Below are 57,671 nucleotides of genomic sequence, written 5' to 3'. Positions count from 1 at the left end.
CTCAAGGGTGCTGAATGATTTCGACGCAACGATGAATAGCGTGGTTTCCGGATCAATCACTTTCAGTGTTGCGGCAAGGTCCGCCGGGTCAACATTCACGACATAATGTGCGGTCAGTCCTTCACGGTGAAAGGGGCGCAAGCCATCCAGTGCCGTTTTGACACCAAGAAACGAACCGCCAATGCCAATGTTGACGATATGCTTGATCGGTTTCCCTGTATGCCCGGTCCATTCGCCACTGTGAACGTGCTGGCATAGTGCGCGCATTCTTTCCAGAGTGTCACGGATGGCAGGCATAACATCTGAGCCATCAACCAGTACAGGCCGCTGGCTTCGATTGCGCAGTGCGGTGTGGAGGGCAGCACGCTGTTCTGACGTGTTGATGGTGCTGCCATTCAACATGGCCTCCCGGCGCTCTTCGAGTCGGGCTTCTCTGGCCAGTTCTAAGAGATCTGACAAGGATTCTGCTGTGACCCTGTGGTGAGAGTAATCCAGGCAGAGTCCGGCGGCTTCGATGGTGAGTTGCCGACAGCGTTCCGGTTGTTCCATTAATCTCGTGAGAGAGGTTTCTGCGAGATTTTTGCAGTGTGTTTCCAGCGAGGATGAGACAGCGTATTGGCGCAGGGGGGAGGGAAGGCCGGGCTGTTGTTCAATTGAGGGTGTTTTCATTTCTGGGCTGATGGTTTCGCAAGGTATGTAGGTATCTTACCGCATTACGGCGTTGATACCGGGGTCATTGAGTAAAAAGGTGTTTTCCAGATACGCTGCCACGGTTTCATTGGCATTCGGGCCAATAATCTCCATTTCTGGCAACAGTTGTTTCAGGCGTTCATCGGCGTTTTCCATGATGATCCCTTTGCCGGCGGCTGTCAGCATATCGGCATCATTCAAACCGTCGCCAAAGGCGATACACTGTTTGGGTGAGAGATTGAGGTGTTGGGCTATGCGTTGCATGGCATTGCCTTTGCTTGTGCCTGCTGCGGTAATCTCCATGCTCCAGGGAAGGGAGCAGGTAATGTCTACCTTACCTGAAAAACGGCTCCGTAACGCCTCACCGTAAGCGGCTAGGCGACTGATATCCTGACAAGTGAAAAAAAGCTTGGCGACGAATGCCGTGGGTAAGGCTTCTCCGTTGCAAAAGAAGCGGGGCAAGGGGGTGTCTTTATGGTATGACAGTAGTTGCTCATCGTACTGGTTAAAATACCAGCCTGAATCCTTATAAAGATGCACGGTGATGCCGGGCTTATCAATCAGGGTCGAGATCATGGCCTGGACAATGTCTTCAGGCAGATTCTTTTGAAACAGTAGCGTGTTGGTGGGTGTGTAAACACGGGCGCCATTGGCTGTGATCATGAAAGCGGGTATCTCAAGGCTGCTTCGGAGATCTGACACTTCGCTGGCATGGCGCCCGCTGGCCAGAATCAGCTGATAACCCTCTTGAATCAGACGCTTAAGCGTCGAGGTTGTGTGTGACCCCAGTCGATGCTCTGGTGTCAGGAGGGTGCCATCCAGGTCGGCTGCGATCAGTTGAAGCATGTTGTGTCTCCTGTGGTTTGTAATGGATGGCAATCAGTATGGGCGTCTTCCAAGGAAGACGCCCATCTGTTATCAGGCAATGGCGACCTTAAGGTGTTCATTGAATGCCTGTTCCCAGGCGGATGTGTGTTGTTCGCCAACCAGAAGGTGGATGACGGTGTCGCTGCAGCGCATGGCTTCGGTAATGCCGGCCTGTTTTAATGCTTGCCTGTCAGGTTCGGTGCCTTGTCCAAGCTCAACCCGTATCCGGGTCAGTGCGCAGGTTTTGGCTGATTGGATATTTTCTGCGCCACCCAGGGCTTTAATCGCAGCCAGGGCATCACTGGTTTTGATGTTGGTGTGCGCAGCTGTCGTAGTGGCAATGGTTTCTTTGGGTGCTGTTTCGGTATCTGCAACCTCTGGCTGGGGTTGTGGGTGTTGCTTCAGATATTGCTCCATATCGGTCTTGAGATTGTCCGAGCGGGTACCGAATATGGCTTGAACGCCGTTACCGACACGGACAACACCGGTTGCACCGAGTTGCTTCAGGCGGGCGTCATTGACCTGGTCAGGATGTCTGACTGCAATGCGCAGACGTGTAATGCAGGCATCCAGGCTGGTGATATTGGCTGCACCGCCGAAAGCTGCGATCAGTTCACCGGCCATTGAGCTGATGTCGCTGTCGAGAGTGGCATCGGATTCATCTTCGCGTCCCGGTGTTTTCAGGTTGAGCCACTGGATAGTGACGCGGAAGATGATGTAATACAGGGCGGCAAACGCCAGGCCCAGCGCCAGAATGCCCCAGCCATTGGTGGAGTTGCCGTACAGCAGGGAAAAATCAATGAACCCATGGGAAAAGGTCATGCCGTGCTTGATGCCCAGGGCGATACAGGTGAAATAGGCCAGACCTGCCAGCAGGGCATGAATGCCGTAAAGAACGGGGGCAACAAACAGGAATGAGAATTCAATGGGTTCGGTGATGCCAGTCAGAAAAGAGGTCAGTGCCGCAGAAATCATGATGCTGGCAATCCGCGCACGGTTTTCCGGTTTGGCGGTATGCCAGATGGCAATGGCTGCAGCCGGCAGGCCGAACATCTTGAAGAGGTAGCCGCCGGCCATGTTGCCTGCAGTGGGGTCGCCGGCGACATAGCGGGCAATTTCGCCAGTGAATTCCTTGCCGGTTTGAGGGTCGACGTACTGACCGACTTCAAAGAAGAAGGGCACGTTCCAGATATGGTGCAATCCGAATGGGATGAGCGCCCTTTCAACAATGCCGTAAATGGTAAAGGCGGCGGCCGGATTTTCGCTGGCAGCCCAGGTGGAGAAAGATTGGATGGCTTCGCCAATAGGGGGCCAGACCAGTGCCAGCATTGCGGCCACGCCAATCGCTGCAAAGGCAGTGACAATTGGGACGAACCGCTTGCCGGCAAAGAAGCCCAGATAGGCTGGCAGTTCAATCCGGTAATAGCGGTTGAACAGCCAGCTCGCGACAGCACCGATAATAATCCCGCCCATAACGCCGGTATCAATGGAATCAATACCCATGATACGCGTGGTTTCGAGGTCAAGTGCCGTGGCGAAAACCCCCATGGTGGCAATCATTACCGCGTAACCGACCATGGCAGCCAGTGCGGCCACGCCATCATTTTCGGTAAAGCCCAGTGCGACACCAATGGCGAAAATCAGTGGCAGGTTGCCAAATACGGCGCCGCCGGCCTGGGCCATGATCGTATTCACAATATCCGGAAATAATGCGAATCCGGCGGAACCTACGCCCAGCAGGATGCCGGCAGCGGGCAGTACCGCCACCGGCAGCATCAATGATTTGCCGATTTTTTGAAGGTTGGCAAAGGCGCGATGTGCAATTGTTGTCATGGGTTACTCCTTATCTTTCCATTGCGCCAGCAGCGCGCGCACCTGTGTGGCGTCTTCCATGGCGAGGGCCTGTTGTGCCAGTGCGCGGCAATCAGCAAGACTGAGTTCACGGATACGGGCTTTCACCGGTGGTAGAGACGGAACGCTGACGGATAGTTCATTCACCCCAAGTCCCAGCAGCAGTGGTATTGCCGTGATATCGCTGGCAATGCCACCACAGATACCGGTCCAGCGATTCCCGGCTCTGGCGCCTTCCACGGTCATGGCGATCAGGCGCAATACAGCAGGGTGCAGACTGTCGATCCGGCTGGCCAGTTTGGGGTGACCGCGATCCATGGCGAGGGTGTACTGGGTCAAGTCGTTAGTGCCGATGGAGAAAAAATCGGCTTCTCGTGCCAGCTCCCGGGCCATCAGGGCGGCAGAAGGGACTTCAATCATGATGCCCAGCTCAATGCTGCTTTCCAGTGATTGACGTTCTTCTTCGACCAATTTTCTGACCGCTCGGAATTCTTCCAGGCTGGCAATCATGGGTAACATGATGCGCAGATTGCCAACTTTCGCGCTGCGCAGAAGTGCACGAATCTGCCGACGAAGCATGGTGGGACGATTGATGCCGACACGAATCCCCCGTTCTCCCAGGAAGGGGTTCTCTTCTTCTGGTAGAGGCAGATAGGGCAGGGGTTTGTCGCCACCGACATCCAGTGTGCGGATGATGACCGGACGTTCTTTGCCCATAGCGCTGATAATATCGCTATAGATTTGCGTCTGTTCGTCTTCGTCCGGTTCGGTTGTGCGATTGAGATAAAGGAATTCGGTGCGCAGCAATCCAATACCTTCTGCGCCCAACTCTACTGCTTTTCTTGCTTCGTCCAGACCGCCAACATTGGCTGCTACTTCTATATGCGTACCATCCTGTGTAATGGCGGGTTGGGTTGTTGTTTGCAGTGCGTCCTGGTAGGTGCGTTCAGCAAGATCTTTTTGGGTCTGACACTGGCTGATTTCCTGCTCGGATGGTGATAGCAGCAGGTAACCCGCATCAGCATCCATGATGACAGTGGCGTCGTCCGGTTGTTCGTTGATACGGCTATCCATCCCGGCAAGGTAAGGAATTCCCAGGGAGCGAGAAATGATCGCGGCATGAGAGCTGGCCCCGCCTTCGAGGCTGCAGACCCCGGCTACACGATCACGATCCAGGCTGAGCAAATCTGATGGCGTAATATCCAAGTATACGGGAATGGCATTGACCGGCCAGTTTTCGGTGCCGAACGAGATGCCTGTCAATACAGACAGAACACGTTGGCCGACATCATCAATGTCAGCAGCCCGGCCGGCCAGTAGCGGGTTGTCCAGTGACTGTAGTGCGCGAACCTGCTGGTTGACGGCATCATTCCAGGCCCAGGCTGCTGAACGTCCTTTTGTAATCATGTGGTTGGCGGTTTCGGCCAGTGCCGGGTCTTCCAGCAGTTGAGCGTGGGCATTGAATATTTCGGATTGTTCCTGTTCGCCGGCTGCTGCGAGTTTAGTCACCAGCTGTCGCAAGTCATCACAGGTTGATGAAATTGCGTTGTTTAGTTGATGTTGTTCGGTCGCTATATCCGAAGCCCACTCCTGCAATTCCGGATGCTGCCGGCGAATATGGATGAGTTTGCCAATGCCGAGTCCGGGAGCGGCGCGAACACCGGATAGGCGGCGCGGATCGCTTTTTTCATTGGTCAGAAGTGGTGTTTCAGTTTCCTCGGTGGTAGATGTCTGGGTGCTTGTTGAAGCGACATCTTCCCCCAGTCCGGATTCAATGGCTGCAACGACCGAAGCGACTACATTCTTTGCGTCAACTCCCCAGGCTTTTATCGTGACATCGTCGCCCAGCCGGGTGTTAAGTTTCATCAGTTCAGTGACGCTGTCACCGCGTGCTTCGATACTATGGCAGGCCAGCTTCACGGTTGCATGGCATTGATGGCACAGCTTGGCCAGAACCGCGGATGGTCGTGCGTGAAGGCCTTCTGGGTTGGGAATGCGAACAGAGGCTTCTGCATCCGGTTCGCCCTGTGCCTGTGATGGTGTATCGGTGTCGCCGATTGATGGCGATGTGTCCAGTGTCAGCAGGCGGTCACGGCCTGCGTTGACATGACCCGATGCCGGATGGTTGATAGTCAGGCTTTCCGGCCCGGTTTGTACAATAACGGTAATGAGACTGCGTGCGTGGCAAGCGAGATAGTCTGCGTCAAACTGCAGCAGTGGCTGCCCGGCTTTTACCTTGTCACCTTCGTTCACCTGTGGGCTGAAACCTTCTCCGCGCAGTGTCACGGTATCCAGGCCAACATGCATCAGGATCTCAATGCCGCTGTCGGTTCGCAGGGTCAGTGCATGGTGAGCGGCATGCAGCTGTACAACTTCGGCATCAACCGGTGCAAGCAGGATGTTGTCGACCGGATCGATGGCAATGCCGTCACCGAGCATGCGTTCCGAAAATACCGGGTCGGGTACCTGGTCGATAGGAATGATGGGGCCGGATAGGGGGGCCAACAAGGTGATGTCATGCTGTACGGGAGGGGATGAAGGATTCAATCGTATTGCTCCGCGATAACAAGGCGTAAGGAATATCCAAGGAAGGGTTGGCGCTGTGTGAACGTTGATGTACGTCATGCGCCTGTGCTCCCTGCTGCCCACTGTAAGGATTTTGGGGGCGCTCATATTGATGCAGCTCAAATACGCAGGGTATTCGGGTGCAGAACAGGGCACCGTTCAACGTGCAATCTTGAGGTACCTGTTACCGATTTGTCATCAGACTGTAGTCTGGTATCGGTAGGGGAAACGTTCAAGGAATTGAGCGTGTATGATGCTGAGGCGGAGACGTGTTAGAAGAAGTCAGGAGCAAGAGAGGGTAAAACGAGTAACTTGCAAGATGGCAGGCCAAGAGGGAATCGAACCCCCAACCCCCGGTTTTGGAGACCGGTGCTCTACCAATTGAGCTATTGGCCTGTGAAGTGGCTGCAGTATAACACGAGAATAACGCTGCTTTTCCAGTCTTTTTTCAAAAAAAGTCTTTTTGTTTCAGTCGGTTGACAAGACTTCTTAAGGTTCATAGAATGCGTTCCATCTTCGCTGAGACAGCTTGTTCTTTGTCTTGGTTGAGAGGATGTTTGCGGGGCCATAGCTCAGCTGGGAGAGCGCTACAATGGCATTGTAGAGGTCGGCGGTTCGATCCCGCCTGGCTCCACCAAATTCTTCCTGTAAGAATTTGCGTCCCCTTCGTCTAGTGGCCTAGGACACCGCCCTTTCACGGCGGTAACAGGGGTTCGAGTCCCCTAGGGGACGCCACTTTTATACTGAGTGGTGTCATCTGCTCGAGACCGGATGTCGGTCGTTAAACAAAGAATCAGCTAAAAAGCGGGAATAGCTCAGTTGGTAGAGCACAACCTTGCCAAGGTTGGGGTCGCGAGTTCGAGTCTCGTTTCCCGCTCCAGATTAAAAAGCCGTCATCACTGATGACGGCTTTTTTGTTATCTAAAGTATTTTTTACAGTGTGGCGCCTGGCTTTAACGCCCATGCTTTGCACCAGCATTCAGGGCTGACATGCCTACCCTGGAAAAGATTGCAGCCTTTGTTCCCTTCGACGTACAGCACGCAGTTTTCACATTTCTGACCAGCCTGGTGCTTTTCCTCACTCTTCGCGTCTGCGACATTGAGGATATAACCAAAGTTTTTTGCCATCGGTTCATCAACAGACACTACCTTGTCATCCGCAAGGGAGAGTGTTGCGAGTGGAATCAGGGAAACGCCAATAGCGGTTTTTTTTTTCAGAAAATCACGTCTGCTTTGCATGTGGACTTTTCATTTTAGATTAATTACGACTAACCACGTATAAAAAGCTTCGTAAAACGACTAACTTATTGATGTTCTTTTGTATGTATTGAATTTATATTTATACATATATAAATAAATGTATAAGAACGGTTCGGGATATGTTGAGAGCTCTGGCGGAGAGGAGGGTAAGGTGTGGCTAAAACCCGACAACTGGTATGGTTCCGGACCGATATCAGGGCTGAAGATAACAAGGCGCTTTATCAGGCATCCCAGGCTGGTGATGTGGTGGGTGTTTACCTGATCCAGCCGGGTCAGTGGGCTAATCATGACGATAGTCCGAATAAATTGTTTTTCAGTCTTTCTTGTGTGGCTTCGCTTCAGCAGCGTTTGGCTAAGCTCAATATCCCTTTGCTGGTTAAAGAGGCTGTTTATTATTCTGATTCTGCAGAGTTGTTGCTCAATCTTGCACGTTCCTTGGAATGTCAGGGTATCTGGTTTAATGATGAATACGGTGTTAATGAGCAAAACAGGGACAGGAAAGTAATAGAAGCATTTGATGCCGCCGGGCTCTCTTCGCATCGTTTCACGGATGCGGTTCTGGTAGAACCTGGCCGGGTAATGACGGGAAAGGGGGAGGCTTTCAAGGTTTTCACACCCTTCAAGAAAGCCGTCTACCGGCATCTGCGTCCTGAAGACTGGATGCCGTGTCCATCACCATCAAAGCAAACGTCTCTTGATATCGCTTCAGACCCTGTTCCTGTTGATCGGTATACTCCGACGGCATCCAATATCCTTGAACGATGGGAACCTGATGAGGCGTCTGCCCATAAATGTTTAAACGATTTTATTGAATCGCGCGTTCAACGCTATGCTGAGCAGCGAGACTTTCCCGCTTTGGATGGCACAAGCAGTCTGTCACCTTGGCTGGTGGCTGGCGTGTTGTCTATTCGTCAGTGTTTTGATGCCGCCGTTTGTGCCAACAATGGTGAACTGGATAGTGGGAATGCCGGTATTACCTGTTGGTTAGGGGAGTTGGTATGGCGAGAGTTTTACAAGCATATACTGGTCGCGTTTCCCCGGGTTTCGATGCATCGTCCTTTTCAGGTTGAAACGGACAAGCTGAGCTGGCGGCATGACTCTGCTTTACAGGAAGCCTGGGAATCCGGAAAAACCGGCTTTCCCCTGGTCGATGCAGCCATGCGACAGTTGGTGGCTACGGGCTGGATGCATAACCGTTTGCGCATGGTGACCGCGATGTTCCTGTCCAAGAACCTGATGCTGGATTGGCGAATAGGCGAGCGCTTTTTCATGCGTCATCTGGTGGATGGCGATTTGGCCGCTAATAACGGGGGATGGCAGTGGTCAGCCAGTACCGGTACCGATGCGGCGCCGTATTTCAGGATGTTTAATCCTGTCAGCCAATCCGAGAAATTTGACCCGGACGGCACGTTCATTCGTACGTGGGTGCCTGAGCTGGCAGCGCTGGACAATAAAGCAATTCATCAACCGTTGAAGGGAAAGACGGGCGATTTGTTCGGCGCATTGGATTATCCGGCGCCGATTGTTGATCATTCCGCATCACGCCAGCGTGTGATAGAGGCCTTCAAAGGGTTGCGTTCATGAATGACTCTGAACATCTCGGCCGGTTTCTTGAAGTGTGGTCTGCGATAAGCGCTGACACGATTGATACGCTGGATCAGATCTACGATGAAAATATAGCCTTTTCTGATCCCTTGCATCATGTGCAGGGCTTATCGTCCTTGAGGCAGTATATCGCCAACATGTATGAGAATGTGACTGAAGTCCGTTTCTCTTTTAGTAAAACGCTGGTTGATGATGATCAGGCCTGTGTCGAGTGGGTGTTGCGTTATGCGCATCCGCGGCTGCGGGGCGGTGAGCCCATTGATATTCCCGGTTGCAGTCGACTGGAATTTACTGAAGCAGGCAAGGTGATTCGCCATCGGGATTACTTTGATGCTGGCGCTTTCCTTTACGAGCATCTGCCAATAGTGGGTTCAATTATCAGGGCGCTGAAGAGGAGGCTATCAGACGACTGATGCTTTTATGATGGACGCTAGTCGTGATGTCTGTTATTTACCGCCTTCGAGTGATGCAATTTTTGATTTTAGCGCCTCGATCTCCTGCTCGAGTGCTTCAATTTTTTCCCGGGCTTCCATCTGTTCAGTGACATCTTTCTGGATACCGATGTAATACATCAGCTGGTCATCGTCATTGAATACCGGGGTGATGCGCAGTTCGTTCCAGAACATGGATCCATCTTTACGGTAGTTGCGGACGACTTCGCACGTGGGTTGATCCTGTTTGAGCGCTTCGCGAATCCGTTGAATTGCATCCTGGCAGCGATCCTCTTTCTGCAGGAAGCGGCAATCCTGATACAGGATTTCCTCACTGCTATAGCCGGTCAGGCGTTCGAAGGCTGCATTGGTGTAAATGAGAACATTCTCATCGCCTTCGCGTTCGGCGACGACAATCCCGTCATTCGATTCATCCACCAGTTTTTCCAGCAAGGTCGGCTCAATCATTGCCTTCTCTCCCAAAAAGCGCCTTGTACAACTATGTGAATATCCAGGCCGGTTATCAAGTTTTGCGGTGGCAATACTGACGAATTTGTCAGGGATTGCTTTGCTAAACTGATATAAAGTTGTACATTGTTTTTATGATTGTACAAAAAAAAGAGGTGCTCATGGCTATTGTACCACTAGAAAAACCACAGCGTCATATAACCTTGGGTATTAGTGCTTGCCTGATGGGGCACAAGGTTCGTTATAACGGCCAACATAAGCGCTCATCTTTTTGTATGAATACATTGGCGGAATATTTCAATTTTCTGCCGGTCTGTCCGGAGGTCGGCATTGGTCTGGGGACACCAAGAGAACCTATTCGCTTGGTGGGGACGTCTGATAACTACCGTGTTGTGGGTACGGATACACCTGATCGTGACGTGACAGAACAGCTCGAAGCTTATGGGCGAGAGAAAGCACGCGAGCTCAAGGATATCAGTGGTTATATTCTCATGCAGAAATCGCCCAGCTGTGGGATGGAGCGGGTGAAGATCTACGGAGAAAATGGTATTCCATCGGGTGATAATGGACCGGGTGTGTTTGCCCGCAGCCTGATGACAGAGAATCCGTTGTTACCGGTGGAAGAGGAGGGGCGTCTGCATGACCCGATCCTGCGCGAGAATTTTTTCACCCGGGTATTTGCCTGGCACCGCTGGCAAACCGAAGTAATGCCTGACCCATCGCACAAGGCAGTGGCTGATTTCTATACGGCATACAAGTACCAGGTCATGGCCCACAGCCCGCAAAATTACACCGAACTGGGTCAATGGATTGCAAAGGGTAAAGCGGTTCCGATTGATGAACTAATGGAAACTTTCATCCATATCTTCATGGCAACGCTAGCTAAGCGTGCGACGCGGAAGTCCCATACTAACGTGATGCTACACCTGATGGGCTATCTCAAGAAGACCGTCGCAGGCAGTGAGCGTGAAGAGATTCTTAAACTCATTGAGCAGTATCGGCAGGGCGTACTGCCCCTCGTGGTACCGATGACCATGCTGAGAAACTACCTGCAACGCAGTGGTGGTGACTATATTCAACAGCAGGTTTATCTTCAGCCGCATCCTGAGGTGCTGGGTTTAAGGAACACAATATAGGCATAGTCTGTCCATTTGCTGAAGCCGTCAAACAATCAAGACCTGCTTGGGACAGGCGGTGCGTGATTCTGTAGAATCGCCCGGGATCAAAGGAAACCGCAAGTGATGACTGATAAAGAAGACGTTCTCCCTGATATCGAAGGCGCTAATTCCGCAATGTTGCCCATCCGGGAAGTGTCCCGGCTGACGGGCGTCAATGCTGTCACCCTGAGAGCGTGGGAGCGTCGCTATGGCTTGTTGAAACCTCACCGAACCCCCAAGGGGCACCGTCTTTACTCTGAAGATCATGTCAGGCAGATCCGCGCCATCACGGACTGGATAAACCGGGGTGTCTCCGTCAGTAAAGTGAGCAAGTTGCTTGAAGAGTCCGTAACCGCGCCGGAGCCGGAGGCCAGTCTTTCTGATGATGGTGTCTGGGATATCTACCAGCATCGTTTCATTGCAGCACTCAAGGCATTGAATGAAGAACGACTGGATAGTGTGTTCAATCAGGCGATGGCTGAGTACCCCGCAGATACCGTCATTCTGCGATTGTTTGGGCCGATGCTCGACAAATTGCAGAGCGCTTGGCAGGGATTGTACGGTGACCGGCTGGAAGAGCGTTTTCTGGAGAATTTCCTGAGGACGCGTATCGGATTGAAACTGTACAACGCGAACCGTCAGTCGCAGGCTGATGGTGGCTGCAGTGTCATGTTTCTTACTCTGCCTGGTGAAGTCTCAGAAATGGAGTTGCTCCTTTTATCGCTCTCTGCGGCCTCGCACGGCTGTGTCGTTCATTATCTTGGCGCCAGTATTCCCCTCATCGAAATTCCGCTGGCAGCAGAGAAACTACAGGTGGCAGCTGTCGTTTTGCAGGGGAACTCAGCGCTGGATCGAACGACCTTGTCTCGGGATTTGTTGCGTGTCGGGCAAACGCTGACCGTGCCGGTGATTGTCGCCGGTCAGAGTGCCAGAATCCATCAAAAGATACTGGTGCCAGGCGGGTTCCACCTCTTATTGCCTGGCTCTGACCAGACACTGGGATCCGTTATTCCGGATCTCTTTTCTGAAGTTCCGCAGTCAGCTTAAACCATAGGGAAGCCGGCAGCAGTGAAAGGAGTTTTAGTGGCCAGATTAATCGTTTCGGAAATGCAATTTCGAATTGGTTTCCCCTCAGGCCTTGAATGATACGTTGGCTGGCTTGCTGTGGTGTTAAGAGTACCGGCATGGCAAAGCGGTTTTTTCGGGTCAGGCGAGTGTCGACAAATCCCGGACTGATAAGTCGCAGGCGAGTACCTCGTCTGGCCAGTGTCGGGCGCATGGATTCAGCCAGATTGATTAGTGCGGCCTTGCTGGCACCGTATGCCCCTGCTCCCGGTAAGCCTCGATAGCCTGAGGGGCTGACGGTTATGAGAATCTGCTTCGGAGGCGCAGGGAAGTAGTTGAGGCACATGTCCAGCCCATTAAAGACGCTGTGTATGTTGATACGCATGACCTCCCATTCCTGCTCAGAAGAAAAGGTGTCCGGTTCCAGTGGGTCGTAAATGGCGGCGTTCAGGATGACCACGTCAGGAATGCCTTGCTGGCTGAAAATCTGGTCAGCATTGTTGTGAAGCGCTTGTAGTTGAGTCGCATCACAAGGATACCCCATTAATTGGCCTGTAGCGCTTTTGCTGGCTTTTTCGAGTTGTACAAGATTATCAGGATTTCTGGCACTCACGGCGACCCTGCATCCCTGCTGCGCAAGATCCAGAGCCAGTGCCCGGCCAATACCAGTGCTGCCGCCAATAATCCAGATATGCTGGGGTAATGCCTTTTTCTTATACATGGTTTACTCTCGCATCGACTATATTTATTATACAATAAAAATATAATGTACAAGAAAGGGCGAAGTCATGCATACCTGTGAATTTGCTGTAATCGGCGCTGGTGTGTCCGGACTGGTCTCAGCCTGGCTGCTGTCCCGACACCATGATGTTGCTCTGATTGAACAAAATCAATGGTTTGGGGGTCATACGCATACGGTGCCGGTCGATGATCCTGCTGGCCCTATGGGTATTGATACCGGCTTTATCGTCTTCAACCGCAAAAACTACCCCCATCTCTCCAGTTTTTTTGACCATCTGAATGTTGACTGCCAGGCCGTGCCCATGACTTTTTCTGCCTCAATTGGGCAGGGCGATATTGAGTATGCCGGTGATAACCTGGATACCTTGTTTGCCCAGCGCAGTAAGCTGTTCAGTCCTTCCCACTGGCGGATGATTGCCGATATTCTCAAGTTCAATGCCAGGGCCCGTGAGGACCTGTCTTCCGGTATTGAGCCTGATTTGTCGCTGAGGGACTACCTGAACCAGTTGCGGTTGGGGGAGGGGATTCGTGATCACTACCTGCTGCCGATGGCTGCGGCGATCTGGTCTTGCCCGTTGGCTACCATGCTGGAATTTCCTGCCGCCAGTTTCCTGCGTTTCTTTGCCAATCATGGGCTGCTATCCGTGTCTGATCGCCCACAATGGTATTCCGTCAAGGGCGGCAGTCAGGCCTATGTTCAGGCGCTTCTGGCGCAGCTGACGGGGCCCCGTTTCAGTGATTCTCCCGTGGAGCGGGTCGAGCATGATGGTCAGGTTTACCGTATTCATACCGCGAGTGGAAACCAGATCCTCGCAGAGAACGTTGTCTTCGGCTGCCATGCTGACGAGGCGCTGGCCTTGTTGGGCAAAAGGGCGACCGAGGATGAACAGGCGTTGTTGTCATGTTTTCGCTACCAGGAGAATACTGCCTGGCTGCACACCGATGAACGTCTGATGCCTGAACGCCGCAAGGTGTGGTCATCCTGGAACTACCTGGCTGATTACCGGCTGGCAGGGCGCCCGGTTTCAGTAACCTATTGGATGAATATCCTGCAGAAACTCCCTGAAGGCGCAAAGAATTATCTGGTCAGTCTGAACCCTTTGTCAGAGCCGGCTAAGAATAAAGTCATCAAGCGAATTACCTGGCATCATCCGGTTTTTGACCGAGAGGCCATACGCGCACAATCATCGCTGAAAGACCTGCAGGGAAAAAATAACCGCTGGTTCTGCGGCAGTTATTTTGGTTATGGATTCCACGAAGACGGTATCCGGTCTGCGGTTGAGCTCTGCAATCGCCTGGGTATTAAAGCGCCTTGGCAGGTGGTGATATGAGCCAGCCCGTGAGTGTGTTCGCTGGCGAGGTCATGCACCGGCGTTTATTTCCGGTGGAATACCGTTTTTCTTACCGGGTATTCAGCGTTGCCATTGATTTGATGCAGCTGGATCATCTGGGCCGGCAAAATCCTCTGTTGTCGTTGAACCGTTTTAATCTGTTGTCCTTTTATACCCGTGATCATGGTGCGGGGGATAGCAAGGGTTTAATAGCCTGGGCAAACGAAACACTACGCCAGGCAGGGCTGCAGGAAGTACCGGCAAAGATTACGTTGTTCTGCTTTCCCCGCGTACTCGGTTATACCTTCAATCCGATGTCACACTGGTATTGTGAAAACGACGATGGGCAATTAATTGCCATTATTCTCGAAGTCCGCAATACCTTCGGTGAACGGCACCCCTATGTTGTGCATGACAAAGGACGTCCATTGCCTCAGGCGGTACGATTCCAGCGAGAAAAGGTTTTTCATGTATCGCCATTTATTGGCATGGATGCCTGTTATCACTTCACCCTGAGAAAAGCCGGAACACGACAGTTCACTGCAATCAACGAGTATTCCGACGGCAAGCTGATGCTTGTCGCAACCCAAAACACCAAAGCAATCCCCCTGACCACCGGGCGGCTCCTGAAGCTTATGGCCCGGATGCCGTTTATGACCCTTAAAGTGATGGTCATGATCCACTGGCACGCTTTAAAGATCTGGTTACGGGGCGCCACGTTTTACACTCATCCGGGAGAAACCAAGTCATGATGCCTGATCAGGATGTGGGCAGTAGCCTCAGTCTGCCATTTATTATGCGACAACTTATTGGCCATCTTGACAAGGCTAACCAGGGTAAGTTGTTGATTGAAGCCGGTGAACAGCATAGCTATCAGGTGACAGGCGAGAAAACCGGAGAAGTGGCTGACTTGCGGCTCAATGATGGTGCTGCCATCGTCAAAGCTCTGCTAGTGGCCGGTGAAATTGGCTTTGCCAGGAGCTATCTGCAGGGGCATTGGGACACCTCAGACCTGACAAGGCTGTTTTGCTGGTTTGCGGATAATGAAACCGCCTTGAAGCCATCTGCAGGGTTGGGCTTGCCTGGACGTCTGATGCAGCGCTTTCAGCATTGGGGAGCCCGAAATTCTCTGAGAGGCAGTCGTCGAAATATCGCCGCCCATTATGATCTGGGTAATGATTTTTACCGGTTATGGCTGGATCCTTCCATGACCTATTCATCGGGCATTTTTACATCCGATGACCATGACCTTGAGCGAGCGCAGACGCGAAAATATGCCCGCTTGCTGGAGTCGATGGATGCCACCCCGGGGGATCATATTCTTGAAATCGGCTGTGGTTGGGGGGGATTTGCAGAATATGCCGCCCGCCAGGGGTACCGTGTCACGGGGATTACATTGTCCCGCGAGCAATTGGCATTTGCACAAGCGCGCATTGAGCGGGCAGGTCTTGCCGATTTGGTCAGCTTTGAACTCAGGGACTACCGGAAGCTCGATGGCACTTGGGATCATATTGTGTCGATTGAGATGTTCGAGGCGGTCGGAGAAGCTTGGTGGCCGACCTATTTTAACGTCGTTAAGCGTTGCTTGCGCTCCGGTGGGCGGGCAGCATTGCAGATCATTACCATTGATGAAGCACGGTTTGAGCAGTATCGTCGCAATCCGGACTTCATCCAGCTCTTTGTGTTTCCCGGCGGGATGTTGCCTACCGTATCGCATCTTCATGCATTGGCGGCCGGTCAGGGGCTGGAAGTGGCGAGTTCGGATCAGTACGGTCATGACTATGCCAGGACACTTTCACTTTGGCATCAGCGCTTTAACGCTGTGCAGGATGACGTTGTTGCACAGGGCTTTGATCCTTATTTCATGCGACTCTGGCGCTACTACCTGGCGTATTGTGAGGCGGGTTTTCTCAAGGGCACGGTTGATCTGGTGCAACTCCGGCTCGACGGGTAGTGTTTTCCTCTCAATTTTTTTATCGCGTCAATAGTTAAAAAAAGCCCGATCATTTGATCGGGCAGTACCTAACGGTTTTTATCTTGTTACTTCTTTGCACGTTTTTTGGTGTTATACGAACAGCCACCCCGTATAGCTATTACAGGGTGTGCTTGTGCAGGTGCATGGAACCTTCAAAGGGATTATCAATGGAGGAACTCTCACCACAAACGTGCCGGTCTGGAAACTGTTGATTGAGCTTCTCCAGGAAACTTTGTTCCTGATGGGGCGTAACATCCACCATCACCAGGCATTGGCCCGCGGCAAGCTGATCATGGTAGGGATCCAGCCGATAATTGTCGCAGGAGGCGCCAATCATCCCTCCGACCCATGTGCAGAATCCCAGCGTGACCAGCCCGGCAAATATCGTCACGATCAAAGCAATCTCCTGCCCGTAGAGGAGGTTGTACAAGCTGAAACTCACCAGTGCGCTGGCAATGAAGCCGATCATCAGTCCCCGTTCGCCGGAGTGAATGATATCTACCTCTTCCAATAAGGTGGTGCTATGCAGGTGCCTTTCCTCCAGTGCCTGGGGATGCTTGTAGGTCACATGCGTGCGTTCATAGGCTATGCCAAGGGTTTCCATGTAATGGGTTATTGCCTCGGCCTCATCAATATCCTTCACCAGAAAATGCAGTTGTTTCATTACCAGACTCCTTGTCTATAATTATACATATAATTAATTATGTACAATAAACATATTCTTGTTAGATGAAAATGAATCTTTAATACCGTTCTGAAAGAGGTAAGTGGCATTTTAAGAAGCAGGGCACAGTAAGCATAAAAACGGTTTTTTAGTGCAAATGGATCAATGCCTGCGGGTCAGGAAGGAGTTCTGAGCATGTTGGATCATCTTGCAGGGTTATTCGCCCACCCTCATGAAGAATGGGAAGACATAGACCGTGAAATCGAGCGCCATGGCCATGGATACCTGTCCCATTTGGTGGTCCTGGCGGCCTTGCCAGGTCTCTGTATGTGGTATGGCACCAGTGTTACCGGCTGGTCTACCGGGCTTGATACCATCCGGCTGGAGTCGATGAGTGCGTTTCTTCTGGGGATTGCCGCCTGGTTGGGCATTATCTGCGCGGTGACAATCATGGGGCTGTTCATTCACTGGTTGGCCAGGACTTATGGGTGTGATCCTTCCTGGAGCCGTTGTGTCATATTTGCCGCTTATACGGCCACACCACTCTATCTGACCGGCTTTTTGGGGCTGTTCCCCTCAATTCCCCTGGCCTTGTTTGGCATTCTGGCGGCGATTGCCTATGCGGTTTACCTGCTGTATGCAGGCTTGCCTCATATCATGCATATACCGTTTGAACAGGGCTTCATGATGGCAACCTTGATCGTTGCGGTCGGACTCGTGGTGCTGGTTTCCATGAAAGTGATGACCATCGTGCTGTGGGACATGGGGTTGGGTTCGATCTTCAGTCTTGGATAACACCATTGTGAGCCGGCCATGGCTGCCGGCTCATTCATTCAATCCCTGGGCTTTTGAACGGTATAGATGAGTTGATCGACAGGAAATTCTTCAGCTTCCAGTATGGCGATTGCCTTTGCGACGGTTTCGTCTGGTAATGTGGGGGTTCTGCTTAGTAGCCAGGCATAGTCACGGTCAGGCTCTCCCACCACGACATACTGGTAGTCATCATCCAGTGCAATGACCCAGTAATCTCCCCAGAACGGCCGGATGCCCAGAACATTGAAAAAGCTGACTTCCAGACGCGAGTTCTCCGGCGGGTTGGTGCTTCTGGCCAATCCCTGTGCGCTCTGGATTTTCCCGTCCTTGTTCTCACACTGGTTCAGTACATCAATATCGCCGTCTTCCCGAAGGGTGTAAGTTGCCATGACATTGGCAACACACTTGCGCTGAAAGACGTTGGGTAGCCGGGCAATTTCATACCACTGGCCCGCATACCGGTTGAGATCAACCTGGGGAACGGTGGTCAGGGGTTGGGCCAGGGCATATCCCGTGGATAGGTACAGGCAGAGCGTCAGTATCAGGCGTTGCATACAGATGACTCCTGTGCGGCATCAAGGAATTGAATGAGATCCCGGGCACTTTGTTCAGGAATCTCTTCCATCGGCATGTGCCCAACGTTTGGATAGACGATTAGCTCACTGCCCGGAATGGCCTGATGGTATTTTGGTGCATGACGTACAGGAATCCAGTGGTCTTGATCGCCCCACATAATGAGCGTGGGCATGGTAAGCAGTTGGGTACGTGAAGTATCAAAACCGACGCAGTTACGGATATGCCGGATCAGTCGGCCACCGGCAGCCCGGTTGCCATCCCGATGCAGCAGTTCGTTATAGCGTCTAATTTCATCAGAAGTGGCTTTGCTTGGATCAGCATAAGCTCGGCGTACCAGTGAAGCGAACAGGCCGTAAGGCGCTTCCGTATAATCTGCAATACGACCCAGCAGCGGCATGCCCCAGGCAATCAATGCGGCTGGCGGGATGAAAAAGTAACCGGCGGCATTCAGCATCACCAGCCTGTTAACGCGTTGCGGGTAGCGAGAGGCGTACTGGTAGGCAAAATAACCACCCAGTGAGTTGCCGGCTAAATGGAAACGCTCAAGTTTTAACGTGGTCACAAAATTTTCAAGAAACTGCATGTAGGTCTGATCATCGACCTTGCTGTTGGGGAAGGGGCCTGTCAGGCCAAAGTTCGGTACATCAATACGGATGATGCGATACCTGTCCTGTAGCAGATTAACCCACTTTTCCCAGGTATGCAGGGAAGAAAACAGTCCGTGGAGGAGGATCAGCACCGGGCCTTCTCCTTCATCCCGATAGTGAACCTTGAGTCCATTAACCTCGACAAATCGTGAAGGTGGTTGCGACCAGTGTGACAGTGACGCCACTGTCTGTTGTCGTGCACGGCCTTTGATAAGGACAATGGTAATCAGTATTCCGATAGTTAGAACAACCATCAGAAAAACGGTTAAAAACCCCTCGGAAAACATGCGGCAGGATTCCTTTGCTTGTTTGGTCTGTTGCCGGTGATCATAGGCTGTTCCCCCGGCAATAACCATGGCCCGGGTCGACATTTTCTTACTGAATTATGTCAGAAAAGCCGGTGCTGTGGCCGCTGCGAATGGGATGTGATTTCGATCGGTAGTACTATTCCCTGAAACCCTGTTAACCCTCAGAATGGATTGTCTGAACGATGACGATGTCCTTCCTTGTTTATACCCTCCTGCTCGTTGCGGTAGCAGCCATTGTCGCTGTTTCAGCCTGGAAGATCAGTGCTGCTTCAACCCGTCAGCGTTGTGAAACAGAGTCACTGCGAGAGCAACAATTCCTCGAGACAGAACGCCTGCAGTCGGTGGAGCGCCAGGCCTGGCTTGAAACGGAAAATCGCCGTCAGCAGGAAACCGTTTCGCAGTTGCAACAGGAACAGGAAACGGCGCGACAGCGCATTCAGACCCTGGAACTCGAACTGGCGCGGTCGGCAGAGCGTCTCACGGGGATGGAAGCGTTGCGGATGACTTTGCGTGATGCAGAGCTGCGACAGCAACAGCTGCAGGCATCGGAAAGTGAACTTAAAACAGCACTGGCGGCACGGGACAAAGAGCGGGAAGCGGCTGACGATAAAATCCGGTTGTTGGAGCAGGCTGAAATAAGGCTCAATCAGCAGTTTGAAAATCTGGCGAACCGCATCTTTGAAGCGAAAGCCTCTCGTTTTACTGAACAGAATAAAATGGCACTGGATGGCTTGCTGGGGCCGTTCAAGCAGCAGATCTCCGACTTCCGACAGCAGGTTAACGATGCCTATATCACGGAAGCCAAGGAGCGCCGCTCCCTGCGTGATGAAGTGCTGGGGCTGCGTGAACTGAACCAGCAGATGAGCCAGGAAGCCCTGAACCTGACCCGTGCCCTGAAGGGGGACAAGAAAGCCCAGGGGAACTGGGGGGAGCTGGTGTTGGATCGTGTACTGGAAGAGTCTGGCTTGCGTGAAGGGCATGAATACGAACGACAGGTCTCACTGAAGAACACCGATGGCGAACGGCTTCAGCCTGATGTGGTCGTTCATCTGCCTGATGGTAAGGATGTGGTGATCGACTCGAAGGTCTCGCTGGTGGATTACAGTCGTTATCATGAGGCAGACGATGATGTAGAACGGAGTCGGGCACTGGCTGCTCATGTGCAGTGTCTGCGTAACCACATCCGGGGGCTGAGCGCCAAAAGCTATCAGGATCTGGATGGCGTCAGAACGCTGGATTATGTCTTGATGTTCATTCCGGTCGAGCCTGCCTTTTATGCCGCGGTTGAACATCAGCCTTCACTGTTCCAGGAAGCGCTGGAGCACAATATTATGCTGGTCAGCCCAACCAACCTGCTGGTGGCATTACGTACTATCGAAAATATCTGGCGCTATGAACACCAGAATCGAAATGCGGAAAAAATTGCTGAAAAAGCCAGCGCGCTCTACGACAAGCTGCGTGGGTTTACGGACGACATGCAGAAACTGGGTAGTCAGCTGGATACCGTGAAAAAGACCTATGATGGCGCCATGAACAAGTTCAGTTCGGGACGGGGTAATCTGGTACGCCAGGCGCAGCAGTTTGTGGAGCTGGGCGTCAAGGTGAAAAAACAGTTACCGCAGGACTTGTTGGACCGTTCTGTCACCGAGATCAGCACACCCGTGGAAGAGGTGGAATTGCTGGAAGAAAGCAACAAAAGTCTCGGCTAATACCTATGGTCTTTTGATGCGTATCAATATCTGGTTCTTCGAGTCAGGTAGAGTGAACCCCGCAGTGAAGAGGGGAGGGGTTGGTCGCTGAAAACAGCTCAGCGATGATCCTGCCACTGCAAGCAAGTGTCATGGCGCCTCGTTATAGCAGACTGCGGTATAGACAGTCGGGACAGGTCTGCCAATGGTTATTGGCCGGTTTTCTGAGGGGGAAACCGGCCTTTTCTTTCTGCATGACATTCTCTGTATTTCTCACCATAGCTGAAAACCACTAAGGCAGTGATGCTGCCCTTGTGCTTAGCTTTTGTCTCCACTATTACCGGGCTGGAGTTCGTTATGCCGCACATAAGGGCCAACCAGAAGGTCGATGATCAGGGGCAGCATGGGGCCGGAAAACCGGCTGTGTTGGTGACCGGGGGCGCACAGGGAATCGGTCGTGGCATCACAGAGTATTTTCTGGCGAAAGGCTATAGCGTGGTGGTGGCGGACAATGACCGCGAAGCCGGTGAAGAACTGATCGGTCTGTTGTCCCGGCAGGGCGACGTACGCTTTATTCGCACGGATGTCAGTAATGAAGAATCGGTGCAGCGGTGTATTGCCCGGGTTCAGCACTGGTTTGGCGGGTTGAATGGGTTGGTCAATAACGCGGGTATTGCTGATCCCTATACCGGCCCTCTTGAGTACCTTGATCTCGTGGACTGGCAACGGATTATTGATGTCAATCTGACCGGTGTCTTCCTGATGGTCAGGCAGGCGCTGGGTTTGCTGCGCGTTCGGCATGGCGCAATCGTTAATATTGCTTCCACGCGTTATCTGCAATCCGAACCCCAGACCGAAGCGTATGCGGCGAGTAAGGGCGGTGTGGTTGCCTTAACCCATGCGCTGGCGGTGTCGCTGTCCGGGCAGATTCGGGCTAACTGTATCAGTCCTGGCTGGATTGAGGTGGGGGAATTGCAGAAGTCTCGATCACGGCGGCCGGTGCACCTGACGGAAACCTGTCACCAGCAGCACCCGGTGGGGCGTGTAGGGGAGGCTAGGGATGTGGCCAGCCTGGCTCATTTCCTGATTTCTGAGGAAGCCGGGTTCATGACCGGTCAGAATATTATTCTGGATGGTGGCATGACCCGGAAAATGGTGTACGAGTAGTGAACGGGTGGTTAGTTGAAGACGAATCTACGGGCTTCAATCCACGACATGTCGCGTCCGTTGTGTTCAGCTTCTGCCAAAATATCTTCCAGCCGTTGATACTTGCTGATTTCATCATCGGACATGAAGTGCAGGCATTCTCCGCCAAAGAACCAGAGCAGATCGCGGGGAACCATCGGTGCCAGCTGGGGATGGTTGCCGATAAAAGCAAACAGCCACTGCTGGCCCAGGTAACGGGATTCTTCCAGGTGGTCTACCAGTGCCTGCTTGACGTGCTGTAATTGTTCCAGCTGCTGTTCCTTCTGTTCTTCTGTGCAAACGCTGTCCAGTGCGTTGGGCAGCTGCATCATCAGATTATCCAGCAGCTGCTGGTGATGTTCGATGTAGAGACGGTGATTTTCAGGCATCAGGAGATTCCAGTCAGGCCGGGTAACCTGTTTTGACAGGTCAGTGATAAAGCAGCACAACCTAGCGAGCGCTGAGCGAGAGGTCAAGTCCGTCGATAGTTGACGTTGCCGCCATCTGATGTGTTAAGTGCCCATCTGCTTTAGCAACTGACCGTAATATATAACGTGATCGAAGTAGCAACTGGTCGTAGTAGATAACCACATAGGGATTTGCAATAAAATACTATAAGATGCCCGTTTAAAGACTGAGACAAGCATAAGGAACTGAACGGTTACATGACCCGGGCACTGCAAATCCGCCAGCTATACAAAACTTACGACAATGGTCATCAGGCGCTGAAAGGTATTGACCTGGAGGTTCAGGAAGGTGATTTCTTTGCGTTGCTGGGCCCTAATGGCGCGGGCAAGTCAACGACCATCGGCATAGTTTCCTCGCTGGTTAATAAAACGTCTGGCGACGTTAATATCTTTGGTTACGACCTCGATAAAGACATGAGTCGTGCCAAACGTCAACTGGGTGTGGTTCCGCAGGAAATCAATTTTAATCAGTTCGAAAAAACACAGGATATTGTCATTACCCAGGCGGGTTATTATGGCATTTCCGCCAATGAGGCCAGTGCTCGGACCGAGCTATACCTCAAGAAACTCGGACTGTGGGACAAACGCAATGTTCAGTCCCGAATGCTGTCCGGTGGTATGAAACGCCGGCTGATGATTGCCCGTGCATTGGTCCATGAACCCCGTCTTCTCATTCTGGATGAACCAACGGCCGGTGTTGATATCGAACTGCGTCGCTCATTGTGGGAATTCCTGCGGGAAATCAATGGCAAGGGCACGACGGTTATCCTCACCACCCATTACCTGGAAGAAGCGGAACAGCTGTGTCGCAATATCGCGATCATTGACCAGGGTACGATCGTCGAAAATACCAGCATGAGGGCGCTGTTGGGTAAATTGCAGAAAGAGAGCTTCCTGCTGGATACCCGCGAACCCATCAACGACATGCCTGATTTTGCCGGTTATGTCGTGCGCAAGGTTGATGACAGCTGCCTTGAAGTGGAAGTGAACAAGAACCAGGGGCTGAACGGGCTGTTTCAGCAGTTGAATGCGTCCAGTATTGATGTCATCAGCATGAGAAACAAAGCCAACCGGCTGGAAGAGCTCTTCGTCGGCATGACGGCCCAGGGATAACAGAGAACGGGAATACAGGTGTGAACACGAACAGGGGTTCCTATCCGGTCCGGGAAAACTGGATCGCTTTCTATACCATATTTGTCAAGGAAATCCGCCGGTTTCTCCGGATCTGGCCGCAGACACTGCTGCCACCGGCGATCACCATGGCTCTCTATTTTGTGATTTTTGGTAATGTCATCGGTTCGCGCATTGGTGAGATGGGCGGCTTTGATTACATGACCTTTGTTGTGCCCGGCTTGATCATGATGTCGGTGATCACTAACAGTTACAGCAATGTGGCGTCCAGTTTCTTTGGCAATAAATTCCAGCGCAGCGTAGAAGAGCTGCTGGTGTCACCAGTGCCTAACTGGATTATCTTAATGGGCTTTGTCATGGGTGGCGTCTGTCGTGGACTCGGTGTTGCTTTGATCGTGACACTGCTGTCACTGTTTTTCGTGGATTTCCAGATTTACGATATCAGTGTCACAGTACTTGCGATCTTTCTTACTGCAACACTGTTTGCGCTCGGCGGGTTTATCAATGCGCTCTATGCAAAATCTTTTGATGATATTGCGATCATTCCGACGTTCGTTCTTACGCCTCTGACCTATCTTGGTGGTGTGTTTTATTCTGTCAAGATCTTACCGGAATTCTGGCAGGGGCTTTCCCAGGTCAACCCTATCCTCTACCAGGTGAATGCCTTCCGTTACGGCTTGCTGGGTTACAGCGGTGTGGTTAACCTCTGGCATGCATTCCTGATGATGGGATTGGCCGTCATCGTCTTGTTTGTCTACAGTCTTTACCTTTTGAATACAGGCAAGGGCCTGAGAAACTGAGTTTCGTTGTAATGAACACATCCTTAGAAGCATCCCCACTGGGCAAGCACAGTGATTATGTGGCCGAGTACGATGCGAACCTGCTTTTTCCGATACCCCGTGCACCCAAGTGGGAGGCGAATGGCCTGGTAGCCGCCAGTCTGCCGTTTACCGGGGTTGATATCTGGAATGCCTATGAGCTGTCCTGGCTGAATCATCGCGGCAAGCCGGTAGTGGCGGCCGGGGTATTCACAATTCCCTGTGATTCAGAATGCATTATTGAATCCAAGTCCTTCAAGCTTTACCTGAATTCCTTCAACCAGAGCCGGTTTGAGTCAGCAGCAGACGTGCAGGCAACCATGGCCCGTGATCTCAGTCGGGCCGCCGGTGCACAGGTACGTGTGGAGATTCTTTCTATCAATGCGCTGGAACAGCGTGGTTTGGCCGTGCTGCAGGGCGAATGTATCGATGAGCTGGATATTGCCATCGACACCTATCAGCTGGACAGCAGTTTGGTACAACCTTCGACTGATGATGAACGTGTATCAGAAACGCTTTACAGCCATTTGCTGAAGTCCAATTGCCCGGTAACAGGACAGCCTGACTGGGGAACGCTGGTCATTGATTACCGTGGGCCGCGCATTGATCGTGAGTCGTTGCTGAAATATATCTGCTCCATGCGTCAGCATCAGGATTTCCATGAGCAGTGTGTAGAGCGGGTTTTTCTGGATATCTTGGCTCAGTGCCGGCCGGAAGCACTGACTGTCGGTGCACGTTACGTGCGTCGTGGTGGGTTGGATATCAATCCGTGGCGGACTAATTGTGGCAAGGCGTCGGATAACGGTCGCCTGGCACGTCAATAAGTATCCCAATGATGGAAAAGCCGGGTCAGACGATGATCCGGTCTTTCAGCTTTTCCGAAGCATCCTTCAAAGCCTTCAATATTCGTTCTTTGTCGTAAGATTGAATGTTCGTGGTATCGAGGTAGAGCGAAAAGCCCTTCATTTCATGCTCCACGTAACTTTTCCTGGCGCCGAGGTCCCGGCGGAAATCCATCACTTCATACACGGGTACTGGGCGTGGAATACCTTTCACCTGAACCTCGCCTTCAGCCCGGCACAGAATGACATCCTTGACCAGTGACCAGGTTTCTTCCGCAATCAAAATCTGATTGGTACCTGCACGGCTTTCCAGTCGGCTGGCCAGGTTAACGTTGCCACCGATGATGGTGTAATCCATACGTGAAGCAGTACCGAAATTACCAACGGTACAGAAGCCGGTACTAATTCCCATCCGGATGTTAAGCGGCTTGCGAATACCTTTACTGCGCCAGTGCTGTCGCAACACCTTCATATGCTTGCGCATGGCGATTGCCATGGAGACGGCAGCCAGTGCATCACGGCGGTCTCCCTGGGGACGATGATCACCAAAGTAAACCATCAGGCTGTCGCCAATGAATTTATCAATGGTGCCGCCAAAGTGCAGAGCGATGCGGGACATTTCGTCAAGGTAATGATTTAGCAGGGCTGTCAGCGCCTCCGGATCCATTTCATCGGTGATATTCGTAAAGCCTTCTATATCAGAGAAAAAAACGGTCAGGCGTTTTCGGCGTGGTTGCAGGCTTGTGTGAGGCTGACCTGTGCTCAGGGACTCATGAACGCGTGGTGGAAGATAGCTGGTCATATTGTTGACCAGCTGGGCATATTGCTGCTTTTGTTGTTGAGCTTGTTGCTGTAACCGATTGATCGAACGGACTTTTACAGAAGAGAGCCAGCTATGGAATAACAGATAAATCAGCATGCCAGCGGCGATAATGATATGGGTCGCTACGGGTAATGGTGGATTGATTGTGGCATCAGGTAGCAGGGTATGTGTCATAAATATCAACCCTGAAAATAACAGGGTTTGCAGGCACATAAACCGGAAACCGTGTGCACTGATACTGCTGACAGACAGCAGGATCAGTGTTGCCAGCGAAACAAATAAGGGTATGCCTGCGATTGCCAGCAGTACACTGATGATCACGGTATCGCATGTGATCAATAGCCTGGACTGGGTGCGGGATGTGGCCTTGTTGTTTTGGCGCGGGCGCGAGATCCATCCAGTCAGTAAATAGCTGGCATACGGCCATGGCAGCATCACAGCCACAACCCAGTACCAGTACAGCTCAATGCCGTTTAGCAAGCAGGCTGAAAAAACGGTCAACGCCGCCGTGAACCAAAGGAGGCCTCTGGCCAGCAGGAATGCGTTATGGATCAGGAACTGTTTGACGTCAGTGACGGTAACGCTCGTCATAGTTAAGAATTATTATCGTGCCAGGCCATTATTCTCGGATTTAATGGTAGTCTCTGCGTACATGCGTCCCATTATCGCCAGTGGTTATGGGAAAGCAAACACTTTGTCCGTCGGTGTGACACCATCGTTGGTTGTATAAATAATTGTCTGTCGTGTTGTCAGGAGGTTTTGAGTGGATGCCATTGAAGCACTAACAGGGCGAGTCTCTGTCCCACGATTAGTCGAGCCTGCACCATCATCTGAACAACTGGATATCCTGTTTCAGGCGGCACTGAGAGCACCGGATCATGCCATGTTGCGCCCATGGCGTTATATCACCATTTCTGGTGAGGCCCGCGAACGCTTAGGTGAGCTTTATGCGAAAGCTGTGCAGGCAGATCAACCGGATCTTGAAGACGAGATGCTGGATCGCTACCGGGGGCTGCCATTACGGGCACCGATGCTGGTGGCACTGGTGCTGACCCCACAGCAACATCCCAAGGTGCCTGAAATTGAGCAGGTGCTATCGCTGGGGGCGGCCTGCCACGGCATGATGGTGGCAGCTCATGCCATGGGGATTGGGGCGATGTGGCGAACAGGCACTATCAGCTACCACCCACTGGTTGAAGAGGGGCTTGGTCTGACGGGCGATGAAAAACTGTACGGTTTCATGTACCTCGGCACACCGGACGGCGTCCGGAAAAAGCGGCCACAGCTGGCTGTTTCGGATTTCGTCTCGGCATGGCCCGAAGGATAAACACAAAATGACGGAACGTTTTCTGTTCCGTCAGTCAATCCAGTGGATGATGTGCTCTTCCCAGTCTTCTTCGGGTACCCGGTCTTCGCTCATAACCCGTTGCTGGACGGAAATGCCTACGAGATGCACGGTCTCAGGCGTGCCTGACACCAGTGGGTGCCATTCCGGGAGATCCTTGCCTTCCGACACCAGACGGTAGGCGCAGGTGCTGGGCAACCAGTGGAATTCCGGAATGTCATTGACGGTCAGGTGAATGCACTCGGGGGCAACCGTCGCCCGTTGCGGATAAACCTTGCAGCGACAGGAGTCGGTATCAAGGTGTCGGCAGGATAACGCGGTGTAACAGACTTCACCGGTGTCTTCGTCTTCCAGCTTCTGGAGGCAGCACCGGCCACAGCCATCACAGAGTGACTCCCACTGGGTTTTGCTCATGTCTTCCAGGCGAACCGTGCGCCAGAAGGCGTCAGTCTGCGATGCGGGTGTATTGCTCATATCAAACGGGGTCATTAAAACTCAGAAATTCTTCCGGCAGGGTCTGCAGGTAATCCTCGCGGGCAGGGGGCATCTGCAGGTGGTAGCCTTGTGTCTGGATATTATCCATGACTTTGGCGGTGTCTTCCCGTGCCAGTTTCCGTTCAGGTGTCAGTAACATGTCCATGACGGGTACCGGTTTTCCGAAGACTTTCAGCAGTGCCTCCGGGGCCGCGTCCAGCCCTTTCCGTTTTTCCACGTAAAGGTACATTTCTTCTTTGACCGGGCTTTTGTATATGGATACCAGCAGTTTCACGTCATGACTCCTCTGACTGTTGCTGCATGTTATTCAAATGGACGATGAGGTTATCCAGAATCGTTTCCCGACGCCAGCGTCCCAGGGTATTCAGTAATGCGGGGGAAGCGCTAAATTCCCCCGTGTCGAGATACTGTCTGACCAGCGTGTTGGCCAGGAGTTTCACGGGGATCAGTTCCCGTGCGATCTGCAGGGCTTCTGAGGTTGTATGACAGTAGTTGCGGATGGCTTCAACCCATGGCTTTGCCCGCTTGGGGAGTGGTGCCGGGAGGCGTTCAGGCCATTCGGATTCAGGGACTTTCAGTGCTTCGCGAATATGCGCCAGGATGGCTGGGCCGTGCACTCGCAGAATCGCTGGTGTCATTCGCTCAATACGCTTGAGCTTGTCCAGGCTGTCGGGCTGATAACGGGCCAATGGCCAGAGGCTGGCCGCATGAATCACCTTGTTACGGGGAACATCCAGTTGTCTGGCGGTCTTTTCCCTGAATTGGCAAATGGCGCGTAATACTGTCAGCTGGCGGGGATACAGTTTCCAGGCGAGTTTGGCATCCCGCCAGGCTTCGCCGGGATCCGGCTCATGACGGGCGTTACGAATCATGTTGTCACAGTCTTCGCGATGCCAGTCCAGTCGTTGTTTGTCTGCCAGTTGTGAAGTCAGGATCGGGTAGAGTTGGTTCAGGTAATAAACATCTAATGCGGCATAACGAATCTGGTTATCACTGAGCGGACGTGCCAGCCAGTCAGACCGGGTTTCATCTTTGGCCAGTTCGACACCCAGAAAGCGTTCAACCAGTCGCTGATACCCCAGGCAGTGGTCTGTGCCCAGAAAGGAAACGGCCAGTTGTGTATCGAAAATCGGGTCGGGCAGGGTGCCCAGCAGACGCTGAAATACTTCCAGGTCTTCCCCGGCCGCGTGCATCACCTTGATAATGTCGGTATTTTCGAGGATTGCGCAAAATGGCGTCCAGTCAGTGATGGCCTGGGGGTCAATCAGCATGACCTGATTGTCATGCCCTGCCTGGGTCAGGCCGGGTATCGGGTAGAAAGTGCTTGTACGAATAAACTCGGTATCAAGCCCCAGGTAGGGGACATCCTGCCACTGCTGGCAGGCCTGTGCGAGGCTTTTGTTATCAGCGATCCATTGAATCTGTGGTGCATCGTCCATCTGGAGGTGGCCTTGCGCAAAAGGTCGATTATATGAGGAATGGGGCCGCGTTGCTTTAAATAAAAAATGTTAGGGCAGATGGGATTAATACGCATGTCTGAGACAGGCTGACTTTTGTACCTTTGTACGCCTAAACCCTCAGGGTTGTCTGTCAATTAGGCTAAAAATAAGAAGCCTGTCCGATAAAATTGGCTACATAAAATAGTTGGGAGTGTTATCCATGGCAAAAACGGTTCACGGACGTAAAGTACTGAATCTGGTGCTGGAGTATGGGCAGCCCTACAGTCGCGATGCCCTTAAGGATGCAATGGCTACTCAGTTTGGTCAGGATGTGCAGTATCACACCTGTTCTGTGCAGGAACTATCCGCTGATGGCCTCATCGACCTGTTCCTGGGTAAGGGCAAGCTGGTGGAAACGGATACTGGTATCGTTGGCGACGCCAGCAAGCAGTGTGGTCATCACTGAGCTGACATGAGCTGCGTGCCTGCTTCCTGATCGGTAAGGATCGGGAAGCGCTCGCAGTCCGGCAACTGGTAATGCCACCATTCGTAATCAAATTTCTCAAAGCCTGCCGTGTGCATCAGGCCAGCCAATAACAGCCGGTTTCTTCTGGCTTCCAAGCACACCGATTCATTGAGGTGCCAGGCGGCTTCCTCAAAATCATCAAAACCGGTTCCCATCTCCAGTTCTGTGCCACTGGTTCGGTCGATAAGGGTCAGGTCTATCGCGACTCCGCGACAGTGGGGGCAACGGCCGGTATCCGGATCTGACACGTAATCGCTACCGGGAAAGGCATTCCAGAGCACCCGCTGTGCCTCGACAGGCCGAAAGGCATCCCACAGTTTGAGCTTCAAGCCAAGAGTTGCTGCGTGGGAAATTGCGCTGTTAAGACAGTCTGCCGCTTCCTGGCGCAGATAGCAGCGGCTGTTGAAGTAGATGCTTTTGCCTGTCACGTTATGCGTTGTGGCGTAATAGAGTTCAATATCGACATCAAACTGTTCACGGGTGATTTCGGTCAGTGTGGCGATCACGGCACTACCTTGCGGTTGGTTGGGGGTTGATACTCCTTTCAGTGTAAGTCATAGCCAGACGTGTATTAGGTAGATGGCAGGGATCTTCTGCCAGCAGGCTTTGTTCTTACTGGAAAAATTGCCAGAGATTGATGCCTCCCAGGAGAATGCAAAGCAATTGCCAGAACAGGGTTGGGTTTTTCGACATCAGCGGCTGAAAGTCCATATGTTGGAATGCCGGGTTAGGGGTGGAAAGATCCTGGCAGAATTCCGATAAAGCCTCATAACGTTCAGTCGGGTTGGGAGCGACAGCTTTGGCCAGCGCCTGGTTGATCCATTCTGGCAGGTCGGGACGGTCATCCGTCACCGGGCGATACCGGAGATGTTTGTAGTGCTTGATGCGAATGCTGTTCCCGGCGATTTCGCGGTAGGGAAGGTGACCTGTCAGCATCTCGTAGACAATCACACCGACGGCGAACTGGTCGGCACGGTAATCGATAGCGCTGCCCAGAAAATATTCGGGCGCCACATAATTCTTGGTGCCCTGCGGGGTATTGTCATGGAGCCCTGACTGGATTTCAGTGTCTCCGGCGACACGGGCGGCGCCAAAATCAATCAGTCGAACGCGTCCGTTCGGGTCAATCATCAGGTTTTCCGGTTTCAGGTCCTGATGGAGGATCTGCATTCTGTGCAGGCCCCGTAAGGCGCAGACAATCTGACGGGTCAGGTCCCTGACCGTATTGAGGTCTGGCCTGGGGTTGTCCTGCATCCAGCTTCGCAAAGTCTGTCCCGGGATGTACTCACAGACATGGTAGAGAAACTGCTTGCCTGCCTTCGGTGCATGAAGTGTCATGATCGCAGGATGGTTGACCCGTCGTCCTATCCATTCTTCACGGAGAAAGCCGTCGAGGTAGAGTGGGTCATCGTCAAAGTTAACGGACGGCGTCTTGATGACAACCTGTTGGCCGGAATCAGTATCTTCAGCCAGATAAAGCTGGCTCCGGGTGCTGGCATGAAGCGTTTCCAGGATGCGATAGCCATCCAGAATCTGTCCAGGCTCCAGATCCGGTGGAAACCGCAATTGTGCCAGCCGTTCCAAGGTTTCATGGCTGTTTTCGGCCGGCAGAGTATCAATGCGACAAATGACAACCGTCAGGTTATCACTGCTACCGGCGGATAGAGCGGTCTGAACCAGGCTGTCTGCTATTTGCTGGAGCCCCGGGTTGCCCATGCAGCTGGCGACAATTTCCCTGTGACTTAAGACATCGTGAATGCCGTCGGTGGTGAGAATGAATACATCGTCTGTTTGCAGGGTTTCAGTGCGGTAGTCCACTTCGGTATGACGGTGCATGCCAAGTGCACGTGCTAGGTATTGTCGCTGGCCGAGACGAGACGTATGGTCTTCGGTCAGGCACTCCAACTGCTGTTTTCTGAGGCGGTAGATACGGCTGTCACCGATATGCAGCAGGTGGGCAGTATTGGATTTTAAAACGATGCCGGAAAACGTCGTACAGAGATCCGTGTCGTTGTGAATGTGATGTTGACCCTGGTAGTGCAGCCAGCTGTTGATGGCGGTAATGACCTTGCCAGCGGCATGTCGCACCTGCCAGGAGTCCGGCGTACTGTAATAGTCTGCCATGAATGATGAAATACTGGTGTGGCTGGCTTCCCTGGCCCGTGTACAGGCGCTGACACCGTCGGCAACCAGTGCCACAATCCCCTTGTGCGTGAGGGCATTGTGGTTGTCAGGTATGCGGATCGCACAGGCATCCTGATTTTCCGGTTTGATGCCGGCGCTGGTGCTGAAAGCGTAATTAACGTCTAGCTTGTTGCTCATACTGCCCGTTTACCTGTCCATAAAAAAAGAGGGTGACTGCTGTCAGTCACCCGAATGTACCACTGACAGACTCAAGCGGGGGAATCTGTCATGGTATGTGCTGGATAAGTTCAGGACACGTCAATCATGGTGACGGTGCCATCCGGCATGACTTCTGTCATCTGACCCTTAGGCTCTTCCAGGAACAGCAGGGTCATAAAGCCCAGTACTGCGGTGCCTGCAATCACAAGAAAGAAGGTCTGGTAATCGACCAGGGAGAGTACGGTCAGGTAGAAGACAGCACCCACATTGCCGTAAGCGCCTGTCATACCTGCGATCTGGCCGGTCAGGCGTCGCTTGATCAGCGGTACCACGGCAAATACGGCACCTTCACCGGCCTGTACGAAGAAGGAACAGGTCATGGCGGCGACAACGGCAAGCACCAGCGGCCAGCTGGAATCGATAATGGACATGGTGGCGTAACCAACGGCCAGTCCTGCCGTTAACACCAGCAGGGTTGTTTTGCGGCCGAAGCGGTCACTGATTAATCCGCCGCCGGGACGTGACATCAGGTTCATGAAGGCATAGGCCGAAGCGACCAGGCCAGCCATGACCGGATCCAGTTCAAAGGTGTCCATGAAGAACAGTGGCAGCATGGAGACAACGGCCAGCTCAGAACCAAACGTGGCGAAGTAAAGGACATTCAATACGGCAACCTGCTTGAACTTGTACTGGTGGATCGTAGGCACAGGCTTGCTGAATATTTCTTTGTTGATCTGCCAGGCTTTCCAGGCGTCAAGGAGATACAGCAGTGTCAGGCCAATATAAATGGCTGTGGCGATCCCGGCTGACAGCATGCTGACGCCCTGGGGGGACAGCTTCCATGTCAGCAGTGCCAGGGCGGCATACATCGGGATTTTCATGATCAGCAGCAGAACAAAGTCACCTTTGGAGGTGACTTCCATGCCGCCCAGGTTCTTGGGGCGGAAATAGGTAGAACCTTTGGGTGTGTCACTCACGCTCATGTAATAGATGACACTGTATGCCAGTGACATCAGGCCGGTCAGTCCGACCGCATAGCGCCAGCCATCCTCACCGCCAAACAGCAGTGCGATCGTTGGCAGTGTCATGGCCGCCGCCGCCGAGCCAAAGTTACCCCAGCCACCGTAGATTCCTTCTGCGGTACCCAGTTGCTTGGCCGGAAACCACTCGGAGACCATCCGGATACCAATCACAAAGCCGGCACCGATGCAGCCCAGAAGGAAACGGGCGATGGCGGCCTGGGTGAAATTGTCGGCCAGCGCGTACATAAAGCAGGGAATACTGCATAGCGCCAGCAGGGCTGAATATACACGACGGGGGCCAAACCGATCGGTCAGCATACCGATGATTACCCGGGCAGGGATGGTCAAGGCCACGTTAAGGATTAACAGGGTCTTGAGTTGTTCGCGAGTGAGTGACAGTGAGTCAGCAATCGCAGTGACCAGTGGCGCATGGTTAAACCAAACGACAAAGGTAATAAAAAAGGCAATCCAGGAAAGATGAAGGGCGCGCATCTTTCCTGTAAATGAAAAGATATTGATTTTATCAGGTTCTGACATGTCTGCTCCTTGTCGAGACGTACGTTATCGCTGTCATGAACCCCTTTCAGCAAGGATCAGGCCAGAGTGATGCTATTGTGCTGCTGAGGGGGATTTATTCTCGGGTTAAAGCGTTTTTATCCCACCTGCTGTCTGCTTGCTCAGGGTGCTGGATTGATCGAATCGTGGCCTGATGAGCTCATTTGTTGTGCCCGGTCAAAACAGGCGCACCAAATTGTGCGTGCACCGGGGCTCTGAAATGAACCTTTATGGTGCGCGGTTTTGGTGCGGTGCTGTCAGGATGGAGCGTTCCTACTGTCAATGTTTTCTTTAACTGATTGTTATTTAAGGGGTAATAGAGTTGGGCGTGATATTTGCTTTACTGGTGCAGTCAGGTTGGTTTCACCCAACGCGAGAACAATAAATGACTGGAGCCAGGTATGCAGCATAAGGAAACACTGGTCGTAGTGGGCAATGGCATGGTGGGCCATCGGTTTATCGAAAAGCTGGTGGATGCCGGTGGCCTTGGGCAATACGACGTCATTGTCTTTGGTGAAGAGCCCCGCTCAGCGTACGACAGGGTGCATCTGAGTGAATTCTTCAGTGGTAAGACGGCTGATGATTTAAGCATGGTTGCCAGTGGTTTTTATGATCAATCAGGTATTGAGCTGGTACTTGATGATCGTGTCACCAGTATTATTCGTTCGACACAGGAAGTGGTATCCGTCAGTGGTAGGCGAGTCGCCTACGATAAACTGGTGCTGGCAACCGGCTCCTATCCTTTTGTTCCGCCTGTGCCGGGTCATGACCGTGACAATTGCTTTGTCTATCGCACGATCGAGGATCTGGAAGCCATTCGCGAATCTGCCCGATCCAGTAAGGTGGGTACAGTTGTCGGCGGTGGTTTGCTCGGTCTCGAGGCGGCCAAGGCACTCAAGGATCTGGGGCTGGAAACCCATGTCGTAGAATTTGCCCCCCGTCTGATGGCCGTACAGGTAGATGAAGGCGGTGGTGCCATGCTTCGCAGGAAAATTGAACAGCTGGGTGTGTTCATTCATACCAGCAAAAACACGCAGCAGATTGTGGATGGTGAGGACTGTTTCCACCAGATGCAATTCGCCGATGGTGAAGTGCTGGATACCGATATTGTGCTGTTTTCTGCAGGTATCCGTCCGCGCGATGAGCTGGCCCGGTCGTGCGATCTGACGCTCGGCGAGCGTGGTGGAATTGTCATCGATAACCAGTGTCGCACATCGGATCAGGCTATATACGCGATTGGTGAGTGTGCATTGTGGGATAACCGGATTTTTGGCCTTGTGGCGCCAGGCTACCAGATGGCGCAGGTTGCAGTGGATGACCTGCTTGGCAGCGAAGGCAGTGAATTCACCGGTGCTGATATGAGCACGAAACTGAAACTGATGGGTGTAGATGTTGCCAGTATCGGTGATGCCCATGGTCGTACCCCGGGTGCGTTAAGTTATCAGTATGTTGACGAGGAGCGAGAGGTTTATAAGCGGCTGGTGGTCTCCAAAAGCCGGAAGAAACTGCTGGGCGCCGTTCTCATTGGTGATGCTGACGACTATGGTTCACTATTGCAGATGATGCTCAACGACATTCGCCTTCCAGCCAAGCCTGCACAGTTGATCCTGCCTGCCAGTGATGGTGCAGCACCTGCAGGGCTTGGCATCACGGCATTGCCGGAAACGGCACAGATTTGTTCCTGTTTCAATGTCAGTAAGGGAACTTTGTGCAGCGCGGTCGCGGAGGGTTGTCAGGATATTGCTTCGCTGAAAAGTGCTACGAATGCCGGTACCGGCTGCGGTGGGTGTTCCGCACTGGTCAAGCAGGTACTGGACAGCGAGCTGGAAAAAATGGGGGTTGAAGTTAAGAAGGATATCTGCGAGCACTTCCCTTATTCACGGCAGGAACTTTATCACCTGGTCAGGGTAGGTGAGATCAAGAGCTTCCAGGCGATGCTGGAAAAACACGGCACCGGTCATGGTTGTGACATCTGTAAACCAACGATTGGTTCGATCCTGGCGTCATGCTGGAACGACTATGTCCTGAAAAAAGACCATGCCCACCTTCAGGATACCAATGACTACTACCTGGGCAATCTCCAGAAAGACGGTACGTATTCCGTGGTTCCCCGTGTGCCGGGTGGCGAGATCACACCCGAAAAACTGATTGTGATCGGTGAAGTGGCCCGGGATTTTAACCTTTACACCAAAGTGACCGGTGGTCAGCGGATCGATCTGTTTGGCGCCCGTGTCCATGAACTACCGTCTATCTGGAAACGGCTTGTGGATGCCGGTTTTGAAACCGGACACGCCTACGGCAAGGCAATGCGGACGGTGAAATCCTGTGTCGGCAGCACCTGGTGCCGTTATGGGGTCCTCGACAGTGTCGGTATGGCGATTCGGATCGAAACCCGCTATCGCGGTATCCGCTCACCGCACAAGATCAAACTGGCGGTATCTGGCTGTACCCGCGAGTGTGCTGAGGCTCAGAGTAAGGATTTTGGTGTGATAGCCACCGAAAAAGGCTGGAATCTCTACGTCTGCGGCAATGGAGGTATGAAGCCCCGGCACGCGGATCTGTTTGCCACAGAGCTGGATGATGAGGCGCTGATCCGCACCATTGACCGCACCATGATGTTCTATATCCGGACGGCTGACCGGTTGCAGCGCACATCTGTCTGGCTTGAAAGCCTCGATGGTGGGTTGGATTATCTGAAGGAAGTCATTCTGGAAGACAGCCTGGGTATCGGCGAACAGCTGGATGCAGATATGGCCCGGTTGGTTGGAACCTATGAGTGCGAATGGAAGAAAACCATCGAAGACCCTGAGCAGTTGAAGCGATTCCGGCATTTCATCAATAGCGATGCAACCGACGACAACGTGGTGTTTGTCAGTGAACGCCAGCAGATTCGTCCTGCTTTAGAAAGTGAAAAGTCACTGATTGCGACGAGTGCCTGATCAGAAACGCCAAGGAGACAATGATGGAACAGTGGACAACGGTTTGCAGCCAAAATGACCTGATACCCTACCTGGGCGTCTGTGCCCTGGTGGCGGAAAAGCAGGTTGCGCTCTTTCAGGTAGGCGACAGTTTGTATGCCATTGATAACTACGACCCGGTCAGTCGTGCGAATGTGCTTTCGCGGGGGATTGTGGGGGATCTCAAGGGCGAGCTGGTTGTGGCATCACCGGTCTACAAGCAGCATTACTCGTTGCTGACGGGGCAGTGTCAGGAAGAGCCTGAGATCAAACTGTCAGTGTACCCGGTACGAGTACTGGATGGCATGGTTCAGGTCTCGCCAAACCCGGACACCCGGGCGCAGGCAGCCTGAGTTATGCGACGGCAGCAGCTTGTAGTCATCGGCAATGGTATGGGAAGCGTACGTTTCCTGGAAACGCTGGTGGCCGGAGGGGAGCATGGTTATGACATCACGGTACTGGGTGATGAGCCGGATCCGGGTTATAACCGGATCATGCTATCCCCTTTACTGGCCGCTGAGATCCCCTTTTCAGACACGGTGTTAAGGTCTCGCCGATGGTATGACGAAAACGGGATCACGTTGCATACTGGTGCGGACTTTCGGATTGTTTCGATCAATCGACTACAACGTCTGGTTGTCACCACGGCAGGTCAGCCGTTTCCTTATGATCACCTGGTGTTGGCCACCGGCTCTCATTCCTATATTCCTGGTATTCCGGGCGCCAGTTTCCAGGGTGTTGTGTCGTTTCGGCGTTATGGTGATGTGGAAGCCATGTTGAGTGCAGCAGAATCCGGAAAAAACGGAAATCGGGCTGTTGTGATTGGTGGCGGCCTGCTGGGGCTTGAGGCGGCCAATGCCCTGAACTGTCGTGGTATGCAGGTCACCCTGGTGCATAGCCAGTCGGTACTCCTGAACCGTCAGCTGGATGCCTATGCCGGTCAGTTGTTACAGAGTGAGCTGGAATCACGAGGCATTGCTTTTCTGAAACCTAAACGCACAACCTCGATTGAAGGTGTAGATGGTCGAGTCACCGGCGTGGGTTTCAGTGATGGCTCATGCATTGTTGCAGATCTCGTAGTGTTCGCCATTGGTATTCGACCCAATGTGCAGTTGGCTGTTGAATCCGGACTTGCCTGTAAGCATGGCGTTCTGGTGGATGATTTGATGTTTACTAGCGATCCGGCAATCAGCGCTATTGGTGAGTGTGTTGAGCATGGCGATGAAACGTTCGGGCTGGTGGAGCCCGTCTATTCGCAGGCGGTAACCCTTGCGCGTCGTTTGCCAGGTGAAATACAGCCATTCGTTTCTCGCCCCTCGGCAACAAAGCTGAAAGTCAGTGGCGTACAGCTGTTCTCCAGTGGTCAGTTTCAGGGGGAGGGTTGTGATGATGTCATCACTCTCAAGCATCCCGATGCTGGCATCTATCGCCGACTGGTCATTCGTGATAACCGGGTGGTGGGGGTGTTGCTTTATGGTGATACGTCCGATGGTGCCTGGTATCAGGAATTGCTGGAGTCTGGCCAGGATATCAGTGCATACCGGAATACATTGCTATTTGGATCTCAGTTTGCTGCCGTAGCGTGACGGCGAAGCAGGCAGTCATTGGAGGTGTTGTCATGTCTGTAACGGAAGCGACTGAGATCAAAACAACCTGTGCCTATTGTGGCGTGGGTTGCGGTATCGTCGCAGAAAAACCGCCCATTGATGCAGAAGTGATTGTGGTCAGTGGTGACCCGTTGCATCCCGCCAACCTGGGACGGCTATGTTCCAAGGGCAGTGCCCTGGGCGAGACCGTCCACCATGAAAACCGCCTTTTATATCCCATGGTGAACGGTAACCGTGTGACCTGGGATGCAGCCTTAACCGATGTCGTCAGCCGTCTGCAGTCGACCATTGAACAATATGGCCCGCAATCTGTAGCGCTGTACGGCTCAGGGCAGTTATTGACGGAAGATTATTATGTGGCCAACAAGCTGATGAAAGGCTTTGTCGGTAGCGCGAATATTGATACCAACTCCCGGCTTTGCATGGCATCAACGGTTGCCGGCCACAAACGTGCCTTTGGCACTGACACGGTACCGGGTTGTTATGAAGATCTTGAGCTTGCGGACTGCCTGGTGTTGGTTGGTTCAAATATGGCTTGGTGTCATCCCGTCCTGTATCAGCGGATACGTGCCGTCAAACAGTCGCGGGGCGACCGGATGAAGGTTGTAATCATTGACCCGCGTCGTACCGACACCTGTGATATTGCAGACCTCTTCCTGCCAATACAGCCGGGGACGGACAGCGTACTGTTTAATGGTTTGCTGATATGGCTGCTTGAACAGGAAAAAGTTGATCACTCCTATATTATCCAGCATACGAGCGGATTTGATCGCACTTTGGAACTAGCTCGTGTTACGTCACCTACTGTACAGGTTGTATCCAAAAAATGTGGTCTTGAGCCAGAAGTCGTTGAAATCTTTTACCGGTGGTTTGCTGAGAATGATCGCTCGGTCACGGCTTGGTCCCAGGGGGTCAATCAATCCAGTGCGGGAACCGACAAGGTTAATGCCATTATCAATTGCCATCTGGCTACCGGACGTATCGGAAAACCCGGTAGCACGCCGTTTTCACTGACAGGGCAGCCCAATGCCATGGGAGGGCGGGAAGTCGGCGGGCTTGCGAATCAGCTGGCCGCCCATCTTGAGTTCAATCGGCCGGATGATGTTGAGCGGGTCGCGCGATTCTGGCAGGCGCCCAATATGGTTGGTAAGCCGGGTTTAACGGCTGTGGAGATGTTCGATGCCGTTTCCAGAGGTGATATTCGCTTTATCTGGATTATGGGAACCAATCCGGTTGTCAGCATGCCAGATGCTGATCGGGTGAAAGAAGCACTTACGCTGTGCCCAACAGTTGTCGTGTCGGACTGTATCAGGAATACGGATACGGCAGATGTCGCGGATATCCTGTTGCCCGCTGCTGGTTGGAGCGAAAAGGATGGCACCGTGACCAATTCTGAGCGACGTATTTCACGGCAGCGACGCTTGCGAGCACCTGTTGGAGAATCACGATACGACTGGTCGATCATGGCGGAAGTAGGGCGGCGCTTGGGGTATGGAGAGGCTTTTTCATTTCAATCGCCGGTAGAGGTTTTCAGAGAGCATGCGGCATTATCGGCGTTTGAGAACCATCCGACGATGCGGCCTCGGGATTTTGATATTGGTGGTTTGATGCATATCACCGGTGAAGGGTATGACGGCCTTGTTCCGATTCAATGGCCTATTCCAGATACTACTTCGGTTGGGCAGGCAAGGCTGTTCGAAGATGGTCATTTCTTTACAGAAACAGGTAAGGCCAATTTTGTTCCTGTCAGTGAGTTAGCACCTGTTAATATGCCCGATGATAATTATCCGCTGATTCTTAATACCGGGCGGGTTCGTGACCATTGGCATACCATGACACGAACTGCACTTGCCCCGAGGTTGAGCCAGCACCGGGATGAACCCTTCGTGGAGCTTCATCCGGATGATGCCGCTTCCCGTGAGATTACTGATCAGTCGCTTGTGGTGGTTTCATCGCAGTATGGACAGGTGGTTGTGCGTGCAAGAGTGACAACGCATCAGCAGTCTGGCCATGTTTTTGTTCCCATGCACTGGTCTGGGCAATTCAGCCGTTCAGGGCGTGTTGGCAGTGTCGTTAATCCGGTAGTGGATCCGTTTTCCCATCAGCCAGACAATAAATATACGCCTGTCGAGTTAAGACGGTTTGTAGCCGAACGTTATGGTGTTTTGTTGAGCCGGTCACCCATTGCGTTACCTGAGACTGAATATGCTGTTTCGGTAAAATCTGCCGCTTGTTACCGTTATGAGCTGGCTACTGCACATGACCGAGAGAGTGGTTTTTCAGCCTTTTTGCCTGAGCTTTTGTCGGCTTCAAAGGTTGAATACGATGATGTTGCAAATGGCGTAAAGCGCTGTCTGTACCTGCAGGATGGTGAGGTGGTCGCAATATTGTTTGAATCGCAAAGCTATGAATCCCTGATTGACCGTGCCGGGCTTGAATCAGCTTTTATCGATGATCAGGATATGGCGTTACCACAATGGCAGCTATTATCTGGACAGCCTGGCAAGGGGGCAGGTTGCCAGGGACGTCAGGTTTGCGCTTGCTTTGGAGTGGGTGAAAACGCGATTGTGTCGACCATCCAGCAGGAAAAGCTTGATTCCGTTGAGTCTGTGGGTGATGTGCTCGATGCGGGTACTAACTGCGGTTCCTGTATTCCGGAGATTCGGCAACTGTTAGCGTCTGTGAATGGCTAATGGTAGGTGTCTGTTTGAATAATCTCAGCCTGAACCGGCTGGTTTACAGAAGTGATTTCGATTAAGTATTGGCAATGACAGCCAGGGCAGCGGCAGGTCAAGATACCTGCCTTTTGCCTGATAATTCGTACTTCCGGAATCACAACCGTCTCATCGTTATGACACTGGCATGGCCAGCTCAATATCGCGTTATTTACGGCAATATCAAAACAGGTACCGTCAAAATAGAAGCCTGTATAGCGATTTACTTCATTCATGCAAACTACATATGTCTGAAAGAATGCTTGCCAATATAACCGCAACAGATCCTTGGCAAGCTATATATGATTTGAGTATAGCGAGCTGTGGTCACGGCATTCAGCCGTTGGCAGCATCTCTGATAGCGCTGATTTGCTCTGTCAGTTCTGTGACGCTGTGGGGCGGATTAAAGTACTTATAAACCTGGAGGTCCGGGCCGATCAAGGTTAGCGCCCCGGCGTGATCAACCAGGTACACACCATTACTGTCAGGTTCACCAATACGGTAGGGCAGGTAGAGGCTGCCGGTCAACTGATCTATTTGGCTTCGTGTCCCTGTTGCGGCAGCAAAATCATCATTAAAAAAGCGGATGTACTCATTCAGACGCTCTGGGGAATCCCTGTCAGGGTCGACGGAGACAAATAAAACATTGAGTGGTTGTTCTGCAGGTAACTGTTGATGTAACTGGTTCAGCAGAGAAAGCGTGGTCGGGCAGACGTCGGGGCAAAACGTGTAACCGAGGAATAGCAGTGTCCATTGACCTTGCAGAGACTGCTCAGTGATCTGTTTGCCGAGATGATTGTCCAGGGTGAAAACGGGAACGCGGTTATAGATTGTGGGTTGTTGTGGCTGTTGATTGATCTGCTGAAACGTATAGGCACCTGCAGCGATGGCTGCTAAAGCAATAATGATCAGTAGCAGCCGTGTGAGGGCAGTAGTTGGCATGGTCAATCCTGTTTTATTGGTATACGACGCTATCCTCCTGCAGAACGGGTAGCAGACCTGCGCCGGTGAACTTTTATGTTAATTATTTCGACGCAGAGAGAAAAGGCCATGGCGAAATAAATGTAGCCTTTGGGGATGTGGAGTGACAGCCCTTCACCGATCAACGATACGCCCACCAGTATCAGAAAGCTCAGAGCCAGCATTTTCAGGGTGGGATGCTTATCGACAAAGTCGCCAATGGGTTTGGCGGCAAATAGCATCACCAGGACGGCAATGACAATTGCGATGACCATGACTGGGACATGGTCTGCCATCCCTACAGCGGTGATGACGGAGTCGAGAGAAAATACGATGTCGAGAATCGCGATTTGCACCAGTACCATCATGAAGCCTGACAGCGCGGTTTTGACGACATTGCTACTGTCGTGCTCCATGGCGCTATGGATTTCATGGGTGCTTTTGGCGAGTAGGAATAGCCCGCCACCAATAAGAATAAGATCTCTGCCGGATATTTCCTGATTAAGGATGTCAAAAAGTGGTTGTGTCAGTTGCATTACCCAAGCAATGGATAGCAACAGAAGTACACGTGTGCACATGGCCAACATAAGACCGATGGTTCGGGCTTTTTGCCGTTGATGTTCGGGAAGTCGGCCAGCGAGTATGCTGACGAAAATGATATTGTCGATGCCTAGGACGATTTCAAGGGCAACCAGCGTGATCAGTGAAATCCACGCTTGCGGGTCTGTCAGCCATTCCATGAGCTAATTCCTTTTGCTGCAAATTGCCTGAGCCATATCGGCTTAATGTAGCAGGAATGTGGGGGCGACGTATAAAATGTGGTGCGGTGTGGGCGTGTGTTAGAAAAGCGAAACGCCACAGGATGTTGTGGCGCTTCTTGATTGATTGAATGAAGCAGGAGTTAGCGCTTGTCTACTGGCGGATAATCGCGTGCTTCTGGACCTGTGTAGAGCTGACGTGGTCGGCCAATACGATAGGCACCGCTGATCATCTCATGCCAGTGGGCGATCCAGCCAGGGGTTCGACCGATAGCGAAGATAACCGTGAACATCTCTGTAGGAATGCCCAGAGCCTTGAGAATAATGCCTGAGTAGAAGTCGACATTAGGATAGAGCTTCTTGCTGATGAAATATTCATCTTCCAAAGCAATTTTTTCCAGGCGTTTGGCGATCTTGAACATCGGGTCGTCACCCAGTCCGAGCTCGTTCAGGACTTCATCGCAGGTCTCTTTCATCACCTTGGCGCGAGGGTCGAAGTTCTTGTAAACCCTGTGGCCGAAGCCCATCAGACGGAAAGGATCGTCCTTATCTTTGGCTTTTGCGATGAATTGATCGATATTCTTCTCATCACCGATCTCATCAAGCATTTTCAGTACGGCTTCGTTCGCGCCACCGTGAGCTGGACCCCACAGGGCGGCAATGCCTGCCGCAATACATGCAAATGGATTGGCTCCACTGGAGCCTGCCAGTCGCACCGTCGAGGTGGACGCATTCTGCTCATGATCAGCATGCAACAGGAAGATGCGGTCCATGGCGCGAGCCAGCACAGGGCTGACATGGTATTCCTCACACGGCGTCGCGAACATCATGTGCAGGAAGTTGCCACCATAACCGAGATCATTCCTCGGATACATGAAGGGCTGGCCAATGGAGAATTTGTAGGCCATGGCTGCCAAGGTCGGCATTTTGGATACCAGACGATACGCTGTGATCTCACGGTGGCGCTCGTTCGTAATATCCAGATAGTCGTGATAGAAGGAGGCCAGTGCACCGACCAGACCGCACATGATGGCCATAGGGTGGGCGTCACGGCGGAAGCCTTTCAGCAGTTCAACCATCTGCTCATGAACCATGGTGTGGCGCAGAATGGTTGTGCTGAACATCTCTTTATTCTTTGCGTCTGGCAGCTCTCCATAAAGAAGGAGGTAGCATACCTCAAGAAAATCGGAATGTTCTGCGAGTTGTTCTATCGGATAGCCGCGATGGAGCAAGACACCCTTTTCACCGTCGATATAGGTGATTTTGGATTCGCAGGATGCGGTGGATACAAAACCCGGGTCATAGGTAAAGTAACCATTGCTGGTCAGTCCCCGGACATCAATGACATCTGGTCCTGCAGTTCCGCTAAGAACGGGTAACTCCAGAGAGAGATCAGAACCTTCAATGGTCAGCCGCGCAAGCTTCTCAGCCATCTGGCCTCCTATCATGCTGTTCTTGGCTATTGTTTATAGAGAACCCTTGCCGTTTTGTATCAATTATGATCAACCGATCAGGGTTCATTATTGTGAAGTCGGCTCAACTATAGAGACATAAAAGTTTTTGTCAAACGCTGACGTCAATAGAGAATATACTTAAATAAATGTTTGTGGTGTGCTGATTTTTACGCATAAATCGCGCACCACGTTTGGGCGTTTCGGTGTATTCGTGTCTTGTTGTGGTACAGGTATTTTTGCCTTTGATAACCTAGGGTTATGCTCAGTATGCAGGGGGGTAAATCGTTGTAATTAAAAACCGAGATGTCTATACTGCGAGGCCGTAAGCCTTGGGTAGTCGGTACTTAGGTGTGGGATGCTGGCAAGTGACTGCCCTCTTCAGATCACGCACTCAAATCCAGCAAAAAAAATGTCCTTGGCGGACCAGTTAAGGTAGATCACTCGTGAATAGCAAAAGACCAGTCAACCTCGATATAACTACTATAAGGTTGCCGTTACCAGCCTATACCTCAATTCTTCACCGTATCTCGGGTGTCATCCTGTTTGTGGGCATTGCCTTTCTTCTTTATGGGCTTGATTTGTCGCTTGGCTCAAAAGAAGGGTTCGATCAGTTGAAAGAATGCCTGCAAAATCCGGTGGCTAAATTTATTGCCTGGGGGTTGTTGTCAGCTCTGGCTTATCATTTGGTGGCCGGTGTGAAGCACCTCTTCATGGATGTCGGTATTGGGGAAGGGAAGGCTTCTGGTGTGGTGGGCGCCAAGCTGACCATTGCGGTTTCTGCCGCTCTGATTGTTCTTGCGGGGGTGTGGGTATGGTAACCAATATTACAAATCTTTCTCGGAGTGGGTTGTACGATTGGATGGTGCAGCGTGTTACCGCCATTGTGCTTGCTGCTTATTTCGTGTTCCTGACGATTTATCTCATGGTTAATCCTGGTCTGGGTTTTGAGCAGTGGAGTGGACTTTTTCAGCAGACCTGGATGCGAGTATTTACCATGATGGCGCTGCTGGCGCTGGGTGGTCATGCCTGGGTAGGCATGTGGACGATTTCGACGGACTATCTGACAGAAAAAGCGCTGGGTAACAAGGCGTTGCCTGTCAGGTTCTCTTTTCAGGCGATTTGCGGTGTTGCGATGTTCAGCTATGTGGTCTGGGGCATCCAGATCCTGTGGGGGCTATGATTTATGACCGGAATACGAACTCTGTCTTTTGATGCCATTGTGGTCGGTGGCGGTGGTGCTGGCATGCGTGCGGCACTGCAGTTGACTGAATCAGGGTTGAGGACGGCCTGTGTCACCAAGGTTTTCCCCACGCGTTCACATACTGTTTCTGCTCAGGGCGGGATAACCTGCGCGATTGCCAGCTCTGATCCTAATGATGACTGGCGCTGGCATATGTATGACACCGTTAAGGGGTCAGACTATATTGGCGACCAGGATGCCATTGAGTACATGTGTTCTGTTGGTCCGCAGGCTGTTTTTGAGTTGGAACACATGGGCTTGCCTTTCTCTCGCACGGAAACCGGTCGTATTTATCAGCGTCCCTTTGGTGGTCAGTCCAAGGACTTTGGTAAAGGCGGACAGGCCGCCAGAACCTGTGCCGCTGCAGACCGTACCGGCCATGCCCTGTTGCATACTTTGTATCAGGCCAATCTCAAAGGAGGCACCACGTTCTTTAATGAATGGTATGCCGTTGATCTTGTGAAGAATCAGCGCGGTCAGGTTGTTGGTGTTGTGGCCATTTGTATTGAAACGGGTGAAACCGTTTATATCAAAGCCAAGGCGACAGTGCTTGCTACCGGTGGTGCTGGGCGCATCTATCAGTCCACCACGAATGCGCTGATCAATACTGGTGATGGTGTCGGTATGGCACTGCGTGCAGGATTCCCTGTTCAGGATATGGAGATGTGGCAGTTCCATCCCACCGGTATTCATGGCGCAGGCACGTTGGTCACGGAAGGGTGTCGTGGTGAAGGCGGTTACCTGATTAACAGTGAGGGTGAGCGCTTCATGGAGCGCTATGCACCTAATGCTAAGGATCTTGCGGGTCGTGATGTGGTGGCTCGTTCCATGGTTATTGAGATTCTCGAAGGACGCGGTTGTGGTCCCAATAAGGATCATGTGCTTCTCAAGCTGGACCACCTGGGTGAGGAAACCTTGAATCTCAGGTTGCCAGGCATTTGTGAGCTTTCACGCACATTTGCGCATGTCGACCCTGTCAAAGCGCCGATTCCGGTTGTTCCCACATGTCACTACATGATGGGTGGTCTGCCTACCAATATTGGTGGTCAGGCGCTTACGCAAACAGCTGATGGTCAAGATGCCATTATTGATGGGCTATATGCGTGTGGTGAGGCTGCGTGTGTGTCTGTTCATGGGGCTAATCGTTTGGGTGGGAACTCGCTGCTGGATCTCGTGGTCTTCGGTCGTGCTGCTGGTTTGCAGATTGTGCAAAGCCTGAAGGAAGGCTTTGACAGTATGGATGCCAGTGATACAGATCTGGATCAGGCGATGGCACGTCTGAATCACTTAAATGCCAGTACTGCCGGCGAAAGTGTCGCAGCGGTTCGTAAAGATCTGCAGAATACCATGCAGCTTTATTTCGGGGTGTTCCGCGAAGGTGAAAGTATGCAGAAAGGTTTGGGTTTGCTGGATGAGATTGGTCAGCGACTCCAAAATCTGCATCTTGAAGATAAGAGCCAAGCTTTCAATACTGCACGAATTGAGGCGCTGGAGCTTGAAAACCTCTATGAGGTCGCTTACGCAACGGCTGTTGCAGCGGAAGAGCGGAAGGAATCTCGCGGAGCGCATGCTCGAAACGACTTCCAGGAGCGCGATGATGATAACTGGCTCAAGCACTCCATTTATTTCCCTGCCGACAAGCGAATTGGCAAGCGGGATGTGAACTTCGCTCCTAAAACCATGGAGCCGTTCCCGCCGAAAATCCGTACATACTAAGGTAATGGGGGAATATTATGACGCTGAATGTAAGTGTGTATCGCTATAATCCGGAGACGGATAATGCGCCTTATATGCAGGATTTCAAGATTGAAGTGCCTGAAGGTAAGGACTTGATGGTGCTTGATGTCCTGAATCTTGTGAAAGAACAGGATTCGGGCTTATCTTATCGGCGTTCGTGCCGGGAAGGGGTTTGTGGCTCGGATGGAATGAATATCAGTGGCACTAATGGATTGGCGTGTGTCACGCCGTTGTCCGAAGCTGTCCGAAAAGGGAAGCTGGTGCTAAGGCCTCTCCCTGGCCTGCCAGTGATTCGTGATTTGGTCGTAGATATGGGGCTTTTCTACAAACAGTATGAAAAGATGAAGCCGTATCTGATTAATGACACCTCTCCTCCTGCTATTGAAAGGCTGCAGTCGCCCGAAGAGCGAAGCAAGCTGGATGGGCTGTATGAATGCATATTGTGCGCCTGTTGCTCAACATCCTGTCCTTCTTTTTGGTGGAATCCCGATAAGTTTGTTGGGCCGGCAGGGTTGCTCCAGGCTTATCGCTTTCTTGCAGATAGTCGTGATACGGCCACTCAGGAGCGTCTGTCGGCATTGGATGATCCGTTCAGTGTTTTCCGTTGCAGGGGTATTATGAACTGTGTCAGCGTTTGCCCGAAGGGTCTGAATCCTACAAGAGCTATCGGTCATATCAGAGATATGCTGCTGAGAAGTGGCACATAAATAGGTGGTGGCTCCTTCGGGAGCCCTGTCAAAAAATAGGCGTTGAGATTGTGGTTCTTTGATTGTTGTATTTTGTAAATGATCAGTTATCACCGACTTTAATAACATCTATAATTAGTGCGTGGATTCGTACAGTTCGGATTGTTATATTTATCCGACTGGTTTTGTCTGGATAAGCGCTCAAAAAGTGTCTATCCAAGGGGCTGCCTTACTACTCGATATTTCTGTCCGTTATTGTGGCGGAAGGGTTGTTTTGTCAGCCGGTAACGGTTTTAACCAGCAGGGGCGACCGGGCAACACCCGGACTATCTGTGGGGAATAGCAGCGAAGCGATTTTTACCCGATGCTTTCACTGCACAAGCACTCTCCAGTTTCGACATCAGATAGTGACCCAATTGAGTGGGGTTACAGGATAATGCAAGATGGTGTGATGCAGCGGATGTGGGGCACAGCTCATATATCCGGGGGAAACGCTGCATACGTAGAGGAACTGTACGAAAGTTATCTCCGCGATCCCAATACTGTGCCGGAGGAGTGGCGCGATTATTTTTCGCGGCTACCTCAAGTAGCGGATTCCCAGAGCGCTGATGTCCCTCATTCTGTCATACGCGATAACTTCCTTCTCTTAGCCCGCAATAAATCCCGTAAGCAACCGGTTGGGGCTGGCGCTGTCAGCAGTGAACATGAAAAGAAGCAGGTTCTTGTTCTTCGTCTGATTAGTGCTTATCGGGTGCGTGGCCACCAAAATGCCGATATTGATCCTTTGGGGATTATGGGACGTGAAGTCGTGCCCGACCTTGCGCTTGAGCATCACGGCTTGAGTAGTGCAGACCTGAATACCGATTTTCAAACGGGCTCTCTGTTTATTGGTAAAGAAGAAGCCTCTCTGGGGGAAATCGTTCAGCTTCTGCAACGGACTTATTGTGGCAGTGTTGGCGCTGAGTTCATGCATATTGTCGATACACAACAGCGCCGATGGTTCCAGCAGCGTCTGGAAAGTGTGCAGTCCAGTCCCGCTATTGGGGTCGACGCTAAGCATCATTTGCTGGAGCGGTTAACGGCTGCCGAGGGGCTGGAAAAATACCTTGGCACCAAATATCCCGGGACTAAACGTTTTGGTCTTGAAGGTGGCGAATCACTGATTCCTATGCTGGATGAATTAATTCAACGTGCAGGAACGTATGGTGCGCGTGAAATTGTGATTGGTATGGCGCACCGTGGTCGTCTGAATGTGCTGGTCAATATACTGGGGAAAAATCCTTCAGAGCTGTTTGAAGAGTTTGAAGGGAAAAAAATAGCCGAAAATGGCTCAGGTGATGTTAAGTATCACCAAGGGTTCTCTTCTAATGTTATGACTCCTGGCGGAGAGGTTCATCTCGCTCTGGCCTTTAATCCGTCACACTTGGAAATAGTAAGCCCTGTCGTTGAAGGTTCTGTTCGTGCAAGACAGGATCGTAGAAGTGATAGCAAACGACATTCCGTTGTTCCGATTTCACTGCATGGTGACGCTGCCTTTGCCGGGCAGGGTGTTGTCATGGAAACCTTTCAGTTGTCGCAGACGCGGGCATATGGCACGGGCGGAACGGTTCATATTGTTGTGAATAATCAGGTTGGTTTCACTACTAGCCGGCCTGACGATGCGCGTTCCACTGAATATTGTACAGATGTTGCAAAAATAGTGGGTGCACCCATTTTACATGTGAATGGTGATGATCCTGAAGCCGTGGTGTTTGCCACTAAGCTAGCCATGGATTATCGCATGGAGTTTAAGCAGGATATTGTCATTGACTTGGTCTGTTACCGTCGTCGTGGGCATAACGAGGCTGATGAGCCCTCCGGTACACAGCCGATGATGTACCAGAAAATAAAGGAACAGAAAACTACACGTACCCTCTATGCAGAAAGTTTGCTAGCTGAGAGTGTCTTGACGGAGCTGCAGGATAAAAAGCTGGTCGATGACTATCGCAATGCGCTTGAAAGCGGTTTGCATGTCGCCAAGAGCCTGGTAAAAGAACCCAATAAAGAACTTTATGTGGATTGGGCTCCCTATCTTGGACATGAGTGGACTGCCAGGCATGATACCCGGGTTGCACTTGGCATTCTTCAGGAGTTGGGCCAGAAAGTCTGCGATACGCCGGAAGGCTTTGTCGCCCAGAGGCAGGTAGGTAAGATTCTAGACGATCGCAGGAAGATGGCTGCCGGTGCATTGCCTATCAACTGGGGTATGGCAGAGACCTTGGCTTATGGCAGCCTACTCAAAGAAGGGCATGCAATCCGAATTACAGGTCAGGATGTAGGTCGTGGTACCTTTTCCCACCGTCATGCGGTATTACATAACCAGAAAGATGGTTCTACCTGGGTGCCCTTGGCTCATTTGGCTGAAGGGCAGCCTCAACTGCAGATCTATGATTCAGTCCTGTCCGAAGAGGCTGTTTTGGCCTTTGAGTACGGCTACTCTACGACGATGCCCAATGCGCTGGTGATTTGGGAGGCGCAGTTTGGTGATTTTGCCAATGGTGCCCAGGTTGTGATCGACCAGTTTATTGCTAGTGGAGAGCATAAGTGGGGTCGTTTATGTGGTTTAACGATGCTGTTGCCGCATGGTTATGAAGGGCAAGGACCAGAGCACTCGTCTGCACGTTTGGAGCGTTTTCTTCAGCTTTGTGCGGAACATAATATTCAGGTGTGTGTGCCCACGACGCCTGCCCAGGTTTTTCATATGTTACGCAGGCAGGTGCTGAGACCTTTGCGTAAACCACTCGTAGCTTTTACGCCGAAAAGTCTGCTGCGTCATAAGTTAGCCATCTCTTCACTCGAAGAACTGGCTGATGGGTCATTTCAGACGTTAATTCCTGAGATTGATGCGCATGAAATGGCTGAGGTCACACGGCTCGTCATGTGCAGTGGCAAGGTCTATTACGATTTGCTTGAGAAGCGTCGTACTGAATCACTGGATCACGTTGCCATCATTCGTATTGAGCAACTCTACCCATTCCCTCAGGAAGATCTGGATGAGCTGATTGCTAATTATCCTAACCTGACGTCGATTGTCTGGTGTCAGGAAGAGCCTATGAACCAGGGAGCCTGGTATTGCAGTCAGCATCATATGCATCGTGCTATCGCTCAGCACAGCAATAAACAGTTGCAACTGCAGTACGCAGGGCGCGAAGCATCCGCGGCACCCGCTTGCGGCTACATGTCTATTCATGTAGAGCAACAGCAGAAACTGGTAGCGGATGCACTGGGCCTCAATTGAAGCAGTACTGAAACAGAATCGCTCAAGGAACTAAATCGACATGGCCATTGAAATCAAAGCACCTACCTTTCCGGAATCTGTGGCTGACGGTACTGTTGCCAGTTGGCATAAGCAGCCGGGTGAGGCCTGTGCCCGCGATGAACTGCTTGCAGATATTGAGACCGATAAGGTTGTCCTCGAAATCGTAGCTCCTGCTGATGGCGTCCTCAAAGAGGTGATTAAGGCAGAGGGGGATACGGTTCTCAGTGAAGAGCTGATTGGCATCTTTGAAGAAGGTGAAGGCGGCGTTATTCAGCCTGCGACGACTGATGTAGCAACTGCTGAGCCTCAATCGGGGACGGTTCAGTCTGGCGGCGCAGCGACTCTGAGTCCTGCAGCCCGACGAATGGCTGATGAGCATGGCATTGATCATGGTGCAGTGGCAGGTACTGGCAAGGGCGGACGTGTCACCAAAGAAGACGTACTCAACTATGTTGAATCTGGTGCGGGTGCCTCTGCCGCCAAATCTGTGAGTAATGCTCCTGCTGCGAGTGTTGCTAAGGCACCTGCGCCTGAAGCCATTGCACCAGTTTTTGGTGGTGATCGTGTCGAAAAACGTGTCCCGATGACCCGTTTAAGGGCTCGTATTGCTGAGCGCTTGGTAGAGGCGCAGCAATCAGCCGCGATGCTGACCACGTTTAATGAAGTGAACATGAAGCCGATCATGGATCTGCGTCGTGAATACAAGGATCTTTTTGAAAAGCGGCATAATGTCAAAATGGGTTTCATGTCCTTTTTCGTGAAAGCCTGCGTTGAAGCGTTGAAGCGTTATCCTGTGGCAAATGCGTCTATAGATGGGAATGATATCGTTTATCATGGTTATCAGGATGTTGGTGTTGCCGTATCCAGTGATCGCGGGTTAGTAGTACCCGTCCTTCGCAATGCTGAGGATATGAGCCTCGCTGAGGTTGAATTAACAATCAGGGAGTTCGGCGAAAAAGCCAAGGAAGGAAAACTCTCCATTGAGGAGATGACGGGGGGAACCTTCACGATATCCAATGGTGGTGTATTTGGGTCACTGCTTTCAACACCGATTCTGAATCCGCCACAATCGGCGATACTCGGAATGCACAAGATTCAGGAGCGCCCGATGGCGGTCAATGGAGAGGTGGTTGTACTGCCTATGATGTATCTTGCGCTTTCTTATGATCACCGTTTGCTGGACGGAAAGGAAGCGGTACGCTTCCTGGTCACAGTGAAGGAATTGTTGGAAGACCCTGCACGTATGCTGCTGGATGTCTGATTTGTTTTCGACAGGGGACGGCTTGTACTGTCCCCAGATAATTGTTTTGAATCCGGGAAAGCGATATGGCTGAAAAATACGACGTGGTGGTAATAGGCTCAGGACCTGCAGGTTATGTCTGTGCCATCCGTGCAGCCCAGCTGGGCCTGAAAACGGCCTGTATCGAAAAGTGGGTAGATGAAAAGGGAAAAGCCAAACTGGGCGGTACTTGTCTTAATGTTGGCTGTATTCCCTCCAAGGCATTGCTCGACAGCTCCTACAAATATTACGAAGCTAAAAAGCACTTCGATGTTCATGGTATCACGACCGGTGAGGTCGGTATTGATGTTCCTGCCATGATCAAGCGCAAGGACAAGATTGTTGGTAATCTGACTCAGGGCGTAGGCGGCCTGTTTAAGGCGAATGGGGTTACTCTGATTCAGGGAACCGGTACTGTACTGTCAGGTAAGCAGGTTAATGTTACTGCCGCTGATGGCTCCAGCCAGGTTCTGGATACTGAAAATGTTGTTATTGCAACAGGTTCAGTGCCCGTGGAAATTCCTCCCACACCGCTGAATGCTGACATCATAGTTGATTCTACCGGGGCGCTGGAATTCCAGCAGGTGCCTGCCCGTTTGGGTGTTATCGGTGCAGGGGTTATTGGTCTTGAGCTGGGCAGTGTTTGGGCGCGTCTGGGCGCTGAAGTGACCGTGCTGGAAGCTCAGGATCGTTTCCTTGCGACTGCAGACCAGCAGATTGCCAAGGATGCAGCCAAGATCTTTAAGAAGCAGGGTCTGGATATCCGTCTGGGTGCCCGTGTCACTGGTTCTGAAGTGAATGGTAGTGAAGTTACTGTGAAATATATCGACCAGAATGGCGAAGAGCATTCACAGATTTTTGACAAGCTGATTGTTGCCGTTGGTCGTCGCCCATTGACTGAAAACCTGATTGCACCTGATTCCGGTGTGAATCTGGATGAGCGTGGTTTCATTTTTGTTGATGAGCAGTGCCGGACCGATGTGCCCGGTGTCTTTGCTATCGGTGATGTGGTTCGTGGTCCGATGCTTGCGCACAAAGGATCCGAAGAAGGGGTAATGGTCGCTGAACTGATCGCTGGTCAGCCTGCACAGGTTAACTATGATCTGGTACCGTCCGTAATCTATACCCATCCTGAAATTGCATGGGTGGGTAAAACGGAAGAAGAGGTCAAGGCTGGCGCTGAAGAGTATAAAGTGGGCACATTCCCGTTTGCTGCCAGTGGACGTGCTATGGCATCTAACGATACTGATGGTTTTGTCAAGGTAATTGCTGACAAAAAAACTGATCGTATCCTGGGCGTTCACGTGATTGGTCCCGCTGCCGCCGAACTGGTACAGCAGGGTGCCATTGCGATGGAGTTTGCTGCCAGCTCCGAGGATCTGGCATTGACCATGTTCTCGCATCCAACCGTCAGTGAAGCATTGCATGAAGCGGCGCTGGCTGTTGATGGACATGCCATCCATATTGCTAACCGCAAGCGTAAGTAATCTGCCGGGTGAGGCTCTCACCTGATCGAACCATGGCGGGCCTTGTTGCCCGCCAGCTCAAAAACAAGAATAGCCAGTGTTTTTATTTGTTCCAGAAGTCAAAGGGTAGGGCTTCCAGGGCCTGCCATAACGAGTAATAAAAAAACCGAATCATCTGAGATGAGGGAAGGGTCAATAGCATGAACTTGCACGAATACCAGGCCAAACAGCTCTTCAAGGAGTATGGTCTGCCCGTATCCGTGGGTTTTGCCTGCAAAACTCCTGAGGAAGCGGTTGCAGCGGCGGATAAAGTCGGTGGAGATCACTGGGTGGTGAAGGCGCAAGTCCACGCTGGGGGGCGTGGTAAGGCCGGCGGTGTCAAATTGGTTAAAAGCAAGGATGAGATTCGTGCTTTTGCTGAGCAGTGGCTGGGTAACCGGCTGGTGACCTATCAAACAGATGAGCGCGGTCAGCCGGTCAGCTGTGTTCTGGTGGAATCCTGTACTGCCATTGCTAATGAATTATACCTTGGTGCAGTCATTGATCGCTCAACGCGTCGTGTGGTCTTTATGGCTTCCACGGAAGGTGGCGTTGAGATTGAAAAAGTAGCAGAAGAAACGCCTGAGAAAATTCTCAAGGCGACGATTGATCCTCTGGCGGGAGCACAGCCTTATCAGGCACGTGAGCTGGCCTTCAAGCTGGGCTTGAATGCTGCTCAGGTTAAACAATTTACCAAGATTTTTCTGGGTCTGGCGAAACTGTTCACGGACTACGACCTGGCATTGCTTGAGATTAACCCGCTGGTGATTACTGAAGATGGCGAGCTGCTTTGCCTAGATGGAAAAATCAATATCGACAGTAATGCTCTCTACCGTCAGCCAAAGCTGAAATCCATGCACGATCCTTCCCAGGATGATCCTAGAGAGGCGCATGCTGCCCAGTGGGAGCTCAACTATGTAGCGCTGGATGGCAATATTGGCTGCATGGTAAACGGTGCAGGCCTTGCCATGGGAACCATGGATATCATCAAGCTGCACGGTGGGCAGCCGGCTAACTTCCTGGATGTGGGCGGCGGTGCAACCAAAGAACGGGTTTCTGAAGCTTTCAAGATTATTTTGTCGGATGACAGTGTGAAGGCCGTTCTGGTGAATATCTTTGGGGGTATCGTGCGTTGTGATTTGATTGCTGAAGGCATCATTGGCGCAGTAAAGGAAGTGGGTGTGAATGTGCCGGTTGTTGTTCGGCTTGAAGGCAATAACGCAGAGCTGGGTGCAAAGACCCTGGCAGACAGTGGCTTGGATATCATTGCAGCAAATAGTCTTACAGAAGCTGCTGAACAGGTGGTGAAAGCTGCGGAGGGGGGCAAATGAGCATTCTCATCAATAAAGAGACCCGCGTCATCTGTCAGGGATTCACAGGTTCACAGGGAACATTCCACTCTGAACAGGCCATCGATTACGGTACTAGAATGGTGGGTGGTGTCACGCCGGGTAAAGGTGGTCAGGCACATCTGGGCTTGCCGGTCTTTGATACTGTTCGCGAAGCCGTGGAGCAAACTGGTGCAGAAGCGTCTGTGATTTATGTGCCTGCACCATTCTGCAAAGACTCAATACTGGAAGCTGCAGATGCTGGGATTCAGTTGATTGTCTGCATAACGGAAGGTATTCCGACACTGGATATGCTGGAATGTAAAATCAAGTGTGATGAGCTGGGTGTCAGGTTGGTTGGCCCGAACTGCCCGGGTGTCATTACGCCGGGTGAGTGCAAGATTGGCATCATGCCAGGGCATATTCATAAGCCCGGTAAAGTCGGTATAGTGTCCCGTTCCGGCACCTTGACCTATGAGGCGGTCAAACAGACAACTGACTGTGGTTTTGGTCAGTCAACCTGTGTCGGTATTGGCGGCGACCCTATCCCGGGCTCAAACTTCATTGATATTCTTGCCCTCTTTGAGGCTGATGACAGAACGGAAGCCATTGTAATGATTGGCGAGATAGGCGGTACGGCAGAAGAAGAAGCGGCAGCTTATATCACGGATAATGTGAGCAAGCCGGTTGTGTCTTATATTGCCGGTGTCACTGCGCCACCAGGAAAGCGTATGGGGCATGCGGGTGCGATTATCTCGGGTGGGAAAGGTACTGCCGATGAGAAGTTTGCAGCCTTGAATGACGCCGGAGTCAAGACTGTTCGTAGCCTTGCTGATATCGGTAAGGCCTTGAAGGAAATTACCGGTTGGTAAAAAACAAAACGCTTTAAAAAAAGGGCGCTATATAGGCGCCCTTTTTTTATTCCTAAAAAAGATATCAAAATAGTGAAAAGCGCTGTCTAATGCTATAAATACAGTGACAATAAATTGCCTTAGGTGATTATACTTAGTCATAAGAGCTGGGATAAAACAAGAAAGGAGTGGAACATGCTGGTAGGTGTACCCGCTGAAATCAAGAATCATGAGTATCGCGTCGGTTTAATTCCTGCAGCTGTAAAAGAGCTGGTAGGGAGAGGGCATTCTGTCATTGTTGAGAATAATGCGGGAGCCGCTATTGGGTTTGACAATGATGCATATTTAGCTGCCGGTGCAGAGATCGTCTCTACCGCAGAGGAAGTATTTGCCCGGGCAGAAATGATTGTCAAGGTCAAGGAGCCTCAGGCGATTGAGCGTAAGATGCTTCGCCCTGAACAGACACTGTTCACCTATTTGCACTTGGCACCTGATGTCCCTCAGACCAATGATTTGATCTCTTCTGGTGCCACCTGTATTGCCTATGAGACCGTGACAGACGATGCCGGTCGTTTGCCTTTGCTGGCGCCGATGTCAGAAGTGGCAGGTCGTATGTCTATTCAGGCCGGTGCACATTGCCTGGAAAAGGCGATGGGTGGTCGCGGTGTGTTGATGGGAGGCGTGCCGGGGGTTGAGCCTGCGAATGTTGTTGTCATCGGGGGCGGTGTTGTTGGGTATAACGCAACCTTAATGGCAGTGGGTATGGGTGCTAATGTCACGGTGCTTGACCGTTCACTGGATGTACTCAGACGATTGGACCAGCAGTTTGGTAATCGTATCAAGACTGTTTTCTCTACCTCTCAGGCGATTGAAGAGTATGTGGCTGAGGCCGATCTTGTGGTGGGTGGTGTGCTGATCCCCGGTGCTGCAGCGCCTAAGCTGATCACACGTGAGATGGTTCGGTCCATGAAGCCTGGTGCTGCTATTGTTGACGTAGCGATAGACCAGGGGGGATGTTGCGAAACCTCCCATGCCACGACACATGCAGAGCCCACCTATGTTGTTGATGATGTGGTGCATTACTGTGTTGCTAATATGCCCGGTGCAGTTGCACGCACATCGACCATTGCGCTGAATAACGCCACGATTCCTTTCGTCCTGCAACTGGCAGATAAGGGGCCGCGGAAAGCGATGGAAGAGAATCGGCACCTGCTCAATGGCTTAAATGTTTGCAAGGGTATTGTTACCTGCGAGAGCGTGGCTGAAGCGCAGAATCTCGATTATCAAAGCCCGGAAAATATGCTGAAAGAACTCTAAATCAGTGATTTGAAGGTCAAAACCGCAGGCTATAAAGGCCTGCGGTTTTTTTATAGGTTTCTTAACGAATAGCCCAATACCTGTGAATCCTCTATGCTTCGCCACCGGGTTGATAACAGGTTGACAGGCATGCAGCAAGCCGTTGAGTTTCCGCAGAAGTACCGTTTTATTCGTGCATTAAGACCGTTCTCATTTAGTGTGGCGCTGATGAGTTGTGGTCTCGGTGTCACGCTTGCCTATCAATCGGGTGAGGGTCATTTGTTAAGGTCTGTTTTTGTCATGATTGC

At 51.9% G+C, this 57,671-nt stretch carries 51 protein-coding genes and 4 tRNA genes (2 of these 55 cut by a window edge); 33 read left to right on the top strand and 22 right to left on the bottom strand.

Annotated features, from left to right (window positions below; genetic code table 11):
- The 5 genes from pgi to ABD892_RS01515 form a co-directional block, all read right to left on the bottom strand.
- Positions 1-669: the 5' portion of a glucose-6-phosphate isomerase gene (pgi, locus tag ABD892_RS01535; RefSeq protein ID WP_345193131.1), read on the bottom strand. It extends 1,026 nt beyond the left edge of the window; the window shows 669 of its 1,695 coding nt (coding positions 1-669); the start codon lies at positions 667-669; its stop codon lies off the left edge, out of view.
- 36 nt (positions 670-705) lie between these two features.
- Positions 706-1,536, bottom strand: coding sequence for a Cof-type HAD-IIB family hydrolase (locus tag ABD892_RS01530; protein ID WP_345193129.1), 831 nt, complete (start codon positions 1,534-1,536; stop codon positions 706-708).
- A 72-nt stretch (positions 1,537-1,608) separates the two neighbouring features.
- Complete coding sequence (gene ptsG, locus ABD892_RS01525; protein WP_345193127.1) at positions 1,609-3,390, bottom strand: PTS glucose transporter subunit IIBC; 1,782 nt, start codon at positions 3,388-3,390, stop codon at positions 1,609-1,611.
- Between the two features lie 3 nt (positions 3,391-3,393).
- The gene (gene ptsP / locus ABD892_RS01520) at positions 3,394-5,955 is read right to left on the bottom strand and encodes a phosphoenolpyruvate--protein phosphotransferase (RefSeq protein ID WP_345193125.1); all 2,562 of its coding nucleotides are present in this window, start codon (positions 5,953-5,955) and stop codon (positions 3,394-3,396) included.
- A gap of 338 nt (positions 5,956-6,293) precedes the next feature.
- Positions 6,294-6,369, bottom strand: a tRNA-Trp gene (locus ABD892_RS01515).
- Positions 6,370-6,534: 165 nt separating this feature from the next.
- Between ABD892_RS01515 and ABD892_RS01510 the strand changes: the two genes are divergently transcribed.
- The 3 genes from ABD892_RS01510 (at position 6,535) to ABD892_RS01500 (ending at position 6,853) form a co-directional block, all read left to right on the top strand.
- A tRNA-Ala gene (locus tag ABD892_RS01510) sits at positions 6,535-6,610 on the top strand.
- Between the two features lie 22 nt (positions 6,611-6,632).
- A tRNA-Glu gene (locus ABD892_RS01505) sits at positions 6,633-6,708 on the top strand.
- Positions 6,709-6,777: 69 nt separating this feature from the next.
- A tRNA-Gly gene (locus ABD892_RS01500) sits at positions 6,778-6,853 on the top strand.
- A 53-nt stretch (positions 6,854-6,906) separates the two neighbouring features.
- Here the strand turns inward: ABD892_RS01500 and ABD892_RS01495 are convergent.
- Complete coding sequence (locus ABD892_RS01495) at positions 6,907-7,212, bottom strand: high-potential iron-sulfur protein (protein WP_345193122.1); 306 nt, start codon at positions 7,210-7,212, stop codon at positions 6,907-6,909.
- Positions 7,213-7,386: 174 nt separating this feature from the next.
- Here ABD892_RS01495 and phrB point away from each other — a divergent pair, with 174 nt between their 5' ends.
- Positions 7,387-8,817, top strand: a complete 1,431-nt coding sequence (gene phrB / locus ABD892_RS01490; RefSeq protein ID WP_345193120.1) for a deoxyribodipyrimidine photo-lyase — start codon at positions 7,387-7,389, stop codon at positions 8,815-8,817.
- Positions 8,814-9,251, top strand: coding sequence for a nuclear transport factor 2 family protein (locus tag ABD892_RS01485; RefSeq protein ID WP_345193118.1), 438 nt, complete (start codon positions 8,814-8,816; stop codon positions 9,249-9,251). Before phrB ends, ABD892_RS01485 begins: the two co-directional genes overlap by 4 nt.
- A 33-nt stretch (positions 9,252-9,284) precedes the next feature.
- Here the strand turns inward: ABD892_RS01485 and ABD892_RS01480 are convergent, their stop codons facing one another.
- Positions 9,285-9,737: a PAS domain S-box protein gene (locus tag ABD892_RS01480; protein WP_345193116.1), complete on the bottom strand. Its 453-nt coding sequence runs from the start codon at positions 9,735-9,737 to the stop codon at positions 9,285-9,287.
- A 161-nt stretch (positions 9,738-9,898) separates the two neighbouring features.
- Here ABD892_RS01480 and ABD892_RS01475 point away from each other — a divergent pair, with 161 nt between their 5' ends.
- Together ABD892_RS01475 and ABD892_RS01470 are read left to right on the top strand one after the other, a co-directional pair.
- Positions 9,899-10,873, top strand: coding sequence for a YbgA family protein (locus tag ABD892_RS01475; RefSeq protein ID WP_345193114.1), 975 nt, complete (start codon positions 9,899-9,901; stop codon positions 10,871-10,873).
- Between the two features lie 105 nt (positions 10,874-10,978).
- Positions 10,979-11,941: a MerR family transcriptional regulator gene (locus ABD892_RS01470; RefSeq protein ID WP_345193112.1), complete on the top strand. Its 963-nt coding sequence runs from the start codon at positions 10,979-10,981 to the stop codon at positions 11,939-11,941.
- On the opposite strand, the gene ABD892_RS01465 is transcribed toward ABD892_RS01470, so the two are convergent.
- A complete protein-coding gene (locus tag ABD892_RS01465; protein ID WP_345193109.1) occupies positions 11,901-12,680 on the bottom strand; it encodes an SDR family NAD(P)-dependent oxidoreductase in 780 nt (259 codons plus the stop codon). The genes ABD892_RS01470 and ABD892_RS01465 overlap by 41 nt on opposite strands.
- Positions 12,681-12,747: 67 nt before the next feature.
- Between ABD892_RS01465 and ABD892_RS01460 the strand changes: the two genes are divergently transcribed.
- Genes ABD892_RS01460 through ABD892_RS01450 form a run of 3 tightly spaced genes read left to right on the top strand, consistent with a single transcriptional unit; the run spans position 12,748 to position 15,985 of the window.
- Entirely contained in the window at positions 12,748-14,031 is a 1,284-nt protein-coding gene (locus ABD892_RS01460; RefSeq protein WP_345193107.1) for an NAD(P)/FAD-dependent oxidoreductase, read from the top strand.
- Positions 14,028-14,783, top strand: a complete 756-nt coding sequence (locus tag ABD892_RS01455; protein ID WP_345193105.1) for a DUF1365 domain-containing protein — start codon at positions 14,028-14,030, stop codon at positions 14,781-14,783. Before ABD892_RS01460 ends, ABD892_RS01455 begins: the two co-directional genes overlap by 4 nt.
- The gene (locus tag ABD892_RS01450; protein WP_345193103.1) at positions 14,780-15,985 is read left to right on the top strand and encodes a class I SAM-dependent methyltransferase; all 1,206 of its coding nucleotides are present in this window, start codon (positions 14,780-14,782) and stop codon (positions 15,983-15,985) included. The genes ABD892_RS01455 and ABD892_RS01450 overlap by 4 nt, the downstream gene beginning before the upstream one ends.
- Before the next feature lie 139 nt (positions 15,986-16,124).
- On the opposite strand, the gene ABD892_RS01445 is transcribed toward ABD892_RS01450, so the two are convergent.
- Complete coding sequence (locus tag ABD892_RS01445) at positions 16,125-16,670, bottom strand: hypothetical protein (protein ID WP_345193101.1); 546 nt, start codon at positions 16,668-16,670, stop codon at positions 16,125-16,127.
- A gap of 195 nt (positions 16,671-16,865) precedes the next feature.
- Here ABD892_RS01445 and ABD892_RS01440 point away from each other — a divergent pair, with 195 nt between their 5' ends.
- Positions 16,866-17,465 carry a Yip1 family protein gene (locus ABD892_RS01440; protein WP_345193098.1) on the top strand — a complete coding sequence of 200 codons (600 nt, stop codon included), beginning with the start codon at positions 16,866-16,868 and terminating at the stop codon, positions 17,463-17,465.
- Positions 17,466-17,503: 38 nt separating this feature from the next.
- Here ABD892_RS01440 and ABD892_RS01435 read toward each other — a convergent pair whose 3' ends face one another.
- Together ABD892_RS01435 and ABD892_RS01430 are read right to left on the bottom strand one after the other, a co-directional pair.
- Positions 17,504-18,037, bottom strand: coding sequence for a lipocalin family protein (locus tag ABD892_RS01435; RefSeq protein ID WP_345193096.1), 534 nt, complete (start codon positions 18,035-18,037; stop codon positions 17,504-17,506).
- Positions 18,025-19,077, bottom strand: a complete 1,053-nt coding sequence (locus ABD892_RS01430; protein WP_345193094.1) for an alpha/beta fold hydrolase — start codon at positions 19,075-19,077, stop codon at positions 18,025-18,027. The genes ABD892_RS01435 and ABD892_RS01430 overlap by 13 nt, the downstream gene beginning before the upstream one ends.
- Positions 19,078-19,196: 119 nt before the next feature.
- On the opposite strand from ABD892_RS01430, the gene rmuC reads away from it, so the two are divergent.
- Both rmuC and ABD892_RS01420 read left to right on the top strand, forming a co-directional pair.
- Positions 19,197-20,723 (top strand): DNA recombination protein RmuC, encoded by a 1,527-nt coding sequence (gene rmuC, locus ABD892_RS01425; RefSeq protein ID WP_345193091.1) that lies wholly within the window; start codon positions 19,197-19,199, stop codon positions 20,721-20,723.
- A 336-nt stretch (positions 20,724-21,059) separates the two neighbouring features.
- On the top strand, positions 21,060-21,869 hold the full coding sequence (locus tag ABD892_RS01420; protein ID WP_345193089.1) for an SDR family oxidoreductase: 810 nt from the start codon (positions 21,060-21,062) through the stop codon (positions 21,867-21,869).
- Between the two features lie 11 nt (positions 21,870-21,880).
- On the opposite strand, the gene ABD892_RS01415 is transcribed toward ABD892_RS01420, so the two are convergent.
- On the bottom strand, positions 21,881-22,276 hold the full coding sequence (locus ABD892_RS01415; protein WP_345193087.1) for a PA2817 family protein: 396 nt from the start codon (positions 22,274-22,276) through the stop codon (positions 21,881-21,883).
- A gap of 276 nt (positions 22,277-22,552) precedes the next feature.
- Here ABD892_RS01415 and ABD892_RS01410 point away from each other — a divergent pair, with 276 nt between their 5' ends.
- Genes ABD892_RS01410 through queF form a run of 3 tightly spaced genes read left to right on the top strand, consistent with a single transcriptional unit; the run spans position 22,553 to position 25,127 of the window.
- Entirely contained in the window at positions 22,553-23,467 is a 915-nt protein-coding gene (locus tag ABD892_RS01410; RefSeq protein ID WP_345193085.1) for an ABC transporter ATP-binding protein, read from the top strand.
- 20 nt (positions 23,468-23,487) lie between these two features.
- Positions 23,488-24,285 carry an ABC transporter permease gene (locus ABD892_RS01405; protein WP_345193083.1) on the top strand — a complete coding sequence of 266 codons (798 nt, stop codon included), beginning with the start codon at positions 23,488-23,490 and terminating at the stop codon, positions 24,283-24,285.
- A gap of 11 nt (positions 24,286-24,296) precedes the next feature.
- Positions 24,297-25,127 (top strand): NADPH-dependent 7-cyano-7-deazaguanine reductase QueF, encoded by an 831-nt coding sequence (gene queF / locus ABD892_RS01400; RefSeq protein ID WP_345193080.1) that lies wholly within the window; start codon positions 24,297-24,299, stop codon positions 25,125-25,127.
- 25 nt (positions 25,128-25,152) lie between these two features.
- Here the strand turns inward: queF and ABD892_RS01395 are convergent, their stop codons facing one another.
- A complete protein-coding gene (locus ABD892_RS01395; RefSeq protein WP_345193078.1) occupies positions 25,153-26,559 on the bottom strand; it encodes an adenylate/guanylate cyclase domain-containing protein in 1,407 nt (468 codons plus the stop codon).
- Positions 26,560-26,731: 172 nt separating this feature from the next.
- Between ABD892_RS01395 and ABD892_RS01390 the strand changes: the two genes are divergently transcribed.
- Complete coding sequence (locus ABD892_RS01390) at positions 26,732-27,295, top strand: nitroreductase family protein (RefSeq protein WP_345193076.1); 564 nt, start codon at positions 26,732-26,734, stop codon at positions 27,293-27,295.
- A gap of 30 nt (positions 27,296-27,325) precedes the next feature.
- On the opposite strand, the gene ABD892_RS01385 is transcribed toward ABD892_RS01390, so the two are convergent.
- Genes ABD892_RS01385 through rnd form a run of 3 tightly spaced genes read right to left on the bottom strand, consistent with a single transcriptional unit; the run spans position 27,326 to position 29,247 of the window.
- Positions 27,326-27,787: a YcgN family cysteine cluster protein gene (locus ABD892_RS01385; protein WP_345193074.1), complete on the bottom strand. Its 462-nt coding sequence runs from the start codon at positions 27,785-27,787 to the stop codon at positions 27,326-27,328.
- Position 27,788: 1 nt separating this feature from the next.
- Complete coding sequence (locus ABD892_RS01380; RefSeq protein ID WP_345193072.1) at positions 27,789-28,082, bottom strand: YcgL domain-containing protein; 294 nt, start codon at positions 28,080-28,082, stop codon at positions 27,789-27,791.
- A 1-nt stretch (position 28,083) separates the two neighbouring features.
- Positions 28,084-29,247, bottom strand: coding sequence for a ribonuclease D (rnd, locus tag ABD892_RS01375; protein ID WP_345193069.1), 1,164 nt, complete (start codon positions 29,245-29,247; stop codon positions 28,084-28,086).
- Between the two features lie 220 nt (positions 29,248-29,467).
- Between rnd and ABD892_RS01370 the strand changes: the two genes are divergently transcribed.
- Positions 29,468-29,713, top strand: a complete 246-nt coding sequence (locus ABD892_RS01370) for a YecH family metal-binding protein (RefSeq protein WP_345193067.1) — start codon at positions 29,468-29,470, stop codon at positions 29,711-29,713.
- Here ABD892_RS01370 and ddpX read toward each other — a convergent pair.
- The 3 genes from ddpX to ABD892_RS01355 all read right to left on the bottom strand — a co-directional run bounded on the left by ddpX (position 29,707) and on the right by ABD892_RS01355 (position 33,675).
- The gene (gene ddpX, locus ABD892_RS01365; RefSeq protein ID WP_345193065.1) at positions 29,707-30,279 is read right to left on the bottom strand and encodes a D-alanyl-D-alanine dipeptidase; all 573 of its coding nucleotides are present in this window, start codon (positions 30,277-30,279) and stop codon (positions 29,707-29,709) included. The two genes, ABD892_RS01370 and ddpX, sit on opposite strands and share 7 nt — an antisense overlap.
- 106 nt (positions 30,280-30,385) lie before the next feature.
- Positions 30,386-32,095: a bifunctional protein-serine/threonine kinase/phosphatase gene (locus ABD892_RS01360; RefSeq protein WP_345193063.1), complete on the bottom strand. Its 1,710-nt coding sequence runs from the start codon at positions 32,093-32,095 to the stop codon at positions 30,386-30,388.
- A gap of 110 nt (positions 32,096-32,205) precedes the next feature.
- Positions 32,206-33,675 (bottom strand): NarK family nitrate/nitrite MFS transporter, encoded by a 1,470-nt coding sequence (locus ABD892_RS01355; protein WP_345193061.1) that lies wholly within the window; start codon positions 33,673-33,675, stop codon positions 32,206-32,208.
- Positions 33,676-34,094: 419 nt separating this feature from the next.
- Here ABD892_RS01355 and nirB point away from each other — a divergent pair, with 419 nt between their 5' ends.
- Genes nirB through ABD892_RS01335 form a run of 4 tightly spaced genes read left to right on the top strand, consistent with a single transcriptional unit; the run spans position 34,095 to position 40,950 of the window.
- Positions 34,095-36,632 carry a nitrite reductase large subunit NirB gene (nirB, locus tag ABD892_RS01350; RefSeq protein WP_345193059.1) on the top strand — a complete coding sequence of 846 codons (2,538 nt, stop codon included), beginning with the start codon at positions 34,095-34,097 and terminating at the stop codon, positions 36,630-36,632.
- A 23-nt stretch (positions 36,633-36,655) separates the two neighbouring features.
- Complete coding sequence (nirD, locus tag ABD892_RS01345; RefSeq protein WP_345193057.1) at positions 36,656-37,003, top strand: nitrite reductase small subunit NirD; 348 nt, start codon at positions 36,656-36,658, stop codon at positions 37,001-37,003.
- A 3-nt stretch (positions 37,004-37,006) separates the two neighbouring features.
- Entirely contained in the window at positions 37,007-38,236 is a 1,230-nt protein-coding gene (locus ABD892_RS01340) for an NAD(P)/FAD-dependent oxidoreductase (RefSeq protein WP_345193055.1), read from the top strand.
- A 32-nt stretch (positions 38,237-38,268) separates the two neighbouring features.
- On the top strand, positions 38,269-40,950 hold the full coding sequence (locus ABD892_RS01335; RefSeq protein ID WP_345193053.1) for a molybdopterin-dependent oxidoreductase: 2,682 nt from the start codon (positions 38,269-38,271) through the stop codon (positions 40,948-40,950).
- A gap of 357 nt (positions 40,951-41,307) precedes the next feature.
- Here ABD892_RS01335 and ABD892_RS01330 read toward each other — a convergent pair whose 3' ends face one another.
- The 3 genes from ABD892_RS01330 to gltA form a co-directional block, all read right to left on the bottom strand.
- Positions 41,308-41,913: an SCO family protein gene (locus ABD892_RS01330; RefSeq protein ID WP_345193051.1), complete on the bottom strand. Its 606-nt coding sequence runs from the start codon at positions 41,911-41,913 to the stop codon at positions 41,308-41,310.
- A 29-nt stretch (positions 41,914-41,942) separates the two neighbouring features.
- On the bottom strand, positions 41,943-42,671 hold the full coding sequence (locus ABD892_RS01325; protein WP_345193049.1) for a TerC family protein: 729 nt from the start codon (positions 42,669-42,671) through the stop codon (positions 41,943-41,945).
- A 161-nt stretch (positions 42,672-42,832) separates the two neighbouring features.
- The gene (gene gltA / locus ABD892_RS01320) at positions 42,833-44,122 is read right to left on the bottom strand and encodes a citrate synthase (protein ID WP_345193047.1); all 1,290 of its coding nucleotides are present in this window, start codon (positions 44,120-44,122) and stop codon (positions 42,833-42,835) included.
- Between the two features lie 464 nt (positions 44,123-44,586).
- Between gltA and sdhC the strand changes: the two genes are divergently transcribed.
- From sdhC to ABD892_RS01265, 11 genes are all read left to right on the top strand, one after another.
- Complete coding sequence (gene sdhC, locus ABD892_RS01315; protein ID WP_345193045.1) at positions 44,587-44,961, top strand: succinate dehydrogenase, cytochrome b556 subunit; 375 nt, start codon at positions 44,587-44,589, stop codon at positions 44,959-44,961.
- Positions 44,955-45,323, top strand: a complete 369-nt coding sequence (gene sdhD / locus ABD892_RS01310; protein ID WP_345193044.1) for a succinate dehydrogenase, hydrophobic membrane anchor protein — start codon at positions 44,955-44,957, stop codon at positions 45,321-45,323. Before sdhC ends, sdhD begins: the two co-directional genes overlap by 7 nt.
- Before the next feature lie 3 nt (positions 45,324-45,326).
- Complete coding sequence (gene sdhA, locus ABD892_RS01305; protein WP_345193042.1) at positions 45,327-47,099, top strand: succinate dehydrogenase flavoprotein subunit; 1,773 nt, start codon at positions 45,327-45,329, stop codon at positions 47,097-47,099.
- A 23-nt stretch (positions 47,100-47,122) separates the two neighbouring features.
- Positions 47,123-47,827 carry a succinate dehydrogenase iron-sulfur subunit gene (locus ABD892_RS01300; RefSeq protein WP_345193171.1) on the top strand — a complete coding sequence of 235 codons (705 nt, stop codon included), beginning with the start codon at positions 47,123-47,125 and terminating at the stop codon, positions 47,825-47,827.
- Between the two features lie 415 nt (positions 47,828-48,242).
- Positions 48,243-51,083, top strand: a complete 2,841-nt coding sequence (locus tag ABD892_RS01295) for a 2-oxoglutarate dehydrogenase E1 component (protein ID WP_345193040.1) — start codon at positions 48,243-48,245, stop codon at positions 51,081-51,083.
- Positions 51,084-51,123: 40 nt separating this feature from the next.
- On the top strand, positions 51,124-52,365 hold the full coding sequence (odhB, locus tag ABD892_RS01290) for a 2-oxoglutarate dehydrogenase complex dihydrolipoyllysine-residue succinyltransferase (RefSeq protein WP_345193038.1): 1,242 nt from the start codon (positions 51,124-51,126) through the stop codon (positions 52,363-52,365).
- Between the two features lie 65 nt (positions 52,366-52,430).
- Positions 52,431-53,870: a dihydrolipoyl dehydrogenase gene (gene lpdA / locus ABD892_RS01285; protein ID WP_345193036.1), complete on the top strand. Its 1,440-nt coding sequence runs from the start codon at positions 52,431-52,433 to the stop codon at positions 53,868-53,870.
- Positions 53,871-54,049: 179 nt separating this feature from the next.
- Positions 54,050-55,219 (top strand): ADP-forming succinate--CoA ligase subunit beta, encoded by a 1,170-nt coding sequence (gene sucC / locus ABD892_RS01280; RefSeq protein ID WP_345193034.1) that lies wholly within the window; start codon positions 54,050-54,052, stop codon positions 55,217-55,219.
- Complete coding sequence (sucD, locus tag ABD892_RS01275) at positions 55,216-56,088, top strand: succinate--CoA ligase subunit alpha (protein WP_345193032.1); 873 nt, start codon at positions 55,216-55,218, stop codon at positions 56,086-56,088. The genes sucC and sucD overlap by 4 nt, the downstream gene beginning before the upstream one ends.
- A 174-nt stretch (positions 56,089-56,262) precedes the next feature.
- Complete coding sequence (ald, locus tag ABD892_RS01270) at positions 56,263-57,384, top strand: alanine dehydrogenase (RefSeq protein ID WP_345193030.1); 1,122 nt, start codon at positions 56,263-56,265, stop codon at positions 57,382-57,384.
- A 129-nt stretch (positions 57,385-57,513) separates the two neighbouring features.
- Positions 57,514-57,671, top strand: partial view of a prenyltransferase gene (locus ABD892_RS01265; RefSeq protein ID WP_345193028.1) — the 5' portion only. It continues 709 nt past the right edge of the window; 158 of the gene's 867 nt are visible here — the first part of the coding sequence; it begins with the start codon at positions 57,514-57,516; its stop codon lies off the right edge, out of view.

The organism is Kistimonas scapharcae (assembly GCF_039540975.1).
GTDB classification, from domain to species: domain Bacteria; phylum Pseudomonadota; class Gammaproteobacteria; order Pseudomonadales; family Endozoicomonadaceae; genus Kistimonas; species Kistimonas scapharcae.
The sequence above is the reverse complement of the archived record's forward strand: the minus strand, read 5'-3'. Positions and strand labels throughout refer to the sequence as shown.

What these genes read in the sequence shown, in the direction of transcription:
- ABD892_RS01530 (WP_345193129.1), bottom strand. Translation starts at nt 1,536, where the DNA reads ATGCTTCAACTGATCGCAGCCGACCTGGATGGCACCCTCCTGACACCA.
- ptsG (WP_345193127.1), bottom strand. Translation starts at nt 3,390, where the DNA reads ATGACAACAATTGCACATCGCGCCTTTGCCAACCTTCAAAAAATCGGC.
- ABD892_RS01495 (WP_345193122.1), bottom strand. Translation starts at nt 7,212, where the DNA reads ATGCAAAGCAGACGTGATTTTCTGAAAAAAAAAACCGCTATTGGCGTT.
- ABD892_RS01485 (WP_345193118.1), top strand. Translation starts at nt 8,814, where the DNA reads ATGAATGACTCTGAACATCTCGGCCGGTTTCTTGAAGTGTGGTCTGCG.
- ABD892_RS01480 (WP_345193116.1), bottom strand. Translation starts at nt 9,737, where the DNA reads ATGATTGAGCCGACCTTGCTGGAAAAACTGGTGGATGAATCGAATGAC.
- ABD892_RS01475 (WP_345193114.1), top strand. Translation starts at nt 9,899, where the DNA reads ATGGCTATTGTACCACTAGAAAAACCACAGCGTCATATAACCTTGGGT.
- ABD892_RS01470 (WP_345193112.1), top strand. Translation starts at nt 10,979, where the DNA reads ATGACTGATAAAGAAGACGTTCTCCCTGATATCGAAGGCGCTAATTCC.
- ABD892_RS01465 (WP_345193109.1), bottom strand. Translation starts at nt 12,680, where the DNA reads ATGTATAAGAAAAAGGCATTACCCCAGCATATCTGGATTATTGGCGGC.
- ABD892_RS01460 (WP_345193107.1), top strand. Translation starts at nt 12,748, where the DNA reads ATGCATACCTGTGAATTTGCTGTAATCGGCGCTGGTGTGTCCGGACTG.
- ABD892_RS01455 (WP_345193105.1), top strand. Translation starts at nt 14,028, where the DNA reads ATGAGCCAGCCCGTGAGTGTGTTCGCTGGCGAGGTCATGCACCGGCGT.
- ABD892_RS01450 (WP_345193103.1), top strand. Translation starts at nt 14,780, where the DNA reads ATGATGCCTGATCAGGATGTGGGCAGTAGCCTCAGTCTGCCATTTATT.
- ABD892_RS01445 (WP_345193101.1), bottom strand. Translation starts at nt 16,670, where the DNA reads ATGAAACAACTGCATTTTCTGGTGAAGGATATTGATGAGGCCGAGGCA.
- ABD892_RS01440 (WP_345193098.1), top strand. Translation starts at nt 16,866, where the DNA reads ATGTTGGATCATCTTGCAGGGTTATTCGCCCACCCTCATGAAGAATGG.
- ABD892_RS01435 (WP_345193096.1), bottom strand. Translation starts at nt 18,037, where the DNA reads ATGCAACGCCTGATACTGACGCTCTGCCTGTACCTATCCACGGGATAT.
- ABD892_RS01430 (WP_345193094.1), bottom strand. Translation starts at nt 19,077, where the DNA reads ATGTCGACCCGGGCCATGGTTATTGCCGGGGGAACAGCCTATGATCAC.
- rmuC (WP_345193091.1), top strand. Translation starts at nt 19,197, where the DNA reads ATGACGATGTCCTTCCTTGTTTATACCCTCCTGCTCGTTGCGGTAGCA.
- ABD892_RS01420 (WP_345193089.1), top strand. Translation starts at nt 21,060, where the DNA reads ATGCCGCACATAAGGGCCAACCAGAAGGTCGATGATCAGGGGCAGCAT.
- ABD892_RS01415 (WP_345193087.1), bottom strand. Translation starts at nt 22,276, where the DNA reads ATGCCTGAAAATCACCGTCTCTACATCGAACATCACCAGCAGCTGCTG.
- ABD892_RS01410 (WP_345193085.1), top strand. Translation starts at nt 22,553, where the DNA reads ATGACCCGGGCACTGCAAATCCGCCAGCTATACAAAACTTACGACAAT.
- queF (WP_345193080.1), top strand. Translation starts at nt 24,297, where the DNA reads ATGAACACATCCTTAGAAGCATCCCCACTGGGCAAGCACAGTGATTAT.
- ABD892_RS01395 (WP_345193078.1), bottom strand. Translation starts at nt 26,559, where the DNA reads ATGACGAGCGTTACCGTCACTGACGTCAAACAGTTCCTGATCCATAAC.
- ABD892_RS01385 (WP_345193074.1), bottom strand. Translation starts at nt 27,787, where the DNA reads ATGAGCAATACACCCGCATCGCAGACTGACGCCTTCTGGCGCACGGTT.
- rnd (WP_345193069.1), bottom strand. Translation starts at nt 29,247, where the DNA reads ATGGACGATGCACCACAGATTCAATGGATCGCTGATAACAAAAGCCTC.
- ABD892_RS01370 (WP_345193067.1), top strand. Translation starts at nt 29,468, where the DNA reads ATGGCAAAAACGGTTCACGGACGTAAAGTACTGAATCTGGTGCTGGAG.
- ABD892_RS01360 (WP_345193063.1), bottom strand. Translation starts at nt 32,095, where the DNA reads ATGAGCAACAAGCTAGACGTTAATTACGCTTTCAGCACCAGCGCCGGC.
- ABD892_RS01355 (WP_345193061.1), bottom strand. Translation starts at nt 33,675, where the DNA reads ATGTCAGAACCTGATAAAATCAATATCTTTTCATTTACAGGAAAGATG.
- nirB (WP_345193059.1), top strand. Translation starts at nt 34,095, where the DNA reads ATGCAGCATAAGGAAACACTGGTCGTAGTGGGCAATGGCATGGTGGGC.
- nirD (WP_345193057.1), top strand. Translation starts at nt 36,656, where the DNA reads ATGGAACAGTGGACAACGGTTTGCAGCCAAAATGACCTGATACCCTAC.
- ABD892_RS01340 (WP_345193055.1), top strand. Translation starts at nt 37,007, where the DNA reads ATGCGACGGCAGCAGCTTGTAGTCATCGGCAATGGTATGGGAAGCGTA.
- ABD892_RS01335 (WP_345193053.1), top strand. Translation starts at nt 38,269, where the DNA reads ATGTCTGTAACGGAAGCGACTGAGATCAAAACAACCTGTGCCTATTGT.
- ABD892_RS01330 (WP_345193051.1), bottom strand. Translation starts at nt 41,913, where the DNA reads ATGCCAACTACTGCCCTCACACGGCTGCTACTGATCATTATTGCTTTA.
- ABD892_RS01325 (WP_345193049.1), bottom strand. Translation starts at nt 42,671, where the DNA reads ATGGAATGGCTGACAGACCCGCAAGCGTGGATTTCACTGATCACGCTG.
- gltA (WP_345193047.1), bottom strand. Translation starts at nt 44,122, where the DNA reads ATGGCTGAGAAGCTTGCGCGGCTGACCATTGAAGGTTCTGATCTCTCT.
- sdhD (WP_345193044.1), top strand. Translation starts at nt 44,955, where the DNA reads ATGGTAACCAATATTACAAATCTTTCTCGGAGTGGGTTGTACGATTGG.
- sdhA (WP_345193042.1), top strand. Translation starts at nt 45,327, where the DNA reads ATGACCGGAATACGAACTCTGTCTTTTGATGCCATTGTGGTCGGTGGC.
- ABD892_RS01295 (WP_345193040.1), top strand. Translation starts at nt 48,243, where the DNA reads ATGCAAGATGGTGTGATGCAGCGGATGTGGGGCACAGCTCATATATCC.
- odhB (WP_345193038.1), top strand. Translation starts at nt 51,124, where the DNA reads ATGGCCATTGAAATCAAAGCACCTACCTTTCCGGAATCTGTGGCTGAC.
- lpdA (WP_345193036.1), top strand. Translation starts at nt 52,431, where the DNA reads ATGGCTGAAAAATACGACGTGGTGGTAATAGGCTCAGGACCTGCAGGT.
- sucC (WP_345193034.1), top strand. Translation starts at nt 54,050, where the DNA reads ATGAACTTGCACGAATACCAGGCCAAACAGCTCTTCAAGGAGTATGGT.
- sucD (WP_345193032.1), top strand. Translation starts at nt 55,216, where the DNA reads ATGAGCATTCTCATCAATAAAGAGACCCGCGTCATCTGTCAGGGATTC.
- ald (WP_345193030.1), top strand. Translation starts at nt 56,263, where the DNA reads ATGCTGGTAGGTGTACCCGCTGAAATCAAGAATCATGAGTATCGCGTC.